Here is a 57,671-nt window from a genome sequence, read left to right on the forward strand (position 1 = left end):
TGTATTGCTTAATAATGCTCACTTCAAGGCATAGCAGTTGTATCCTATTCCAATGACCTGTTAATAATATTTTCTAAAGATCATAATTAAACCAAACCGATCCCCTATCTTAAGGGACACTTATCCCTTTCACATAATGACAACATCACCGCTTGCAAGCGTACTACGGTACGCCAGCATTATTATCCTGACCACGATTCTTTTAATTGCCTGTAAAAAGGACCATTATTCCAGCGACGAACCCGATGGCCCGGATGGCACGGCGGAATTTGTAAGAAGTTGGTTAACGAAGCAGAAAAAAGACAGCGTGGCTGTACGAAGAATGCAAACGCAATTATTATGGGATAAAGCGTTCAGCTTTAGGGCAGATAGCGAAAAGATCTACAAGATCGTACCTCTCTTGGACACCAATACCGTAAAATTTGAGATCGGTAAAGGAATTAGACGGCTGCTGGTCCTTAAAACGGTCAAGGATTCCGTGTTCCAAGGATACATCTATGAACTTTTTGGTAATAAACAAGAGCTGTCAGATCAGGAGCGTTCGCTGGTCGCTGGTTTTGATCAAAGGACCATCAAGGGCTTTACGGGTAACTTAGTCAAATATAACCTACGTAATTCGTTCGATGAAAGTGCAAAGTACGAGTTGGGGATCGTTATTGAGCGAATGAAGATACGGCAAAAAGTAGCGGCGAAAGCGAAGATCGCAGAGCTATCAAAGAAAAATCCTAACGTCATGTATTGTGAGGATTGGTACATGTTCTACTATGTGAACGAGGTGTTGGTTGGGGCGACCTACCTGTATAGCGTATGTACATGCGAGGCTCAAAGTATGAGTATCAGGGATAGTAAAGGTAACTTCAAGGTAGTATTCGATGGCTGCGGTGGCGGTATCGCCGAGGGTGGTGGAAATCCGGGGAATGGTGGATCCAATAACGACTGCAAATATATCATTCAATTTATCAGAGAAGGCAAAAGGGTCATGGAAGTATATAATCCATGTAATCCACAACCACCGCAAGATACCACTGTGCTAGACAGGCTCAGAAATAATCCGAAAGCCTTATGTATCCTTTTAGGTCTAAAGGGTAATTCTACATTTAGTATGTTGGTCAGCGAGTTCAATTCCGGCGGTTCGTATTCGTTGAAGTTCAACCTCGCAGATCTTGGTTCTCAATACAGCGGGCAAACGGTCTTTGACAAGAATTATGTCGACAAGAACGTGTATATCAATCTCGACGAACAAGGGGTGAATTCACGGTTCGCGTACGAAGTGGCCCGTACGTACATCCACGAAGCTTACCATGCATATATCGCTCAGATCTTGATACAGCATGGTGGTCCTTACGGCATCGGGCCATGGACCGGTATGAGCACGCAAGATTATGATAAACCGCTTGATCAAATATTTGATGCATACGTTCAATACGGTCTTAACCAGGAAAGCACGAAAGCGGCCACTAATGGCCAAGCCTTTGACGATAACGCAGCTCAGCATCAGATCATATCTCAAAATATCGATCGTATCGCAATGGGTGTTAAGGAGTTCGTAGAGACCCAGTATCCGGCGGTGAGGACCAGCCCAGGCATTAACATGGACAATTATAGAGCCGTAGCTTGGGTCGGCTTAGAAAAGACACAAGCATTCAAAAATACCTGGGGTGATGAGAACAACCAAACTTATATAAACCGCAAGAATGCAATCAAAAGTTACACAAGCTATGACTGTCATTAAGATCATCTTACTTGGGTTATTCCTTTCGCTTGGAAAGACCTATGCCCAGGACCAAGCGACGCCAACAAAAAGAACGCTCTATTTTGTTGTTGATACCGGCAGTATCCGTAAGGACGGGCGTCCTTACGAGATAGTGTCAGGGGAAAAATTGGTTACGTATAAATTATTGTGTCCTTGTTTGTATCGCGGTCAATATCCGATGTTCTTTAGGAAGGAGGACGAGCACGCGCAAAGAAATTACCGAGAAAGAGAGATCAGAAGTTTGCCGGTCATGACCTTCAAGTCGCTCGTTGAACTAGTAAAAAAGGAAGGGAACGGAATGAACCAGTATTCAGTGATCATCCTAGAGAAGGTCGGAAAGAAGTACAATGCTTATCGAACACAATTCAGCGGGGTATCTCTTGAAGAATAAAGAGGCAAAAGCCAAAATTGGGGGTGACCTACATTCGTCCGTCTTGCCCGCAACTTGAACGCTGATGTGTTGACTTGTAATATACATATCAATGGTGGTGGGTTACAAATGTTATTGGTAGGTTACAAAACGCAGCTACCTGACCTTTGAAATACCCGGTCAATGCAGACCCGGTGATCAAAGGGAGGTCGCTATGTATACAGGCAGTTATGCACCATGGGAAAGTGCACCAAAATATCTTAAACATGAACAGATCGTCAGGCCGATCAGTGTACTCGACGAGTTCTTTCAGATCGGCTCTGTGAATGACCACGCCAAACGGTTCAAGGAATGGCGCGATCTGGTGGTCAGTAATGGATATTACGCGAATAAAGAGAATGGCCCGGGCGAATTGCTTTACACTTGGCAAGATCATGTGAACTCGTAGAGGCGATGTTCTTACTCGAACATGAACGCAAGAATCGATTCGAAAGAAATGTTGTCATCCCCGAAAAGCAACTCGCCGAGGAGAAAGCAACATGGGATCACTACCCGGCAAATCTGTATGATAAGCAGATAGCCGACCCATTCATCGTGGTGAAGCAATTGTTCAACGAATTCAGCCTCGCCGTATACCGCGATCATCTTTTTGAGTGGTTGTTAATGGCGATGAGCGAAACTTCGAACTATGAACCTGAACTTACTGCCGAAGAAGTGATCGGTGTGTATGAGCACATGATCAAGCTGTACGATGCGGCCTGGATAGTTTACCAGCGCCAAAGCGACGAGCCCAAAAGAATAAAGTCGATCATCCAACGGTCAAAGGCCGCATTGGATACGGTCACGCTCGAAACAGCGCCACCGAAGGAGACCGCACTTACCAGCGACCCCGATGTGATGGCCATTCCCGAAGGAAGACCAGACATTAAGCAGCCAAGATACTTCCTGCGCACGTTATACCCCGAACCAACGCCTGCCGAGATACTTGCGTTGCAAAAAGTAAAAGATTTCATCCTGGAACGTTTCCCCACCGTTCAGGCCATTTACTTTTTAGGCAGTACAACGGCACCCTATATCTGCTATTTGCTATTACTCGTAGCTGATGAAGAAAAGCGCGAGGAGGGGCATCTGAGCACGATCATCGAGGACCATTTGAGATTCCTGTCCCATGCACATATCATCCTGCATAAAAGTTCGAGCGCGATCGAGAACAGCGCGAACCAGGGCCGTTTTTGGGATGATACTTTCGAGCGTGCCTATTTGGTGTACAAGGACGAGGCTTTGGAGGTAACGGACAACGGGATACATCCCGATGGCTTAACGCTATTATCCGTTACCTTCTTTTGGCACCGCTGGGGCAAACAAGGGAAAGACCTGCTTAGAGGAGCTAAGTTCTATTTGAAGATAGGCAATTATCGTTTAGCAGCGTTCAGCCTCCACAAGGCTACCGAAATGCTGCTGAAAGGGATCATACATTCAGTGACCGGGTACCGTATCCAAATGCATAACCTTTCAAGACTGCTTCGCTTCACTTTGCTCTTTACTACAGCACTTAAAGAGGTTTTCGAGTTGAACACGCGGGAAGGTGTACGTGAATTTACTTTTCTGAGAACAGCGTACAAGCGTTCGTACTACGGTGACACCTTCGACCCTGATCAACTTCGGATAAGAGCACTTTACAAAAAGATCGAACAACTTTACCGAACTACTGAAGCCGTCTACCAGCGATATCATGACAGTTTAGAAAAGGATTGAATAATACCTACGTGAGATAATGATATCATTTTCTAACACAACAGTACAGGCGGGCGGCCTTCGTTTCTGACGCCGCCCCGCCTTGCTGTATCATATTGAACAATTATGATCTACGACCATGTTCTACATTCACAATTCTGACCCTTCAGTCCGCAACCTGCCCATCATGCTCAGCCCCGAGCGCGTGATCGATCCTTACACGGTTTTAGACAGTTTTTTCTACCCAGGACGTTCCTTGCCGTTCATCAGAAGAGATCTGATGATGTGGCTGGTGGCCGCCATTAGTGGTAAGAAGAAATGGAAGCGTGACAAGATAGTAGATTGCCTATATAGTTTCATGACATACCATACGCTGCTGGACGCCCTATGGCTCATCTACGAAAGAAAATATAAAATGACCACTAAGCAGATCGCTAAGCGTGGACAGCCAGTAAGCTTAGCGATCAAATGGTCTCAAAAAGCGCTTTACCATTTAAGTCACTGGAAAGAACTCAATGAGATGGACCTCTTTCCTGAATTCCTTGAACCCAATGAAGAGTTGACGCCATTTGAGATCATTCATAAGTTCTTTGCCGATCAAGATCTTTTTGATGCCCGCCAAAAGATGAGCCACTGGACCTTTTCAGCCATCGCGTGCCAATATGAATATCAGCCTATGAAACGTGACGACCTCGTTGTCTTTCACCGACTTTTTTTACGGGCGGTGGAAGCCGCCTTTATCATAGTCGAATTACGAATAGCGAACAAAATAATCGAGGACTATCCGGTGAAAGGGCCTAAGTGATCATATCCGTCAAACTGTTTACCTGTCATTACATCATTAACTGATAATTTTATGGTAGGTAATTTGAACATTTTCTTTTTCTTGTACCGTTCGCGTGCGAACCGTAAAGAGACCATGCCCGTGTTTTGCAGGATAACATTGGACGGCAAGCGTAAACAGTTCTCTACAGGTTGCTTTCTCCGTGAGGACGATTGGAACGCCCGCAAGTTCATGCACACCGGGAACACCGCTGAGGCAAAACATGTCAATGCCCGTTTCAGCGCAATCCGAAAGCACCTGTTAAGGTCATATGATGGGCTGATCAGGTGGCATACCGCATTTACCGTGGATGAGCTGTTCGATCATTATTCCGGCAAGACCGTTGTGGCCAGCACCATACTTGGTTTATTCGACCACCATATGGCCCAGATCAGGGAACTGGTCGGCAAGGACTACTCGGAAGCTACCTTGGTTAAGTTCGGCCTGATCAAAAGCCACGTCGCGGAGTTCATCAAACATCATTACCGTAAACCTGACCTTGCTTTGAGCGAGCTTCGGTTGGGCTTTCTTCAAGACCTTGACCATTACCTGAAAACACAGAAAAAGCACAATCAGAATACGGTCAATAAGACCATTGAACGCGTTAAAAAGATAACGAAGATCGCTGTGGCACATGGCTGGTTAGCGCTTGACCCGTTCGCACTTTTCCGAAAGAAACGCTTTGTGAAAGAGGTGGTGTACCTCGACGGCGACGAATTAAAGATCCTGGAAGAACACGAACTGACAGAAAGGTTAAGCGCGGTATGGGATGTTTTCGTCTTCAGTTGCTACACAGGTTTGGCCTATCAGGAGGTTTCGACGCTTCGGTTGAAGCATCTGAAAGATGACAAGAAAGGAGGGCGATGGATCGAGATGGTCAGGCAAAAGACCAAACGTCCTGTTTGCGTGCTGTTACTGCCTAAAGCGTTGGAGATCTTAAGGTCGTACGGCTATCCTGATAATGATGGTTTGTTGCTCCCAAAGATCTCCAATCAAAAGCTGAACGCTTATCTCAAGGAACTGGCTTCGAAGGTCGGTATCACTAAGAACCTCACCCACCATATCGCCAGGAAGACCTTTGCCTCCACCGTGCTGATCAATAATGATGTGCCGGTGGATGTTGCTTCCTTCATGCTCGGCCATAGCCGTATATCAACTACCGAGGAGTTCTACGCGAAAGTGCAGCGCGAACGGGTGGTATCGTATATGAGCAAGTTCTCTAAATAAAACCACTGCACCGCGTTCAGAAATATATCAGCGCAGGAGAACCGTCAAGGCTATACAAGCGGTATAGCAGTCAATCCTTTTTTGGCTTGCACCGGCCTTGACCGTTTTCCTGCTTGCTGCTTCCGGTTGTTTACGCGACGTAATGGCGAAGTGTCCTTACTATAAAGTGAAATGTGACTGGATATACTTTTTCATCATTTCTAAGCACCTTTTATTAAAGTTGCTTTAATTATATTCTTAGATTAAATTTGTTATTACCGTCAACAATTGTTGACCTTATTACAAATGCTGGAATCTATAAAAGCGAAGCTTGAATCTTCACGTAAGGAGTTATTGGATCTTGGTTTAAGAAATCCTCTCCTCAACTATAAAACGCCTAAAGGGAAAGGACTTAAAATAGTTCAGGAAAGATCTGAATTCATCTTTGATATTCTTGCAAGGCAGAATAAGGCCATGACCTTTTTAGGAATACCGGAAAAGAAAGGCAACAAAGGTAATCAAGAAGCAGTGGAAGATGACACTGAAGTGCCTGAGTTGGCTCAACCAACTGAGGAATCTTATCAGGACACCAAATTACAAACAAGCGAAACAGAGCAGAAACTACAAACAAGGTTACTAAATACTTATTATTTCTCACGCACCAGCATTGAAGAGCAAGGTGTCAATATACTTTACCTGGCTCTCGGTATGCTTAAATGGTATGAGCAGGGTAATACAGAGACGCCGCGGTATGCACCACTGTTGCTTATTCCAGTAGAGCTTGAACGTTCAAGCGCACAAGAACGTTTCCGTTTAAAATATACAGGGAGCGACATCGGTGCAAATTTATCATTGCAGGCCAAAATGAAGGCTGATTTTAATTTATCGATCCCCGATCTACCTGATTCGGAGGATATGAATGTTAACTCTTATTTTAAGTTGATAGAAGATCATATTGCGAAAGAACAACTATGGTCTGTAGAGAATGACGAAATCGAACTTGGCTTTTTCTCTTTTGGCAAATTCATGATCTATAATGATCTTGATGCTGCTAAATGGCCGGATACCCACCAGCCAGGATCACATGAGAACATATTAGCATTATTTGAAACTGGTTTTCAGTCAGACTATCAACCTGATGATGAAGACAACAAAGACCTCGATGAAGAAACGAACGCAAACGCGTTATTTAAAGTAGTTGATGCCGACAGTTCACAGATGCAGGCTATCCTTGCAGTTAATGAAGGGCATGATCTGGTTATACAAGGCCCTCCCGGCACAGGGAAATCACAAACCATAACTAACATTATAGCCGACGCTATCGGTCAAGGTAAAAAGGTTTTGTTTGTCGCTGAGAAAATGGCGGCTCTCGAAGTTGTTAAGCGCCGATTGGATTCTGTTCAGCTTGGAGAAGCTTGTTTAGAATTACATAGTCATAAAGCCAATAAGCGTGACCTATTGGAGGAACTGAAACGAGTTATGGAACTGGGAAGGCCGTCCGTTAACCAGTTGGAACAAGAAGTTCAACAACTGGCCAATTCCCGCGATGAATTAAACAGTTATTGCAATGCAGTGAACACAGCTATTGCCGGTAGCGGTTTGAGCACTAATCAGGTTATCGGGTACTTGTTGCAAATTGACAAAGTGGTCGGTCAGCAACACCTGCTCAAAATATCCCTTCCTGATATTGACCATTGGAACGCTGAGAAGATCCGCGAGGCATCTGCTATCTGCGATCGTCTTCAAGCCAGGCTTAGTGATATTGGCACCCCTCAAAATCTATTGTTTTGGGGCAGTGAGATCACCGTATTGTTACCACATGAAAAAGGCCCCGTTTTAGAACAAGTAAGGCAGGCCGGTCAGGCGGTTACAGCGTTGCGTGAATTATCAGAAAGAGTACAAACTTCTACCGGACTTGGACTTGCCGACGACGGTAACTCGTTGAATTTTTTAATTACCGAATTAGAAGTGGCATCTAAAGCTCCTGATCTTACGGGTCTTGATATAGGCAGTGATGTATGGCTGCTGAAGAAACAGGATATTCGTGATTTAATAGACATAGGGCAAGCACTTGACCTGCTATACAAAGATCATAAAGACAAGCTTATGCCGGAGGCGTGGTCGCAGGATATTCTGGACATTCGTCAGAATTTGGTAGCGCACGGCAAAAAATGGTATAAGTTTCTGATAGGTAGTTATGGCCAGGCAAATCAACGGCTGGCATCATTTTTAAAGGTTGGTCTACCGGATGAACTTTCTGAGAAATTAAAGATAGTTGATACGATCTCTGAGGCCAGGCGTATGGAAAATGAGATGGCTGCGTTAGAACCATTAGCGGCATCCCTATTCGGTAGTCGTTGGTTAAAACAAAGGTCGGAATGGGCGTCTTTAAGTCGTGCGGCTGAATATCTTGCCGATGTACATCAGCGGTTTGCTGAAACCCGGATCAGTCGTCAGTTATTTGAGTTTTTAAAACACAATGATGCTGCCACCAGTGCTGCTGATCTTTTGAGTGAATTTAAGCAACATGCAGCCAATATCGAATCACAACGGATAGCAACATTTGCCACGCTAAAACTCAATGAGTCGAGGGGCGTAAAGCAATCAGAAATAGCTGCAATGACCTTTCGTGCGCAGTCGGCATTCTGGTTAAAACGTGCCGAAAGATTTGCGGAACTACAATTGGTTATTGATTGGAATAATCTTGCTCAGGCAGCAAGCCAGGCCGGGTTTGATTTTCTAGTTGATGTATCAACCGGTTGGGAGTTTGCCGCGCAATGGTTAAAAACCTCTTTATTGAAGACATGGTATGAATACCTGATCGAGCAGGCCTTTAAACTAAATCCGGCGCTAACCCAATTTGAACGGGTTAGCCATGAAAGCGTCATTGATCAGTTCAAACGGCTTGACCAACTTAACTTAGTTTATAACAGGGCGCGGGTTGCTTTAAAACATTGGGAAAACATCCCCAAACAACAGGCTGGCGGCCAGGTCAACGTTTTGAGAACTGAATTTAATAGACGTGCGCGCCATATGGCCATACGAAAGTTGGTTGAAGAAGCTGGGGCTGCTATGCAAGCCATAAAGCCAGTATGGATGATGAGTCCAATGTCTATCGCCAATTTTCTTCCGCCGGGGAGTATACAGTTCGATCTCGTCATTTTTGACGAGGCAAGCCAGGTGCGACCTGTTGATGCTTTAGGTGCTATTATGCGCGGGAAGCAACTGGTGGTTGTCGGTGATACGAAACAATTGCCGCCAACCAGTTTCTTTGATAAGCTGAACACCGATGTAGAGGATGAAGATAATCAAACTGCTGATATGCAGAGCATTCTCGGTATGTGTGATGGCCAAGGGGCACCGAGCAGTATGCTGAAATGGCATTATCGTAGCCGCCATGAGTCGCTGATCACTTTATCAAACCATGAGTTTTACGAAAATAAATTAGTGATATTCCCAAGTCCTGGTTCACGCCAAAGCCTTGGATTACGTTTTCATCACCTTTCAGACGCCGTATACGATCGTGGAAAAACACGTACTAACCCGGTAGAAGCAGAGAAAGTTGCTCAAGCGGTCATTGCCCATGCCAAACAGTCTCCTGAGCTAAGTTTAGGCGTTGTGGCTTTTAGTACCTCGCAAATGCAGGCCATACAAGCAGCATTAGAATTACAACGCCGTCACCACCCCGAAGTAGAAACATTTTTTAAAAATCATCCACACGAGCCGTTCTTCATAAAAAATCTGGAGAATGTTCAGGGTGATGAGCGTGATGTGATCTATATAAGTATCGGCTACGGGCGGATAGACAATGGTACTGTACCTATGAGTTTCGGCCCACTAAACAATGAGGGCGGCGAACGACGGTTGAATGTACTGATCACAAGAGCGAAGATGCGGTGTGAGGTGTTCACTAATATTACTTCGGCAGATATACGTGTTACTGAAAATGCGAAATTTGGCATCCGTGCTTTAAAAAGCTTCTTGTATTTCGCGCAGTACGCAAAATTTGAGCAAAACAGCGAGCCAATAGTAACAGAAATAAGGCCATTTGAAGATGAGGTAGCAAACCAGTTGACCGCTTTGGGATATATTGTAAGAAGTAAGGTTGGGTCGGCAGGCTTTTATCTTGACCTTGCTATTGTTGACGAACATAACCCCGGGCGTTATATTATTGGAATTGAATGTGACGGGCAAAATTACGCCAAAGCCAGATCTGCTACAGACCGTGACCGTTTGCGGGAACAGGTACTGGAAATGTTTGGTTGGAGCATCTATCGAGTGTGGAGCACAGACTGGTACCGAAATCCCGAACGTGAACTAAAACGTCTGATTGAAGCTATTGAACAAGCTAAAGCCGTAACGGCCACTGTAGATCAGGAAATAAAAGTTTATGAGGAAGAGCAACGGCTTTTAGAGCGTGAGAAGGTTGAGGAAATAAGTACAAAGATCACTTACTATCAGCAAGCAACCCTGCCAGCCGCCATCGGTTATCAAGAAATGCATTTGCACTCTTTCGGTAATTTGGCAGCCTGGATCACCGAAGTAGTAAAAGTTGAAAGCCCTGTGCATTTTGATGAAATGGCCCGGCGTATGGTGGAAGCAGCAGGTTTATCAAAAGTGGGGTCGCGTATAAAGTATACACTTACACAAGCTTGCAATTTTAGCGAGCAGAATGGCTTGATCAAGATGAAAGGCGAGTTTCTTTGGCATAATGAAATGGAAGAACCCGTGATCCGTGATCGCAGTCAACTTCCGGCTTCTTCAAGAAGATTACAGATCATTGCACCGGAAGAACTTAATTTAGCGATCAAACAAGTTGTATCTGAAGCGATCGCCATCACTGATGAAGCCGCTGCAACGTTGGTTGCCAAGCTATTTGGCTTTAGTAGAGTTACCGAAGAAATGAAACTTATACTGATGGAGTCGATCAAGATCGCAGAGCACAACGGAACTGTAAAAAAGGAAAATGGATTTCTTAAACAATGTTGAACTCACTCCTCTGGTTTATAACCGATCCTCCGTCTGCCGCTGACCGACGGCTTGGATGATTCTATTTTATTGGATAACTCGTCGAGGTAGGCAAATACAATCTCCATATTCTTTCCTTGGTTGAAAAGCTCGTTCCTGATCTTCTCGATCTCCAACCTTATCTCGGTGGTATCAGCAAGAACCTGACGGACTTGAACGAATATTCGCATGATGCGCCGATTTACCTGTATCGCTGCTGGGCTGTTCAATATACTCGAAAGCATACTGATACCCAACTCCGTGAACGCCATCGGAGCATACTTGAAATGCTGCCCTTGTTTTAAGGTGCCAAAATGGCTCCTTAAAACTTTATATTCATCAGGTGTTAATTCAAACATGAAATCTTCACCATCGAAGCGCTCAATGTTCCTTCTGACCTGACGTTTGAGTTATTTGGTCTCTACATCATATAGTTCGGCAAGGTCGTTGTCTAACATCACTTTGTGACGTCTGATGTAGTATATTTTACTGGAGATCATCTCTTCGGGTACTACTAAATTATCTTTCATGACCAAAATGATTTAAAGGGTTGTCACGAACTGTGACAACCTTGTGTAACATGAACTACTTTATTGAGCTGTCCAGCCAGCTTGTTTTTAAGCTGCGTCATATCCTCACTAATCTTGTGATCCATCACATTGGCATATATCTGCGTTGTTTTGATGCTGGTGTGACCCATCATTTTCGCGACACTTTCAATCGGAACGCCGTTATTTAAGGTTACGGTCGTTGCAAAAGTATGTCTGGCTATGTGGAAGGTCAGTGGCTTTTCGATGTTGCAGATGTCCGCTATCTCTTTAAGATAAGCATTCATTTTTTGATTACTCATGACCGGGAGCAAAGTATCCTTAACCGAGCATTGGGAATGATCCTCATAAGCATGGATAATAGATAACGCTACCGGCAGAATCGGTATCCTTGATATGGTATCTGTCTTTTGCCGGTTCGTATATATCCAAAGGTCTCCATCGATACCCTGTATCAATTCTGAACGTTTAAGTTTATGAACATCGACATAAGCCAGGCCGGTATAGCAACAAAATACGAACATATCTCTCACAGTCCTTAGCCGCTCTATTTTGAATTCCTTTTTAATCAGGCAGTCTAACTCTTCCTTGGTCAATACTTCCCGGTGTACGGCCTTTTGTTTTGGCTTATAGTTGATATATGGATCAACGTTAAGCCAACCTTTACCAAGGCAGATGCGAACTATCTTGCCCAGGTTCTTGATGTATTTGATGGCCGAGTTATTACCACACTTCCGAACGCTTCGCAGATAATACTCAAAGTCATTGAGGAATGCGAAATTGATCTTTGAAACCGGGATGTCGGAAACATGATATTCCTCCTCAATAAAATTCTTGACATGCATTAGGCATGTTTCGTAACGCTGCAACGTACTCTTTTCATACTCCTGACCTATTAACGTCCGCATCTTGTTGTTGTGGTCTTCAAATACGACCAGTAGATTTCGACTCTTTTCAACCTTCCCAACGAATCGGTTTTTTATTGTTTCAGCAGTGATTGTCTCATCAGCAGAGGTCATCTGACGCTGTAGTTCAAAGATCTGATATTGTAAGTTTTCGAGGAAGGCGTTAAGGGTTTTCGTTTCTTGTTTTGTGCCGATTGCCCTACCAGTAGCGCCATCCCATTTTAAAGGTTCGCATTTGCGTCCTGTTGTCAGCTCTGTGCGCTGGCCGTCTACGGTAATCCGCAAATAGATGGGCTTTCCGCCCCCAGAATAATTTTTGGGCTTTCTCAGTGAGAAAAGCAACGAGAGTGTGGTTCTCATACCTTTGATCAATTAAAAGTTTCAAATTTGATTAATTGGTCATCGGAAATCAAGATGTTCAATTGCTGAACGAGCTGCATTTCAACCCCTTGCGGGTTGATTCGGGAGTTGTTTTACAAGTTTTGAATGACTCCCGAATTACTCACCTCAGCTATGAGCTTTAATGAATATTTTGGAGTACCGTATAAACGAAAAACGCCTTAAATGATGTCATTTAAGGCGTTTTTACTGTCGTTAATATTGACTTTGCGGAATGGACGGGACTCGAACCCGCGACCCCATGCGTGACAGGCATGTATTCTAACCAGCTGAACTACCACTCCTCCCGTTTGGGATTGCAAATATAGAGATCAGTTTTAAGACTCCCAAATTTATTTGAAATATCTTAAGCTACTGTTCCTTCTTTCAATTTCTCCGCGTTCTCGGCAAATTGTAATGATTCCATGATCTCTTGCAGGTCACCGTTCATCACGTTGGGCAGGTTGTATATTGTCAACCCGATGCGGTGCTCCGTAACACGGCCTTGAGGATAGTTATAGGTACGCACCTTGGCAGAACGGTCACCGGTAGATACCATGGTCTTTCTTTTTTTCGAGGTCTCTTCCAGGTGCTTTTGCAGCTCTACTTCGTATATACGTGAACGCAATACCTGCAGGGCCTTGTCGTAGTTCTTCAACTGCGACTTCTGATCCTGGCATTGGGCCACGATGCCGGTAGGGATGTGTGTAAGTCGCACGGCTGAGTAGGTGGTGTTCACCGACTGTCCACCCGGGCCTGAGGCGCAGAAAAGATCTTTACGGATATCGCTTACCTTCAAGTCGATGTCGAACTCATCGGCCTCCGGTAATACCACTACCGATGCAGCAGAGGTGTGTACACGGCCCTGGGTCTCGGTATCAGGCACGCGTTGTACCCGGTGTACGCCCGACTCGTATTTCAGCGTACCATAGGCATCCTCGGCATTAACATTGAACACGATCTCTTTATAACCTCCAGAGGTACCTTCAGTGTAATCCACCAGTTCGGTCTTCCAGCCCATGCGCTCACAGTAGCGCATGTACATGCGGTAAAGGTCGCCTGCAAAAAGGGCAGCCTCATCGCCACCGGTACCACCGCGGATCTCCACGATTGCTGGGCGCGCATCTTCAGGGTCTTTAGGGATCAGCATCAAGCGGATCTCTTCTTCCTTCTCATCGCGCTGCACCAGCAAGGCATCCAGTTCGGCCTTGGCCATTTCTCTGAATTCCTCATCCTTTTCGGTGGCCAGGATCTCTTTATTAGCATCTATATTGCTGATGATGTTCTTGTAGATCTTATATTGGTCCACTACAGCGGTAAGATCCTTGTATTCTTTATTCAATTGAGCAAAACGCTTCATATCGGCCATCGCATCGGGGCTGCTTAGCTCGCCCTCTACCGTTTGCCAGCGGTCGCGTATCAACTCTAACTTATCTAACATGGTCTGTTCGTTTAAAAAGGCTTTTCGTAGGTGAGGTATAAGATCGCACGAACACTTCATGACTCACCTCAGCTTACGAAAAAAGTTCACAAAGGTACGAAAGAAAGCCCATATAAATATGAGCTACAATGGTTTGATGGGTAAGCGCAGCGTAAAATGTAGGAGGCGGCGGCGGACTACAGCTGTACCTCTTTTTCGGCTACCTCAAAATATTCGAGGCTCACTACGCCGTTGTGCATCACGGCGTATGAGTTGCTGAACACCCATTCGCCCAGGTTGATATATTCGGTTAGGTCGGTGAGTTTTACTACCATAGGGATGTGACGGTGGCCAAATATCATGTAGTCGTAGTGGGTGGTCTTCAGCGTCTCGCGCGAAAAGCTGACCAGCCACTCGTTCTCAAACAGTTTTTGCTCGTTGGAGGCAGCGTTGGCTAAACGGCTGTGTTGTGACCACCGGTTGGCTATGCCCACGCCAAAATTAGGGTGCAGGCGCTCAAAGAACCACTGGCACAAGCGGCTTCTGAATATCTTTTTCAGGAACTTGTATTTATTGTCGCCCGGGCCCAAGCCATCGCCATGATGCAAGTAGATGCGTTTGCCTTGTCGCTCCAGCACCAGCTCATCGCTAATGATCGTGGCACCCAGCTCGTTCACAAAGTAGTCGAACATCCACATATCATGGTTGCCTTTGAACAGATAGAGCTTCACGCCGGCATCTACCAGTTCGGCCAGTTTACCTAAAAAGCGGATGTAGCCTTTGGGCACCACCGTCCTGTATTCGAACCAGAAATCGAACACATCGCCTACCAGGAAGAGTTCAGCAACATCGTGCTTGATGCTATCCAACCACCTAACAATGCGGGCCTCACGTTCACGGCTGCTGGCGTAACCCAAAGCGCCTAAGTGAATATCGGATGCAAAGTAGATCTTGGTGCGTGCTGTCATATCGATGTGCTTCCAAAAATAACCTTTTGCCGCCATACACGGTAATACGTGTTCACTAAAAAGGGATCGCATCGAAATGTGCCAGTGTGATCAAATAACGATCAGCTCCACGGCTTACCATGCGTGCCTTTAATGATCAGGTCGCTAAGGCCAGGAATAATATTAATGCCCTTCACGGCCACATGCATCAGGTCCTTATTATCGAAAAGTGATTGCAGGCGCCTGCCGAACCATAACCGCATTGCAAAGTGCCGGTTCCAATCGCGCTTGTAAGTGTTTTCTAAGGCGAGTCTGTCTTTTGGGTTGAATGGTTTACCCGGCCGGTAATATTTGATGATGGCGGCTGATAGCAGGCGCGCCGAGTGCATGGCAATGGTCATGCCGTTGCCGCATAGCGGGGCGATCATGCCGGCGGTATCGCCACTCATGAGGATGTGGCCGTGTACCAGTTCCTTTTTTTCGAACGATACCTCGTTGATCACCTCGGGCTTATCATAAAGCCATTCGGCACTTTCGTATATCGCCTTTTGATAGGGGTTCTGAGCGAATACCTGCGCTTGCAATTCTTCGATACTGCCATAACGCCGCAGATCATCACGGTGCGAAAGGGAACACACGCAATAGCGGTCGCCTTCGATCTTCGACATACCGCAATAGCCATTGCTAAAGGTATTGAGCTGGATCATGTCATCGGGCAGGTCGATCTGTGCGTGCATCTTGATACCTACGTATGGGCTGCGCCTGGTGAAGAATCGTCGCTTGAGTTTATTATCGAGGTTGGACCGTTTACCAAAAGCGCCGATCACTAAGAGTGCGGTGAACGTTTCGACACGGGTGATCACCGTGAATAGGCCGTCAGCGAACTGGATGTCGTCGGCCTGCGTGTCTAAAGCGAACCTCACCCCACTGGCCATACATAGCTGATATAAATAGTGATCGAGCGTATAACGACTGATACCGAATCCGCCCAGATCAAGGTCTTTGGTATGCTGTGCACCACGCCAGGAGGTAAGTCGCAAACGCTTGATATGCGCAGCGCCAAGCGCGAAAACATCAACGCCTATCGACTCTAAAAAGGGAAGTACCTCGTTAGAGATGTATTCGCCGCAAACACGATGAAAGGGATAGCTACGTTTTTCGATAACGGTGACCAGCAGCCCGGCCCGGCTCAGTAATAAGGCATTCACGAGTCCGGCCAGCCCACCTCCAACAATGATCACATCGGCCATGGATCATTGCATTTTGAGCACCATACCCTCTACGGTAAGCCCCGGACCAAAGGCAAAGCTGACCAGGTTGGTGTTGCTTAACTGTTTACCGGCCGCCATCATTTTATTTAACACGAATAAGATCGTGGCCGATGACATATTACCATATTGCCGCAATACTTCGTAAGCGTACAGGTTGCTTTCTTCGGGTAGTTCAAGCGCTTGCTCTACAGCCTCCAATATCTTTTTGCCTCCTGGGTGGATGGCATACGCACCGATATTGCTGAACTCGAGACCTGCCTTTTGCAACAAACGCTCAGTAACACCTTTAATGTGCTTGCGGATCTGCTTGGCCACTTTTGAGGTCAGCTTCATCTCGAAACCGGTATTGCCCACATACCAGCCCATCTCGCTGCGGCTCTCAGGCATGAACTCTGAGTAGAAGGTCTTTAGCTCCAGGGCTGGCGCATCGCTGCCCCTGTTCGACGAGTTCTCGATCAGTGCCGCGGCCGACCCATCAGCGAAGAGCGAGTTGGCCACCCAATTATCCAACGTATTGTGTTTTTGAAAATGCAGCGTGCAAAGCTCTACACTCACCAACAGCACTTTGGCGTTAGGCTCGGCACGGCATATGTGGTCGGCTGCTTTAAGGCCATTGATGGCGCCATAACAGCCCATGAAGTTGATGCAAGTGCGTTCGGTATGTTTGGATAGTCCCAGGCGCTCCACCAGGTCTATATCGATGCCCGGGGCATACATTCCTGTGCAACTTACGGTGACCAGGTGGGTGATCTGGCTATATATCGACTCATTATACCGCGACAGGCAATCCCGGGCAGCGGCCACGGCCACTTCGATCGCCTTTTGCTGATAAAGCGTCATGCGCTTTTCGGTGGTCACAAAGGGCTCCAGGTCAGCGGTCGGCTCAAAAAAGGTACGGTCGGCTGGGTCTGCCGAAAAATCATCGATCACGGTGTAACGCGTTTCGATGCCCGAACCTTCGTAAATGCTTTTGAGCAGTTTGGAGTGATCAGTGCTCAGGCCGAACGCATCGGCCATGAACTCATACGCTTGTTGCTGCGTTACCTGCGCTGGCGGGTTAGCGATGCCTATTGAACTGATACAACTGCCCATACATAATTGTTATGGCTTGCTCTTGGTGGTCTCGACCAGTAGGTCTACCGTGGCCTCATCGCCCAGTACCATACTGTTACCGCCGATACCGAAATCTTTCCTGTTGATCTTGAAAGACCCTTTGAACAAACCGGTGTTAGCATTCTCGGTATAGGTAAAAGGCACCTCGACCGGTTTTGTTTTTCCTTTAATGGTGATATCGAACATACCCAGGTAATTATTGCCACCCTTAGCGGCGAAAGAGCGCGATACCATGGTGATCTTAGGGTGTTTGTTCACGTCAAAGTAGTCTTCGGCCTTTAAGTGGTTGTCGCGCATCTCGTTCTCAGAGTTAACGGTGGTGACGTCTATACTGGCCTCGATCTTACTGGTAGCCAGTTTATTCTTGTCAAAGTCGATATCGGCCGTTAGTCCCCCGAATTTACCGGTGGTCTTGATGCCCATATTCTTGATCTGGTAGGTGACCGCCGACCGGGTAACGGTATGTTTGACCTGGGCAAAGGCAAGTGCCGATACCATGAGCATTAAGGCTATAGAAAAGAGCTTTTTCATACTATTGAAGATTCTTGTACACAAACTTAAAAATATTACGCAAAGGCTGCGCTTACATCAGATCATGATGAACACCTACAGCAACCTACAGACAAAAAAGATCCCCGTCCGTTTAACACAGGCGGGGATCTTTTTGATGATCGGCCATCAAGCCTATTTTAATTTGAACGCTGTTTTACCCATGGTAAAACCATCGGCGTATAACAATACGGTATAATCACCCTTCACGAATTTCTCTGGATTCACCCAGTCAATGGTGTATGTAGAACCATCATCTTTGAAATCGATGCTGGTCTTGTAGGTATATTGTAATTCCTGGCCATCGGCGGTGAAAACACCACTATCGGCCATCACGATCAGGTTACCTGCAGGGTCGGTGATGCGTACGTACACATCATGCAAGCCTTTTTCGGCAACTTCGTTGCTGGCCACGGTAAAGTTGATCTTGATCTTTTTAGCGGTGCTGGCACGGGTCACGTCAACCTCTTTACCGCTGTTCTTGATCTTGTAAGCCACCACTTCGGCCGAACCCATTTTCAGGGCCGATGCCACTTTAACTTTAGTGTTCAGCTCTTTGTTCTGCTCCTCAAGGCTGGTAGCTTTTTGAGTAACGGTAGCAACCTGGTTCTTCAGGGTATCGCGCTCAGTGGCTAATGAAGCGTTCTGTTGTTTCAGCTCTTCTATGTCAGCAGTGTACTTGGTCACAAAGTAACGCAGCTGCTTGATGTCTTCCTGAGCATGTTTCAGCTCGGCAACGCTCAGCTGACCTTTGGCCAACGCACGTTTAAGTACTTGTATCTTGTTCTGCAATGAATCGGTACGGGCCTGCATCTCGGCGCTCAGCTTGGCCTTGCTCGAATTCACCTGCTCGATCTGAGCCTCCAAACTGTCCAGCTCGGTCTGTAAACGGTGTTTCTCGTCGTCGCGCTGATAAATGATCTTGGCATCCTGCTTTTTTTGCATATAGAGGTACACATCGGTACCCAGCAATGCCACTACCACCGCGATCAGGAAGTAAATAACATTCGAGTTCTTTTTAGAAGGTTGTTCAGATCTGTTTTCCATAGTTTAATTCAATTGATCATCCGGCTTGCAATTATAACGTACCAGGTCTGTAAAACTGATAAAGCAAGTCAAAACATTTTTGTTTGAACTGGTCTTTTATCTTGATCAGATTATAATTTTAGTTAAATAACTGCACTGAAGGTAAAAGATCAGCCACTTTATATCCTTGATAAAAGTAGCCGGCGATCTGTTGTTCAGTGCGGTGACAGTGGGGTCGAGGTTGGTATTAAGGTGCGCTAAAAATAATTACATTAAGCATAAAAGCAAAAACCAGGCAAAATTAATGCAGATACTAAACGTGCTAAACCTAAGTTATATATCTTTGCCCACCCGTTAAACAAATTGCTCGCGTGTATGAATAAACGATCGGTGTTGATGATAATTGCGTTATTTTGGTGCCTTGGCCTATTTGCACAAACGGATACCATAAAGCAGCTTCATCCGCATCCTAAACGTGAGTTCAGGGGTGTTTGGGTAGCTACCGTGACCAACATCGACTGGCCCAGTGCTCCCCGCCTTACCGTAGAACGCCAACGTTCGGAGCTGATCAACATCCTTAATTTTCACGAACAGGCCTCGCTAAATGCTATCATGTTCCAGGTTCGCCCGGCTGCTGATGCCTTTTACGCGAAAAGCCGCGAACCATGGTCGAAATGGTTGACCGGCCAGCAGGGCCTGGCGCCTGCCGATGGCTTCGACCCGCTTGAATTCGCCATCAACGAGGCTCATAAACGCAACATGGAACTGCATGCCTGGTTCAACCCATACCGGGCGACCATGGATGGCGGAGCTGTTAGTGAGCAACACGTTACCCGTGTTCATCCCGATTGGTTCTTTACCTATGGCGGCCGCAAGCTTTTCAATCCTGGTTTGCCCGATGTGCGTGAATACATCGTTCAGGTGATCCTGGATGTGGTGAAGAACTATGATGTGGACGGCATACATATGGACGATTACTTTTATCCATACCCGATCGCTGGCCAAAAGATCAACGATCAGGCCACCTTTCAAAAGTATGGTGCCGAAGATTTTGACGATATCCGTGATTGGCGGCGCGACAATGTGGATACCCTGATCCATATGTTGGCCGACAGTATTCATAAGTATAAGCCCTTCGTAAAGTTCGGGATCAGCCCGTTCGGGATTTGGAAGAATGCCGGCCAGGACCCCGAAGGTTCGGCCACGAGCGGCGGCTCATCCTTTTATGAACAGTATGCCGATTCGCGCAGATGGATAGAAGAAGGCTGGATCGATTACATTAACCCACAGATCTACTGGCCATTTGGCAACCGCGCGGCCGCTTTTGAAAAGCTGACCGACTGGTGGAGCCAGCACACCTATAACCGTCATCTATATATTGGCCAGGGCGCCTACCGCATAGGCGAGGTTCGCAATTCAGGTTTCAAGAACCCGGACCAGATACCCGCTCAGATCCGTTACCTGCGTAATAACCCAAGGGTACAGGGTAGCGTATTCTTTAGCTCGGCATCGTTAAGGCGTAATTATGGCGGAGTGAACGACTCGCTCAAGAATAACTACTACAAGAACCCGGCCCTGCCGCCGCCTATGTTATGGCTCGATTCGGTGGCGCCGAACCCGGTACGTGACCTGTTAGTGGCCCGTGCCGATAATGGATTGCAGCTGCACTGGCAAACACCTTTCCTGGCCAAGGATAAGGAATTGGTGTATGGATACGTGATCTACCGCTTTTACCAGGGCGAACGCATCGATATCTCTGACCCTACACACATCCTGCATATACAATACAATCCGCTTACCGCGAGCATTGACGCTACGGCCGAAAAAGGTAAGAATTACGTGTACATCGTAACAGCGATCGATAGGCTCAAGAACGAGAGCGACCCGGTATCAGTGACGGTAAGCTACCGCTAAGCATCAACAAAACAGCCATTTTAACTACTGTAAACTATCTTTCAGGATGAACTTGGGAGGGAGTGGACTATAGGGGCGCTATCTTATTTGAATAGGTTAGATAACGCCCCCATATTAAAGGTAGTACTGGTTATAGAACGGCAGCACTGTTAAGTTATTACAACTTAAAGTGGTGATGCTGCAAAATAAATTCATCAGGCTCATTATCAGCCGCATTCATTTATTTTTTTGCCACATCTGTTTGCAATACCTGGAGGCTCATCATTTCCTTCATGGTCTTTTGCATGCTTTCGGCCGAACCATCTAAAAAGATCACGTTGCCGGTCGAGTTCTCTGAGAAGTGCTTGATCGCCTCGGTCCACATGGTGAACAGGATCACTGATGTATCCATGTCGGCCTGCTGCATCTCTTTGGCGGCCACCGTCATACCCTTGGCTACTTCCTCGCGGAACAAAGCCACACCCTGACCACGCAACTGCGACGCCTGGCGCTCGGCCTCGGCAGCGATCTTGATAGCGTTACCCTCGGCCTCAGCGGCTTTGGTCTTGGTGATGAGCAGTGCTTGCCCCTCATTCTCGGCGGCGGCTTTCAGGTTGTTAGAGGCCACTACCTGGCTCATGGAGCGCATGATGACATCATCAAAGGTGATATCGTTGAGCTGGAGGTCTTGCAGATGATAGCCCCAGCCTTCCAGTATGTTATCGATCTGTTCTTTTACATGTTCCACGATGTCGCGGCGGAGGATGAGCACATCGCTTTGGCGTTTGGTGGCCACAAATGCCCGGATAGAACCCTCTACTGTACGCACCAGCGCCTGCATGAGATTGCGCTCGTCAACGAATTTAAAGGCTACCGCTTTAATGGCCTCCTCGCTTTGGTTAAGCACCGAGTACAGCAGCATGGCCTTGAAATACACATTGGCCTGATCTACCGTTACGGCCTGAAATTCAAGCTCTACCGAACGGTTCTGAATAGATATACGTGAGTATAGCACCTCAATGAGCGGGATCTTAAAATTAAGCCCGGGTAACAGGATGCGGCGGTATTTACCAAAAACGGTGACCACACCGATCGTGCCCTGCCTGATGGTCACGAACGAGGTAAATAACACTAAGACTAAAATAATGACGAGGACCCAAACGACATACATGATTTGTTGTTATAAAGTGTGTTTAAATATAGACCAAAAGTTATTGAAACAACACTAATCATCAAAAAGATATGAACTTAAAACGTACGTTCGGCGCTGTATTGACCGTCCTGGGTATCATTGGACTTATTTATGCCGGTATGCAGGTGATCAACCATGCAGGCAACACCACCACACTGGTAGTGGTAGGTATCATCTCGGTGATCTTTTTCTTTTCAGGCATCGGCCTGGTGAAGAACACCAAGGACGAGAGCTAAGACCGGCTACCATTCTTCCCTTCAGGAAACCGAAGATCTGATCATTGCCAAATTTGTAAAAAATGGCACCGATCAGATCTTTGCTGTTTAAAAGCTGTTAGGGACGTTGCGTTTCACTGTTACATTTGCATCAAAAAGTGTTACATCTGGTGTTACATTTTGGATAAATGTCGTTTTTTCTGGAAAAAGTTGGGTTTTTACGAATTTCGCAACGCTAAAAAGTGGGGAAATTTGGGGAATTCTGTTTCAGGGCTGTAACACTTTTTTGAGGTGCGAGGTGCGAGGTGCGAGGTGCGAGGTGCGAGGTGCGAGGTGCGAGGTGCGAGGTGCGAGGTGCGAGGTGCGAGGTGCGAGGTGCGAGGTGCGAGGTGCGAGGTGCGAGGTGCGAGGTGCGAGGTGCGAGGTGCGAGGTGCGTAGGGGAACTTGTATCTCACCAGACGGTTTGGAATATCTTCAATTTATTATGCACAATTGACCATACGCAGCGCGCCTGCTTCCTGGACTATCCATCTTTGGCTTTATTCCTTCAGAGCTCCTTCCTCACAACACACACCTCACAACACCCAACCCGCAACCGGCAACCCACCGCCCGCAACCCTAAAAAAGATCCGGCTTATCTGATATGACCCCGTCTACGCCTAAGGCTTTGAGGGCGCTGATCTCGGGGACGGTGTTCACCGTCCAGGGGATGATCTTGATGTCTTTGGCGTGGCAGTCGGCCACCATTTGTGCGGTAACCAGTTTGTAGGCCGGGCTATAGGCAAAGGGCACGAAACCCAGATCGGTCAGGTCGGCCGCGAGGGTGCTGCTCTTGCCATCCAACAGGTAAGAGGTACGCACCTCCGGATATTTTTTATGCAGTACCTGCAACGTACGCTTATCGAACGACTGGATGATCACGTAAGGCGTGATCTTTTTGGCCTCGATCACCTCCATCAGCAGTTTCACGAATGTATCGGGGTCAGGGTTCAGCTTGCCATCGTTAGCCGGCTTGCTCTTGGTCTCGATGTTATAGAACACCTGCGGTTTGCCGGTAGCTTTGAGGTGCGCCTGCACGCTATCGATCACGGCCGATAGCAGCGGCACATTCGCCTTCATCTTTTTTTGCTGCGGGAACTTTTCATAGAACTTCGACCCTACATCAAAACGGGCTATATCTACGTAGTTCATCTGGTACAGCCCATACTTTTCGGCATCGGCCTTGCTGATCTCATGCCCGTCAGGCGTAAGGGCGAACAACGGGTTAAAGCCGTCATCGTGCGAGAGTACCACCTTGCCGTCTTTGGTGATGTGGGTGTCCATCTCGAGGGTGGTCACGCCCAGGTCAACGGCGTTCAGCATGGCGGCAATGGTATTTTCAGGCATCAACGCGCGGCCGCCCCGGTGTGCCTCGGTATCAAAGGCAGGGAACGGCGCGGGTTTAGATGCTTTCATTTGTGCCTTACAGCTTATGGTGATCGCGAGGCCAAGAGCGGCCAGTGTGGTAACTTTCATGGGCGTTAAAGATGTGCGGCCGCAAAGGCCGGCACTCAAAAATAGGTCCCTGATGTTACCTTAATGTTAAACCGGATCAGGTGGCAGGCTGTACCTCGCTCAGCACTTTATCTACCCAGGCCTTGCCCCATTCCTCTTTTTGATCGGCGGTCCACAAGCTTGGATAAAAGATGCGTTTTTGAAAACGCGGAGGCAGGTATTTTTGCCAGTTGGTGCCACCGGTGGCGCTGATCTCATGCGGTTCGCGGTGCAGGTAGCGCACCGCCGAGCGGTAGTGGGCCAGCGGCCAGTTCACGTTCACGTTAATGTCGAGCTGGCGCAGCTCGTTCTCCAGCGCGGTAACGGGCTCACCCGCTTCCTGCAATTTGCGGTACAGAGCGTAAAAGTTGGTGCCAATGCTGGCCTCGCCCAGGGCGATGAACGTTTTGGCGTACTTTTTTTCGAACTGTTTAAGCGTCAACGTCTTTTTACCGGTAGATAGTTCGGTGGCGCCATACTTCCAGTAGATATCGTCGAACTGTTGGGCAATGGTGCCTCCGGCCAGTTCGGTACGTTTATCCTTAGCTACCAGGTTAATAAAATCGGTGGCGTGGATCTCGATCATGCGGTACTGGCCCGACTGGAAACCACTGGCCGGCAGTAACGACATCCTGAATTTTAAGAACTGCTCCTTGTCCATCCCATCTACCATGATCTGGAACGATTGCGTAAGGGCCTCAAAATACCGGTTGATGCGTTGCATGCGCGCGGTAAAGAATTCCACCGTAAGCGCCTCGTGCTCGGCGATCTGCTGGCACTCGTTCAGCGCCATTTTAAAATACAGCTCCGTGATCTGGTGATAGATGATGAAGATCTGCTCGTCGGGGAAGGGCGTTTTGGGGTTTTGCAGGCTTAGCAGCGTATCCAAATTAATGTAATCCCAATAGGTCAGGAACTCGGCATACAACAGGCCATCCAGGTATGACGACATATCCTGCCCCATGGCCTCGTACTTTTGCTGCAGCTGGCCCAGCCTTTGCTCTATCTCAGGCGAAATTTGCATATCCAAAGGTAATAATGTAAAGTCATTATCTGAACATCAGCCTCATTCCGTGTTATAGGTCACTGTGAGCGGTCTTTACCCTATCATGTTGAGCGTAGTCGAAACATCGTACACATGTGATCGATCGGTCACCCCAACCAAACCACCCTGTCATGCCGATGTATATCGGCATCTCTCAGGACAAGTAACACCGGAGCTACTAGCATGTGGGATGCTGGAACAAGTTCAGAATGACAGTAATAGTTGATCATGTTCAAGCCCATGGTCGGTGTTATCACCGCACCATTAGATCGTTTCTCCGATAGTGGCACTTGCTCAGGCGGTTCTGTGATCACACTGAGGATCAAAATAACCCCGCCCAGCTGTCACGTTCGGTGTGGGAACGCGTCATGTACATAAATCCTGTTGATGAGTTACTCCCCTGATGCCTGTAAACGCTCGATCATTACTTTATTGATGCTTTTGGGCATGTACCCTGCGCTGGCCCAGCATAATGATACGCTTGCGGTGATCCCCTTTGTATTGAAGGCGCAAAAGATCTATTTTAAGTGCCGGGTGAATAATTCTGACAGCTTGACCTTTTTGTTCGATACGGGCGCTTCGCCCATGGTGATCACCGATAGCATTGCCCTGAACGTTTTGAAGCTGACCATGGACGGTGAGGTGCGCAACCAAGGCGCCAACGGCATCAGCACCGTAAAGGCCAGTAACAACAACGTTTTGCATCTGGGTGGCATCACGCTTACGGGCATCAGGCTGCTATCCATCCCTTATCCGGGTCACCCTTTTGACGGTGTGCTGGGGATCAATGTGATGAAGCGTTACGTGATCAGGGTAGACCATAAAAAGCGGAAACTTTACTTTTTTGATAAGGATACCTTCCGCTATCCAGGCTCGGCCCGCCCTGTAAAAGTGAAGTGGTTGCAGCATGTGCCGGCCATTAAAGGGGCCGTGGTGGTGAACAAAAAGCGTTATCAAGGTTGGTTCGAGATGGATACGGGATCGGACGCGGCCATCGACCTGACCACCCCTTTTGTTACCCGCCACCAGTTTCGTGATCAGCTCAAGACCATTGCCATTAGCACCGCCACAGGATCTGACGGTAACCAAAGCGAACTTTACGTTGTGCGCATGCCCGAGGTACGCTTAGGCAACCTGCGTTTTTACACCCTACCTACCGGACTGGCCACCGCCACCAAAGGCCTCATGTCCTCGCCCGACCTGCAAGGCGTACTGGGCAACAACTTTTTAAAGCGTTTCAACATCACCTATGATCTTGCCCACAACAAGATCTACCTCGAACCCAATGACCTACTGCATAGTAATTATTTTGATTGGTTGAAGTAGTGTGGTGTATAGAATTACACACGCGGCACGCGTGTTCCAGCGGGAGGTACAACTATAGGAACAACCACCGCTCAAATCTATTGGATGGAGTCTAAAATTAACTGTTTTATGTCATCCCCAACGAGTTGATACCTTTCCTTTGCAATGCCATTTAATTTATTGGGGTCGGTTGTTAATAAATCAAACCAAGTTTCCGGCATCCCTAACGCCTCGCAAATTTTGGAAATAGTGCTGCGATGCGGCTGTTTTTTACCTGATTCTATGTGAGAAAGAGAAGCTTGGGTCAAGCCTACCAGCTTTGCAAAGTCGGTCTGACTCAAGCCTTTCTTTTTCCTTATAATAGCAATTACCTTTGATGAATCCATAATAATGTAATGAGATCAACCACCGATTTACCAGCACTGATCCAGATTACAATGTCGTCGACCAAACTCCTAACTTTTTGAGGCATCTGATTTCCCAAATTGTGGGCAAGTTTTAGTTGCTCGAGAAACTGTTCAATATCTGTTTTGGTAGCTTCATCGCTGCATGAGCGCTGTGCTCTTAATAATATATCCTCTATTTTATTGATGTCTATGTTCATAATATCTGATATTTAAAAATCTTGTTAACATGCAATTGCAATTGAAAAAGAAGTACTCTTTAACTGCGTGTGCATCATCCAGATTTTTAAAAATCAGATTTACCTTAGCTCTAAAAATTTGCCTTTTGTTAAGGCGCCTGCCTTGTCTAACTTTAGATAGTAATTTGATTAAATGCTTGCCAAGACGAAATATTGTTTTTGTAAGTTTTGCAATGCTCTTTTGTATCCGTCCGAATTCAAGCTCATTTTGCCAGCGAAGGAAGTTCTCATAGGAATTCTCGTTCCATTGAGTATATCTTTCGAAAAGTTCAATTAAATCTTGCTCTCGCTCAGCTAAATCCAGTAAATGACTATACAGCCTTTTTAGCCCTTGAGCACTGCTGGCCACTCGTATGTCTGACGCCGAAGTAAATACTTCGGCCAGAGCGGTTGTTTTGTTTAGGCTTATTCCAGTTTCGATTTTTGTACCCGCACTCAACTTCGATGAAATAGCTGTAATTTCAGTATAAATGCCACATGGGTATTGCACATCCGAGGTAATATCCCTTGGTTGAATTAACTTACTACCTGCACATAAAGAATGACTAATTTCATTTGTTATGTCAATGGTTCCTTTTTCTATGGAGGTACTGTATTTATTATCAGTTGCTATATTTGATATTAAAATAGACTCATAACCGGGATAGCCTCGCATGGAATCTATAGTAGAAATTCCAAGATTGGGAGCAACATATGAACTTCCTAAAACACCCATATTGTTATAAATAAAGTCTGTTGTAGGAGAAGATGCGTCTCTTTGGCTAAACCAGTTGGCGGCCAATAAACTGCTTTTGGGGTATTTATCGATAGTAGCTGAAATAGGATTTGTGAAGGAATCAGGTCTTGCGTATGCATTGCTCAATAGATCTGATGAGCCGTAGATACTTGATGCTGATGTCAACGCCACCCCAGTTACCGACCCTATAACATTTCCCGCAATTGGATTTCCTATTCCGTTATAAGAGACAATACTGCTAGCTTGCATTGCGGGCAAAGTGTGAATAGCGGTTGAAGCAACCATACGATCAGTGAATCTATGACTATCAGCGGTTGCGCCAACCGCATGCTGTCCATAACAAACGTCTGTGTTTTTGGGCGTGCTATCAAATCCAAAAAGGGTTTTCGAATATGTATCTTGGTATCTCACGACTTTATCTATATACTTACAATATCAAAAGTATATATTTGTTTTGGTTTTTGCAAATTTCTAATTTGTGTTCGGCCATCCTCTATTTTATGACGTAGTTTGAAAAATCAATGGAGGAATGTAAATGCTCCTTACCTCTGACTAAAGTAAATTGACGAAAATGAACTGCAAGTTCGAGCTTGTGGTCGGTGTTATCACCCCACCGTTCGTAATTAGCTGATAGCTTTGGATGGAAAACACAAAGGCATCGGGTAGTGGTGCGGTGATAACACCGACCACAAGCTGGTCTTCATCAACTTGAATCGCCGCAGTTTATTGCCAACAAAAAAGGCTGCACCTTTACGGTAGCAGCCTTGATCATTGTGTAAGTTGTACTATTTGCTTAAGTACATCGATTTCTCTTTGTACAGGTGGCGGAAGTATGGATCCTGCAGATCGGGGATGAAGCGGATGGCCTCACCGGTCGATTTCATTTCGGGGCCTAACTCCTTGGCCACTTCAGGGAATTTATCAAAGGAGAACACCGGCTCTTTGATCGCGTAACCTTTCAGCTTGCGCTCAATGGTGAAGTCGGTCAGTTTGTTCACACCCATCATTACCTTGGCGGCAATGTTGATGTAAGGTACATCGTAAGCCTTGGCTATGAACGGCACCGTACGTGAGGCGCGTGGGTTGGCCTCGATCACGTATACCTTATCGTTCTTGATCGCGAACTGGATATTCAGCAAGCCTTTCACGTTCAGCGCACGGGCGATCTTTTTAGAGTACTCGTCCATTTGCTGCAGCACGGTCTCGCTCAGGTCGAACGGTGGCAATACGGCGTATGAGTCGCCCGAGTGGATACCGGCAGGCTCGATGTGCTCCATCATACCAATGATGTGTACGTTCTCGCCATCGCATATCGAGTCAGATTCAGCCTCTGACGCACGATCCAAAAAGTGATCGATCAGTACGCGGTTGCCCGGCAGTGCCTTTAACAGGTTCACTACGGCACGCTCCAGGTCCTCATCGTTGATCACGATGCTCATGCCCTGGCCGCCTAAAACGTAGCTTGGGCGTACCAATACCGGGTAACCTACCTTATGAGCAACCTCTAAAGCCTCTTCGGCAGTCTCAGCCACACCATACAGTGGGTAAGGGATGTCAAGGTCCTTTAACAGGTCAGAGAAACGGCCGCGATCCTCGGCGATGTCCATATCGTTGAACGAGGTGCCAATGATCTTGATGCCATGCTCATGCAGTTTCTCGGCCATTTTAAGAGCGGTCTGTCCACCAAGTTGCACGATCACACCTTCTGGTTTCTCCAGCTCGATGATCTCGCGTACGTGCTCCCAAAACACCGGCTCAAAGTAAAGCTTATCGGCCATGTTAAAGTCGGTCGATACGGTCTCAGGGTTACAGTTGATCATGATGGCCTCGTAACCTGCCTCTTTGGCGGCTAACAAGCCATGCACACAGCTGTAGTCAAATTCGATACCCTGGCCTATACGGTTAGGGCCCGAGCCTAAAACGATGATCTTCTTACGGTCAGATGATATCGATTCGTTCTCGCCTTCGTAGGTAGAGTAGTAGTATGGCGTTTGCGCCTGGAACTCGGCCGCACAGGTATCAACCATCTTATACACACGGTTGATGTTGAGGGCCTTGCGGCGTTGATAAACTTCTTCTTCGGTAGTATTGGCACCCAATATCCAGGCGATCTGCACATCAGAGAAACCTTTTTGCTTAACGGTAAGCAGGATATCCTCCGGTATGTTGTTCACCGAGTAGCGGCGCAGTTCGTTCTCCAGGTTAACGATCTCCTGGATCTGGTTCAGGAACCAGCGATCGATCTTGGTGGCCTTGCGTACCGATTCGATCGGCACACCTAAGCTCAAGGCATCATACACATGGAACAAACGGTCCCAGCTTGGGTGCTCCAGACTGGCCATGATCTCTTCCAGGTTGCGGCTCTGGCGGCCGTCGGCACCCAGGCCGGCACGACCGATCTCCAAACTCTGACAAGCTTTTTGTAAAGCCTCGATAAAGCTGCGGCCAATGCCCATTACTTCACCTACCGATTTCATTTGCAGGCCCAGCTCGCGGTTGGCACCTTTGAATTTGTCAAAGTTCCAGCGAGGGATCTTCACGATCACGTAATCAAGCGTTGGCTCAAAGTAGGCCGAAGTGGTCTTGGTGATCTGGTTCTCTATCTCGTCGAGGTTATAGCCAATGGCCAGTTTGGCCGCGATCTTGGCGATCGGGTAACCGGTAGCTTTTGAGGCTAAGGCCGATGAACGTGATACACGCGGGTTGATCTCGATGGCGATGATCTCCTCATTAGCCGGATTGACCGAGAACTGCACGTTACAGCCGCCGGCAAAGTTACCGATGGCGCGCATCATGCGAATGGCCTGGTTACGCATCTCCTGGTAGCAACGATCGCTCAGGGTCATGGCCGGGGCCACGGTGATCGAGTCGCCGGTGTGGATACCCATCGGGTCAAAGTTCTCGATCGAGCAAATGATGATCACGTTATCGCGGTTATCGCGCAGCAGCTCCAGCTCGTACTCTTTCCAGCCTAACACGGCTTGCTCTACCAGTACCTCGTGGGTAGGTGAGGCTTGTAAGCCGCGGCTCAGGGCCTGGTCAAAGTCTTCCTTTTTGTGAACGAAACCGGCACCTTTACCACCCAGGGTATAGCTTGGGCGTATCACCAGCGGGAAACCGATCTGTTGAGCGGCCTCTTTACCTTCGAGGAACGAGTTGGCGATCTTTGACTTGGCCACACCCACATTGATGTCGACCATCAACTGGCGGAAAGCCTCGCGGTTCTCGGTCTTTTCGATGGCGGCCACGTCAACGCCTACCACTTTCACACCATATTTTTCCCAGATGCCGCGCTCAGATGCCTCGATGCAAAGGTTCAGCGCGGTCTGTCCGCCCATGGTAGGCAACACAGCGTCGATCTTTTGCTCGGTAAGGATCTTTTCGATGCTTTCGCAGGTCAGCGGCAGCAGGTACACATGATCGGCAATTACTTTGTCGGTCATGATGGTAGCCGGATTGCTGTTGATGATGGAAACTTCGATGCCTTCGTCTTTTAACGAAAGGGCGGCTTGTGAGCCGGCGTAATCGAACTCGCAGGCCTGGCCGATGATGATCGGACCAGAACCAATGATCAGGATCGATCTAATGGAGGTATCTTTGGGCATAGCAGTATTTAGCAGTTTACGTACAGTTCATAGTTAATGGATCATGGCTCATAGCGTCGTGCTATTTTTATGAACTATCAGCTATCAACCATGAACTTCTAATTCTATGCGCTGAAAACAAAAAACCCGACTTCAGCGTCGGGATGCAAAGATAGGAGAATACAGGGTATATGCCATAAAAAATCGATCTTTTAATATTGGCCGTCGTGGCGCTGCACAACGGCGTCAATATCATAAAGAAAATACCACAGGCACCGTGTAAGTGACCCTCACCGGCCGGCCGTAACGGACGCCCGGTACCCATTTCGGGCTTAGCTTTAAAACCCTGATCGCCTCGGCCGTGAGTACCTTGTCCTGAGGGCGGCCTACGGCATGAACGTCAGTAAGAGCGCCGTCAAGCTCTACTATAAAGGCTACATCTACCCGGCCCTGTATGCGGTTCTGGAAGGCCTCGGCGGGGTACCGGAGATTTTTTCTCAGGAACGCGTAAAAAGCCTTTACCCCGCCCACAAATTCGGGTAATGCCTGGTCTTTGGTGTAAGTGTAAGTTTCGCCGTTGGCCAGCTTGCCTGTACCGGTGATCAGCTTGCCTTTACTGTACGTCTCGATGAGTATCAGGCTGTCTTTCTTTACCGATGTCTTCCACTCGCCTTCTTTAAGGCCGTCCTTTATATCGCCCTCGGTCATGAACAGGTCGTTGTTGACCGGCGAGCGGTAGTGCCCGTTGCCTGCGGTGACCAGTGCTTTACCGGTGCTGTCATTGTTGGCCGTGATCAGGTATGCTGAGTTGAAGTTGTTCCTGGGGTCGTTCATCCCTTCGGCATAATTCCTCACCTCGCTGATGGTACCGTTAGGGTAATAGTACACCTGCTCGTTGGCCATGCGGCCTTCATGAAAATTCAGTACGCTTTGGCGGATCCCGTTGCGGTCATAAATGGTGCAGGGGCCCTCAAGCTTGATCGGGTCGATGGTTATGGAGGTAGCCATGCGTTTGGGCCTACCGTTGAGGTAGTATTCCATCACCTTGTAAAGTTCTGAACCGGGATCTGGCTCACGCACGATGCGGGTATAGTCGGCACTATCGCGGGTGGCGACCTGCTGTTCACGCTTGTTAAAAAAATATACGTTCTGGCGTTGCGCAAAGGCGTTCACGAAACTCACAGAGAAGGCCAATAGGAACAGGTATCGCATGACAAGGATATTAGGCCCCTAAAATAATTATTCAACATGAACTTATTGTTATGCCGCTAAACGGGCCGTAATAAAAAAGCCCGGTGCTTTAAAGGCACCGGGCTTTTATCGATAGGGGCTTTGACCTTATTGCAGGTTAAGCCATTTTTTGCGTACGGCCAGTTGCTGGGCAGTAGGCGCGTCCACACTTACGATGTGGTATTTCTTTTGGGTGGTTTGCTTCAAGGTTACCGGTATGGTGAGCTGGCGGCCATCGCGGGTCACTACGATGCTCAGGCGATCGCCCACTTGCTTACCAACGATGGTCTTTTTAGGGTCGGTCACCGGTACGCCATCAATGCTTACCAGTTCGTCGTTAACATTCAAGCCATCAACCCAACCGGCAGTGCCGCGCAGTACGTTGGCAATGCGGATCTTACCGTTGGCCGAGGTAACACGCACACCCAGGTCGGCTATGCTTTGGCCTTCGTGCTCATCAACGGCTTTGTAACCGGCGTAAGCCAGGTACTTGTTGTAGTCCATATCATCTACACCGTTAATGTAGGCGGCATAAAAGTCGTCCAGTTTTTTACCGGCAGCGGCCTCTAACCCAGCTTTGAACTCGGCATCGGTATAACCGCGTTTTTTCACCTTGTAGTACTCATTGTACATGTAGCGCATCACGTTGTCCAGGCTTTTGGCGCCTTTGCTGTTGTTAATGATCTCGAGGTCCATCATCATGCCTACCACAGCACCCTTGTTGTAGTAAGAGATGCCGGTATTGATCGAGTTCTCATCAGGGCGGTAACCTTTGATCCAGGCGTCAAAGCTCGACTGCGATAGCGGCTGTACCTTGGTGCCCGGGGTGTTGTCGATCGTGTTAAAATCTGCTGCCAGTGCGGTCAGGTAATCATCTACCGGGAAAAGGTTAGTGCGGCGTACGGCCAGGTTATCATAGTAAGCGGTAAAGCCTTCGGCTATCCACAGGTTGGTGGTGTACACCTCGTTATCATAATCGAACGGACCTAAAGCGATCGGGCGTAAACGTTTCACGTTCCATAGGTGGAAGTGCTCGTGCGCTACCAGGCTCAAAAAGCCCTCGTAACCGGCTGCCGTAGCGTAAGCATCGCGTGAGGCGCCCAATACGGTCGAACTCAGGTGCTCGAGGCCGCCGCCGCCTTTCAAGTAATTATGCACGATAAACACATAGCGCTTGTTAGGGTTCTCGCCAAAGATCGCTACCTCGGTCTCGATCACCTTGGCCATATCTTTTTTCAGGCGTTCCTTGTCATAGTTACCGCCGCCATACATGGCCACCTCGTAGTTGGTGTTGCCTACCTTGAAATTAAATACTTCCTGGTTGCCTACCTCGATCGGCGAATCGAACAGGATATCATAATTAGGCGCTTTAACCGTGAACGGATCGTTGCCTACCATCTCTAAACTGGTAGATACCTTGTCCCAGCTTTTGTAAGGGATGATCTTGATGGTGGATGGCAGATCCAAACCACCGGCCGGGTAAAAGAACATACCCGAGGTTGACAGGAACGCATGGGTATTATCGATGAACGCGGTACGTACCGATATCTCGAACGCGTAGAAACGATATTTAACTTTCACCGAGGTAAGGCCCTGGGTGTTCAGTTGCCAGATATTTTTGCGGGTCTTGACCACGCTTACCGCCTTACCATTGCTTTCGGCCGTAAAGGATTCTACATTTTTAGCGAACTCGCGCACCAGGTAGGAGCCGGGTGTCCAAACCGGCAGTTTAAGGTCCAGTTTATTTTGAGCGATGCCTTTGATATCCATCTCGATATCGGCATAATGTGCTTGTGCTTCAGGGAAACTTACCGTGTAGGCGATCTGCAGCTTGCCCGCTGCCTCACTTTCAAAACTCATCAGTATTAAAATAAATAGTGCAAAAATGTTAAAACGCATCTTTTTCATGAGGCTAAGTTAAATTATTTCGGTGGGTAACCTAAAACTGATGGCCCCGCCGCAGGTTGTAAAATGGTTGATACATAGCCTCCACCACTCCCATATGCCGTTATTTTGTAGGTTGCTAAGGGTTACCTGTGCATGATACATACTTTTTTACAGCTGTTGAAAATATTACTTTCATAGCCACATATATAACCTGCACATACCGTACATACTGATTTAACCATACACGCCATTGTTTGATAGAATGGTCATGACCTGTTTATGAAAATACGATACATTGCCTACATAGCCATTGCACTAATACTGGGCTATCTGATCTTTAACAAGCTGCATAATGCCGGTAAAAAGGACGCCGCGGCACAGGGCGGTGGTGGCGGCGCAGGAGGAAAAGGCGGTAAAAAGGGCGGCCCCGTACCGGTGAACGTACAGATCGTGAAAGATACCGTGGTGAATACCGCCATTGACATCACCGGCAGTATAGACCCTAACGAGCAGGTGAACCTGGTGGCTCAAACGGCCGGCAACATCACCGGCATCTATTTTAATGAGGGCAGCCATGTGAAAAAGGGCCAGGTACTGGTAAAGGTGTATGACCAGGATCTGCAAGCCACCCTTAAACAGACCGAATACCAGATCGCACTGGCTAAAGAGAACGAGTACCGCAACCGCGTGCTGCTGCAAAAAGAGGCCGTGAGTAAGCAGGAATATGATACCTCATTGTCAAGCTATAATACCCTGAAGGCACAGGCCGATGTGGTTAGGGCGCAGATATCACGTACGGTGGTAAGGGCTCCATTCAGCGGGGTGATCGGCCTGCGTAACGTGAGCCCGGGCGGTTACCTGTCTACCCAAACCAGCATTGCCACGCTGGTGAACACCGACCCTATGAAGGTGACCTTTAACGTGCCTGAGCGTTATCGTCCGTTCATCAAAGCCGGCACCAAGATCACCTTTAACATCGCCAGCTCGCGCAAAAATTTTTCGGCCTCAGTTTATGCGGTAGACCCTGCCGTTGACCCGGCCACCCGTACCATTACGGTTAGGGCCAGGGCGGCTAACCCAAATAATGAGATCACCGCAGGTGGTTTTGCCAAGATCAATCTGGTGCTGGAGCAATCACCACGGGCCATTATGGTGCCCACCCAATGCGTGGTGCCCGATCTTAAATCGAGCAAGGTGTTCATTGCCCGTAATGATACCGCGTACGTACGCAACGTGAAGACCGACAACCGCACCGATACCCAGATCGAGATCACCGAAGGTTTGAAGCCTGGTGATTCGCTCATCGTGTCGGGCATTATTCAAATGCGTCCAAAAGTTCCATTAAAGATCATTAAAGTTCTTCACTAAGCAACAAACATGAGTTTATCCTCAGTCAGTATAAAACGGCCGGTGCTGGCCACGGTAATGTCGGTCATTATCGTGGTGTTCGGCGTCATCGGCTACAAATTCCTGGGTATCCGCGATTTCCCTTCGGTGGATCCGCCAATCATTAGCGTAAGCACCAGTTACTCGGGCGCCAACGCCGATGTGATCGAGTCGCAGATCACCGAGCCGCTCGAAAAGGCGATCAACGGTGTGCAAGGTATCCGTAATATCTCATCTACCAGTTCGGTAGGTTCGAGCAATATCACCGTAGAATTCGATCTGGATGCCGACCTGGAAACGGCCGCGAACGACGTGCGCGACAAGGTATCACAAGCGCAGCGCCAGCTACCACAGGATATCAATGCCCCGCCGGTAGTGAGCAAGGCCGACGCCAACTCCGATAATATTATCACCCTCACCGTAAGCAGTAACACCCGCAACATTATGCAGGTGAACGATTATGCCGAGAACGTGTTGCAGGAAGCCTTGCAGACCATCCCCGGTGTGAGCGCCATCAACCTGCAGGGCCAGCGCCAGTACGCTATGCGTTTGTGGCTGGATCCCAATAAGCTTTCGGCATTGAAAGTGACCGCTACCGATATACGCGATGCTTTGGCGTTGGAGAACGTGGAACTGCCTGCCGGTAAAATATCAGGTAACAATACCGAGGTAACGGTAAGGGCACTGGGCAAACTGGTGACCGAAAAGGATTTTAACAACCTGATCATTCGTGCTGATAGTAACCGCGTGATCCGTTTGAGCGATCTGGGCTATGCTGTACTTGGATCGGCCAACGAGGAGACCGCGTTCAAGGAATCGGGCGTGCCGCAAGTAGGTTTGGCCGTGGTACCACAACCAGGCGCCAACTACGTGCAGATCGCCAAGGACTTTTATGTGCGTTTAAAACAGGTAGAGAAAGACCTGCCACCAGATATCAAACTACAAGTGGCGTTGGATAATACCCGTTTCATTAACCAATCTATCGAGGAGGTGGAGGAGACGCTCATCATCTCGTTCATTCTGGTGGTAATCATCATTTACCTGTTCTTCCGCGATTGGCTCATCGCCTTCCGACCGCTCATCGATATTCCGGTATCGCTCATCGGTGCCTTCTTCATCATGTACATCTGCGGTTTCTCGATCAACATCCTGACGCTGCTGGGTATCGTACTGGCCACAGGCCTGGTGGTGGATGATGGTATCGTGGTGACGGAGAACATCTATAAAAAGATAGAAGAGGGGATGCCGGTACGCAAAGCTGCCTTTGAGGGATCGGCCGAGATCTTTTTTGCCGTTATCTCCACATCGGTAACGCTGGCTGCGGTGTTCCTGCCTATCGTGTTCCTGCAAGGGTTTACGGGCCGCTTGTTCAGAGAGTTCGCGGTAGTGGTGGCCGGTTCGGTATTGATATCGGCCTTTGTGTCGCTATCCTTAACGCCCATGCTCAATGTGAAGCTGGTACGCAAGAACCACAAACGTTCCAAATTTTATGAGCGCACCGAGCCTTTCTTTGAGCGCATGACCAATGGTTACAAGGAAACCCTCATCTCGTTCATGAAGCACAAGTGGGTGTCTATAGCCATCCTGGTGGTATCTATAGGCCTGATCGGCGTTTTAGTAAAGGTGTTACCTGCCGAGCTTGCCCCGCTCGATGACCGTAGCTTGTTACGTTATACGGCAACCGCATCAGAAGGTGCCACCTACGAGTTCATGACCAAGTACATGGACAAGGTAGCCCAACTGGTAGATGATTCGATACCAGAGGCCAAGATCAATATCGAGATCGTATCGCCGGGGTTCGGTGGTAGCAGTTCTACCAACTCAGGCTTTGGCCGTATAGGTTTGGTAGCGCCCGATGAACGTACCCGTACGCAGGCCCAGATCGCCGAGTGGCTCAACAAGAAATTAAAACGTTTCCCTGATGCCCGCGCCATTGTGGTGCAGGAGCAAACCATCAGTGGTGGTGGTAGCGGTGCGCGTACCTCGCTACCGGTACAATTCGTGATCCAGAACCAGGACTTTGAGAAGATCCGTAAGGTACTGCCTACCTTTTTTGCCGAAGTAGGCAAGAGCCCGGTATTCTCCAACTCCGACGTGAACCTGAAATTCACCAAGCCCGAACTGCGCATCACCACCGATCGTGACCGTGCCCGCGACCTGGGCGTTTCGGTTGCCGATATATCGCAGACCTTACAATTGTACTATAGCGCCGGCCGTTTAGATTACTTTTTGATGAGCGGCAAGCAATACCAGGTGATCGCCCAGGTGGATCGCGCTAACCGTGATCAGCCACTCGACCTGCGTTCGGTTTACGTGCGTAGTACCCGAGGCAACCTGGTGCAGTTAGATAACGTGGTCAAGGTAGAGGAAAGCGCCGCGCCGCCGGCCATCTATCACTTTAACCGTTACAAGTCGGCCACGGTACAGGCAGGCCTTTCAGAAGGTTATACCATTGGTGATGGTATCGCCGAGATGCAACGCATTGCCAAGGGATTGCTTGACCCATCATTCAGTACCGCATTGAGCGGACCGTCACGTGACTATGCCGAAAGTTCATCCAACATCGTGTTCGCCTTTGGCTTTGCCTTGTTGCTGATCTACCTGGTACTGGCCGCTCAATTCGAAAGCTTTATGGACCCGGTGATCGTGATGCTTACGGTGCCTTTGGCTATCGCCGGGGCATTCGTATCGTTATGGCTGTTCGATCAAACCCTCAACATCTTTAGCGAGATCGGTATGATCACCCTGGTGGGTCTCGTGACCAAGAATGGTATCCTCATCGTGGAATTTGCCAATCAGCGTATGGAGCATGGCCTGGCCAAGTATGAGGCCGTTGTGGAGGCCGCCACCGCTCGTTTACGCCCAATCCTGATGACCAGCTTGGCCGTGGTGCTGGGTGCCGTGCCGATCGCTTTGGCGTTGGGTGCCGGTGCTAAAAGCCGGGTTTCATTAGGTATTGTTATCATGGGTGGTATGATGTTCTCGCTTATATTGACACTATACGTGATCCCGATGATGTATGTGATGCTGGCCTCACGCACCCGCCGTGATCCTGATAAGGAGCCCGAAGAGGAAGAGACCCCTAAACAACCATTATTAATTGAAAACCTGTAAGCCGGCCATGAGAGTATATAAACTACTGCTAATAGCACTAAGCTGCCTTACATTACCTTTTACGGCACTGGCCCAGGAGACCAAAGTGCCCAACGCGCCGGTGCTCTCCTTAAAGGATGCGCTGGACAGTGCCTTGCAGAATAATTTCAACATTAAGATATCGCGCAATTCGTCGGCCATTGCCAGTAATAATGTGACGATCGGCAACGCCGGCATACTTCCGTTGGTGACCGGTAACTATACCCTGAGCAACAGTATCCAGACCACCACCCAAACCCGGAGCGACAATACGGTGAACAACATCATTAACGCCAACAACCGTAACAACAGCTACGGCGTGGGGTTAGATTGGACGATATTTGACGGGTTCAACATGTTCGCTACCTATGATCGTTTAAAAGAACTGGAAAAGCTGGGCCGTGTGCGTACGCAAGACACCGTTCTACAGACCGTGGCCAGCGTGATGACCACCTATTACGACCTTGTGAACCAGCAAAAGCAGATCAAGGCGCTAAAGGGTGTTATCGATATATCGCGCAAGCAGATCCGTTATGCTCAGGACCGTTTTGAGGCTGGCCGGGTAGCCCGCCTCGATGTGTACAACGCGCAGGTAGCCCTCAACACTGATACCGCTACCCTGATCGGTCAGCAACAGCAGTTCAAAGCCAGCAAGATCGAGCTGAACCGCCTGCTAAGCCGCAATGCCGAAACAGAATTTAATGTGGCCGATACGATATTGGTTGATGAGCAACTCAAACTCGGGCCGATCATTGAACAGGCTCAGGTTCAGAACCCTACTCTGTTATCGGCATCTATCAACAGGCGCTTGTCTGACATTAATTTAAAGCAGGTACGGTCGAGCCGTTACCCGCTCATCGGTGTGAGTTCGGGCTACCAGTTCAACAATAGCCGTAACCCGGCAGGCTTTGCCCGCTTACAGAACGCACGTGGTTTTACCTACGGCCTTAACGCCACCATTAACATATTCGATGGTTTTAACCAGTGGCGGCGCGAGCGTAATGCCAAGCTACAGATCGCCAATGCGCAGATCAATATAGCCCGTACGCGTAATGATGTGGAGGCACAGATATCGACCCTGTACAGCAGTTACCTGTCGGGCCTGGAACTGATCAAAGCGGGTCGTGCCAATGTGGATATAGCCCGTAAAAGTTTGGAGATATCGTTAGAGAAATACCGGTTAGGAGCAATCACTCCGCTCGAGATAAGGGAGGCGCAACGTAACTATTTGAACGCTACGCTGATCTTCTATGATGCTGAATTTCAATCGAAAGCGGCCGAGATCACATTGAAACAGATCACCGGTAAAATGGGTATCGAGTAAAAAATTTATTACAAAGGCTTATTTTTTTATTTCGGTTAAAAGGTTAAATTTGAGCGTGATAGACACCGGCTTTAAAACTTGCCTCCTTATCGATGACAACTACATCGATAACTTTGTGACCCGACGCATACTGGAGAGCAGCAATTTTGCGGAGAATATTGTGGTGAAGCAATCAGCTACTGAGGCTATTGACATGATACGCCACGGTTCATTAAAGCCTGATGTCATATTCCTTGACCTGCGTATGCCCCTCATGAACGGTTTCGAGTTCTTGCAGGAATACGATAAGCTGGCCGAGAACGATAAGACCGCCAATAAGATCTTCATGCTGTCATCATCATTGGATCCGGTGGATGTGAAACGTTCAGGACAGAACAAATACATTACCCAGTTCATTCATAAGCCGATCACCCAAAAGATACTGGAAGAACTTACTGCATGATCTTAGTAGCCGATAGCGGATCCTCAAAGACCGACTGGGTGCTGGCCTCGAACAAGCAACCGCCGGTCAAATTCAGTACAGGCGGGCTCAATCCCTTCTTTTTGAATGAAAAGGAGATGATCAAGATCATCCAAGATCAGGCCCCGGTAATGGTGAACCATTTCCCGCTTATTCAGGAGATCTATTTTTTTGGAGCAGGCTGCTCCAATCCCGATCGCCGCGAGGTGGTCTCTAACGCGCTCACACAACTTTTTCCGCGCGCCTTCATTAGTGTAGACAGCGACCTGTTAGGCTCGGCCTACGCCACCTGTGGCACCCGCAAGGGGCTGGTTTGCGTATTGGGTACGGGATCTAACATTTCATTCTTTGACGGTGAGGAAGTGACCAGCGGCAAGCATGGTCTTGGCTACATTTTAGGCGATGAAGGATCAGGTACATGGTTCGGCAAAGCTTTGGTGACCGATCATTTGTATGGCAAGATGCCTGCCGATGTATGCCAGCTGTTCAAGAAGACCTATGAGTTGACCAAAGACGACGTGATCAATAACGTATATTTTAAGCGTGGCGCCAACTCATATCTGGCCTCATTCGCCAAGTTCCTGACCGATATCAGGGATACCTCCTACGGGCAGGAACTGATTCGCAACGGCTTACAGGAATTCATCGATACCAACATTCGTTCGTTCCCTCAACATACCGAGGTTAGTTGCCATTTTGTGGGATCGATCGCGTATTTTTTCCAGGAAGAGTTACGGGAATTGTGTGCCGCCAGTGGTATATCGGCCGGTAAGATCATCAGGCAACCTATAGATGAGCTGGTAAGCTTTCTACTGGAGCGTGATCACCAGATAGCCAACTAAGGATTATCCCAATATTTTTAGGATGTTGAAGACCGCTTAGCTGGTCTTTTTTTGTACATATCCAAATACCTTTTGCAGTAATGGCGTGGTACGTGCCGAGAGGCTGGTGCGTATGTTCAGTTCTTCCTGCGCTATGCGATAGAACAAGCCATCAATGGCCTTCTGTGTCACATAGGCATCCAGGTCGGGGTTCAGTTTATTAAATACGAGCGGTATCTTGTTGTAAGTGGTGACGGCCTGGCTATAAAAGCGGGTTGCACCAACCTTGGATAGGCTGTTATGGATCACCGGCTTGAACTGATCGGTGAGCTGGCTGGTGGTCACCCTTGCAAAGTAGTTGGTGGCGGCATCTTTTTGGCCGGTAAGCAAAATGTCGGTGATGTCCTTAACGGTCATTTGCTTGATAGCCGATATAAAGATGGGAGCAGCCTTGCTGGCGGCATCCTCGGCAGCACGGTTGAGCGACAAAATCACATCGTCACAAAGCTTGTTAAGGCCTAACTTACGTAAGGTAGCCTCGGCTTTTTGCGCCTCGGGCGGGAATAATAGTTTAACGGCCTGGTTGCCAAAGAAACCGTTGACCGAACCTAACTGGTTAACACTTTTATTGGTGCCCTGCTCCAGTGCCTGCCTTAACCCGCTGATCATCTCAAGCGATGAGGGAACACTTTGGTTAGGGTCGTACGAACCGATGCCACCGTTATTAACGGCAGCGTTCAGGGTATCACAGCTACTGGTGGCCGCAAAGACCAATACCAGCGATGAGGCAAGTGCAAGCTTTTTCATAGGTCAAGATATATGACAAAAGCCATTAAGAAAAGTTTTTATAAGTAGTGCATCACCGCGAACACCGCAGCGGCTACCAGAGCCGATATCGGGATAGTGATGATCCATGCCCATAACAGGTTGATGGTAACGCCCCAACGTACGGCCGATACACGTTTGGTCAAACCTACACCTATGATTGAACCGGTGATGGTATGCGTGGTAGATACCGGAATACCTAAACGCTCGGTCATGAACAGGGTGATGGCACCAGCTGTTTCGGCGCTCACACCTTCCAGCGGAGTTACCTTGGTGATCTTGCTACCCATGGTCTTCACGATCTTCCAGCCACCGCTCATGGTGCCGGCGGCAATGGCGCTGTAGCAGGCCAGCGGGATCCACTCAGGCATCTTGGCGCCGTTCTCGATCACACCAGAGGTAAAAAGGGCCACGTAGATGATACCCATTACCTTTTGCGCATCGTTGCCACCGTGGGCAAAGCTCAACGCGGCCGATGAGATCAGCTGAACGCTTTTGAACCAGCGTTCGGCCACAGCAGGCCTGAAATTTTTGAATATATGCAGAATGATGATCGTGATCACATAGGCGATGACCAAACCGATCAATGGTGCCAGGAATATGTAAGCTGCGATACGTAATATAGAGGCCGAATCGACCGCGGTGATGGGGTTGATGCCCATGAAGATGGCGTTGGTCATACCCGCGCCGGCAAAACCACCGATCAGTGTGTGTGATGAGCTTGATGGTATACCGAACCACCAGGTAAGCAAATTCCAGGCTATGGCCGCGATCAGGCCCGCCAGGATCACATCCATGGTGATAAAGTGCTCGTGTACCGTTTTAGCCACGGTGTTGGCCACCTTGTGTTCTTTGATCAAAAAGAACGCCAGGAAGTTGAAGGCTGCAGCCCAGATCACCGCCTGAAAAGGGGTGAGTACCTTGGTAGATACGATGGTGGCTATAGAGTTGGCAGCGTCATGAAATCCGTTAATGAAATCAAATATCAGTGCCAGGCAAACTACAACAACAAGCAGGGAAGTTACCATGTGAGTGTGGGTTGAAACAATTAAGCGTTCTTTACCAGTATCGATTCCATTACATTGGCAGCATCCTCGCACATATCGGTAGCGGTCTCCAGAGCGGCCAATATCTCTTTGTATTTGATCAGGCGCAGGGCATCTTTTTCGTACAAAAAAAGGTCGGCAACGGCGCGATCAAAAACGTAATCGGCCTGGTTCTCCACGCTGTTGATGCGGATGCATGAATCGGCGATGTTACGTACGTTCTTCAGGTCCTTCAGTTCGCGCACGGCTTTTTCCAGGTCAATGCTGCCTTGTAGGATCAGCTCGGCCAGTTTGCAGATCGGCTCGGTAAAATCCTCAATGTTGTACAACAGCATACGGTTGGCCGATCCCTGTATATAGTCGGCCACATCATCAATAGCGGTCGCTAAAGCATGAATATCCTCACGGTCGAACGGGGTAATAAAGTTCTTACCTAATTCGAGGTATATCTGGTGGGTCAGATCATCACCTTTGTTCTCCAGCTTATCGATCTGCTTGAAGTATTCGGCACGGCTTTCTTCGCTTTTAGAGTTCACGGCCTCTACCAATACGGTGGCCATGGCTACTACGTTATTAGCTGCCTGCTCAAATAACGGGAAGAATACTTTTTTATCCTTAGGGACAAAGTATTGGAATATGCTGTTCAGTGACATTATACTTAATGCAATAGTTATTAGCGCAAAGGTAGGTTTGCAATGTTAAGTTATTGTTAACTCTTTAATACCGGTATCACCGGGAAGGGTAGCTGTTTCACCTTTTGCAAAGTAAAGCTAAAGGTAGAACCTACGCCTTCGGTACTGCGCACGCTGATGGTTTGCTCATGCGCCTCAATGATGTGCTTAACAATGGCTAAACCTAAACCTGAACCACCGATCTGCCTCGAACGGTGACTATCTATCCTATAAAAGCGTTCAAATAAGCGTGGAAGGTACTTTTCGTTGATACCAGCGCCGTCATCGGTCACCTCCACCAGTACCTGATCATGCAGTTCAAATAAGCTTACCGATGTACTGCCGCCCTCTTTACCATACTTAAAAGAATTATCGATCAGGTTGATCAGTACCTGGCATATCTTATCACGATCGGCCGATACCAATATATCCTCGTCATATTTTTCTTTAAATATGAGCTTGATATGATGTTGCTTGGCTTTGAGTTCGAGTTGTTCGAATACTTCACGGATCAGATCATTGATCTTGAATCTGGAAAAATTGATCGGTATCTGGCCCGATTCCAGTTTCGAGATCTCGTCAAGGTCTTTGATCAGGTAACTTAATCGTCCTACGTTACGTTCGGCCTTTTGCAGGAACTGCATGGCCATATCCTTATCCTCAAATTCATCGTCCATAACGGCTTCCAGATAGCCTTGTATGGCAAATAATGGTGTCTTAAACTCGTGCGAGATGTTGGACAGGAACTCGCGGCGGAACTTTTCCTGGCTGCGCAGCTGCTCGATCTCTGATTTTTTTTCGCGTGCCCAGTCCTTTACCTCCTGCTCCACATCACCGATAGGGTCGGTACTGGTTGATTCGCCGAGGGCGTCGCGCAGGTCGCGTCCCAGTTTCAGGTTATGGATCAGTTTATAGATGAGCTTGATCTTGGAGTAAACATACTTCTCGATCAGGTAATAGAATACCGCATAGGCCGTAATAAAGCTGATGGAGAACGTGACGGCCACATCGACCCAATTGTGCCTGAAATAAAAATTGACGACCGATAGGGTAATGGCTACCGCCAGTGCATTGATGAATACCAGTACGCTGAGTTTCATACGGTAAAGTTACGTTTTATGGATCACCACCAACCACTGGAACGCCCATTTCCATTTGATCTGGTAATGGGTAACGCCTGCCTGAGCCAGTAGCTTTTTCAGTTCTGACCGTTTGAAGCCACGCCTTACCGACAGCGGACCATCATATAACATGATCTTGTTAGGAATGATGGACCTGAAGATCACCTGTAAGGAGTAATACAACAACCAGTGACGGTGCAGATCGGTAATGATCACGCCACGGCGCGAGCTGCGCAGCATGTTGCCGATCAGCTTTACCCAAACCTCATCCTCAAAATGGTGAGTGAACAAATTGGAGATCACCACATCATACTGCTCATTTAGCGTGGTATTCAATACATCGGCCTGCTGGTAATTGATATTATAGATACCGGCATTACGTTCCCGCGCTATATCCACTGCTGATGCCGCAGCATCGATACCGATATACCGTAGCGGAAGGCCTTTTTTGGCGGCCCATTGAGCAATGGCCCGCAATACATCGCCGCCACCGCATCCCCAGTCGCTCACGTGATCGTTGGCTCGCACTGGGAAATGTTTCAGGGCTTTGATAATGGTCTTATGCCCGCCGAACCACTTGTTCAAACGCTCCAGGCCACTCAGCACGGGCGCAAGCTGATCGGCGGGCAATTCAAGATCATCCATGATCTCATCTACCCCGGTTATACGTCGGCGCAGATCGATCATCGGGTTTGTTGCTTTCTTTGTATCAAAAGATGATCTTATTTAACATCTACCACCGCTAAAGGGTCCATGTCGGTATATACCTGGTTCTCGCCGGCCATACCCCAAATAAAGGCATAGTTGCTGGTACCACAGCCAAAGTGTACGCTCCATGGCGGCGATATCACGGCATCATGGTTTTGCAGCACCAGGCTTTTGGTGGCCTGCGGTTCGCCCATAAAATGGAACAAACGCTGGGTATCAGGAAGGTCGAAATAAAAATATACTTCGGTACGGCGGGTATGGGTATGTGGTGGTACCGAGTTCCAAACACTGCCGGTCTCCAATACGGTCAAACCCATTACCAACTGGCAACTGCGTATACCGTCCAGGTGAATGTATTTGTAAATGGTGCGTTTGTTAGAGGTGGTGATATCGCCCATTTGCACCGGTGCGGCCTCTTCCTTGGTCATTAACCGGTTAGGAAAGTTGGCGTGTGCCGGGTTCGATAACAGGTAATAAACGGCGGGGTTAGCCGGATCAACGCTTTTAAAAACCACATCCTTAGTGCCCTTGCCCAGGTAAAGGCAGCTTAATTTTTCCAGTTGGTAGGTCTCGCCATCGGCGGTGATCACGCCACTGCCGCCAACGTTGATGATACCTAATTCGCGGCGCTCCAAAAAGTACTCTGCACGCAGTTCAGGATGATTCTCTAACACTACTTCGGAATTTACCGGTTTCACACCGCCTACAATGGTACGATCGTAATGTGAGTATACTTTGGTCAGTTTATCGGCCTGCATCAAATTCTCCACCATGAACGCTTCACGCAGTTCTTCGGTGGTCATGCGGCTTACTTCTTTCTTGCTATGTTCAAATCTTATTTCCATGTTGTTGATATGGTGTTCCGGTCACCTTAAAGGTGTTCTTGGTTCTTGACTCTCGTTTCTTGGCTCTCGTCTGTTTTATCTTCCCATCCAGCCACCATCAACGGTGAGGATGTGTCCATTCACGTAATTGCCCGCGGCCGATGCCAGGAATACGGCTGGTCCTTTGAAATCTTCTGTCTCGCCCCAACGGCCTGCAGGTATACGATCTAAAATGCTTTTGCTGCGATCAGGGTCATTGCGTAAGGCCTCGGTATTATCGGTAGCGATGTAGCCCGGAGCGATACCATTCACGGTGACGCCCTTGCTGGCCCACTCGTTAGCCAAAGCTTTGACCAGGCTGCCCAAAGCACCCTTGCTGGCGGCGTAACCCGGTACATTGATACCACCCTGGAAGGTGAGTAACGAGCAAGTGAAAATGATCTTACCGCTGCCGTTATCGATCATGTGCTTACCCAACTCGCGCGCCAGGATGAACGGTGCGTCAAGGTTCAATGACAAGACGCTGTCCCACCACTCGTCAGGATGTTCGGCAGCAGGTTTACGCATAATGGTGCCGGCATTGTTCACCAGGATATCGATACGTGAATTCTCGGCCAGTACTTTCTCGATAAAAGCGTACAGACCATCGCGATCGCTCAGGTTGGCCTGGTAGGCTTTGAACTTACGGCCAAGGGCGGTCACTTCTTTCTCGATAGCGCTGCCTTCAAGCTCAACCGAGCCTGATACCACAATAATGTCGGCACCAGCCTCGGCAAGGCCCACGGCCATACCTTTACCTATACCTTTGTTGCCGCCGGTCACAAGGGCGGTCTTTCCTGTAAGATCGAACAGGGACGATGTATTACTCATGATCTGGATTATGTTGATCGGATGTTATTTGGCCGGCTCAGGGAATTTAACGGCCTGACGGGCCAGCAGTACCCAGCCACCTTGTTTTTGCTTTTGCCATACCAGCATGATCAGCAATTTAGCTGTTCCGGGTGCTTTACCTTTATCATTGGTGGCACCGGTAAGCGTATGCCTTACGATGGCAGTGTTGCCCGACACGGTGATGGACTGATCGGTGAATTCCAGCGTGGTAAAATCAGAATCACCGCTGGTAAAAGAGTGGATGAATTCCTGCTTGTTCTGTACCTTACCACTCGAGTGGCCGTAGCTTAATTTGTCAGACGCGATGGCCGCAAGTTTGGCGCTATCAGGGTCAAGCATCAGTTTCCGCAGCTGGTCCACCGATTCTTCTACCGCTTTTTGAGCGCGTACGCCCGGCATTTTTTGTGCCTTTGCAGAGATGACCGATGTGGTGATGATCATAGCGATCAGTGCGGTTCTGATAAGCTTGGTGTTCTTCATGGCATTACTGTTAAAAGAATGAATGGCAAATGTTAGGCAACGTGCAGGATACATTGCAAATGTAATTGCTTAATTGATCAAACCTATGTTTTTTTGAATAAACCCCACCACCACAGTATGCCCGATCAACTCATGTCAAACTTATGGCGTTAAAGTTTTGTATCAATATCATATTCGGTTACTTTTGCAGCAATAGCATAGATCATTATGGCACATCATCATCACAAACAAGAAGAAAATCAAGATACTTATTTTTACCTGATCGGTTTAGTGGCCGGCCTTTTTGTAGGCGCGGTAGTTAACCAAGGTTTCATTTACATCCCGGTAGGTGCCGTGTTAGGTCTGCTGACCGCTGCGGTTTTTATCAAGTTCCTGGTGAGAGGCCGTTATGACGCCGAATAGGCACGATAAGGACCTCCCTTCATTTATAAAAAACTGGAACCAGTTCTACGGTATCGTTATCGTATGGCTGGTTCTTTTGGTTTTTATCTTTTGGCTCATCACTATCCATTTTAAATGAGCTTAGCCGACTGGATCGTTCTCATCGTTACCCTGCTCACTATAGTAGGCTACGGGCTGTACAAAAGCAGACAAAGTAACGATCTGGAGCAATACCTGGCAGGGGGACGATCATTACCCTGGTACCACGTTGGCCTTTCGGTGATGGCCACTCAAGCCAGCGCTATCACTTTTCTATCCGCCCCGGGGCTGGCCTACTCTGATGGGATGCGCTTTGTGCAGTTCTATTTCGGCCTGCCTCTGGCTATGATCGTGCTGTGCATCACCTTCGTCCCAATATTTCATCAGCTTAAGGTATACACTGCCTATGAGTACCTGGAACAGCGTTTTGACCTGCGTACCCGGGTGCTAACCTCTATATTGTTCCTGATCCAACGAGGCTTGTCTACGGGTATCACCATTTATGCCCCATCGATCATCCTGTCATCCATCTTACAGATCAACGTGATCTATACTACGGTATTTATTGGAACGCTGGTGATCGTGTATACCGTATGGGGTGGTACCAAGGCGGTATCCTACACGCAAATGCTGCAAATGAGCATCATATTCGCTGGCATGTTCCTGGCTGGTGTGGTGGTGATCACTTTACTGCCCGATGGGGTAGGGTTCAAGAATTCGCTGCAACTGGCGGGTAAGCTCGGTCGGCTCAATGTGATCGACTGGCACTTTGATCCCAATAACCAGTATAACGTTTGGAGCGGTATCATCGGTGGTTTCTTTTTGCAGCTATCATACTTCGGTACCGATCAAAGCCAGGTAGGCCGATACCTAACGGGTAGTTCAATAGGGCAAAGCCGCTTAGGGCTGATCATGAACGGACTGATCAAGATACCGATGCAGTTCCTGATCTTGTTGATCGGTATACTGGTGTTCTCGTTCTATCAGTTCAATGCCCCGCCCATGTTCTTTAACCAGAACGAGGTGGACCACATCCAAAAGAGCACTTACGCTACGCAGTATCGCACCATCGAGAAACAGTATGCCGAGGCCGCTGTTCAGCGTAAAGCTAACGCACAAGCTTATGTAAATGCTGTGAACACCGGCAACTATCAGGCGGCAGCCACCGCTCAAAAAGCATTGAGAAACAGCCTGGCCTTGACCGACACCCTACGTAAACAAGGCCTCGGCCTCATGAAACACAATAATGCGCTGGCCGATGTGAACGACACTAATTATGTGTTCCTCACCTTTGTGACGCATTACCTTCCGCGCGGATTGGTAGGCTTGCTGATCGCCATCGTATTTTTAGCGTCGATGGGGTCTACCGCCAGCGCATTGAACTCTTTGGCTTCCACTACCGTGATCGACATTTATAAGCGCGTGATCAACAAGAACGCCACCGATCATCAGTATGTGACCGCTTCCCGTTTGGCCACCGTTTTTTGGGGTGTGGTTTGCCTGGGTATGGCCTTGTATGCCGGGCAGTTAGGTAACCTACTGGAGGCGGTCAATAAATTGGGATCTTACATTTATGGGGTGATACTGGGCGTTTTTATAGTGGCGTTTTACCTGAAATGGATCAATGCCCAAGCCGTATTTATAGCCGCTATATTGGGTGAAGCTGTGGTGATCATTTGTGGTTATACCAATGCGGTGGCTTACCTATGGTTGAACGTGATCGGGTGCTTGAGCGTGGTCATCATCGCGTTATTGATACAGCCTTTAATGAAACAAAAAAGCCCGGTACCTAATGCACCGGGCCATTGATCATATTAAAATGATCATTATTTTTTAGCTTGAGCGATCACGGCCTCATTCAGGCGCACATACTCGTCATTCTTTTCATCTTTGGCTAAACGTACGCCTTCCTGAGCGGTAGCGATCGCGCCGGCCTTATCGCCCATACGCAATTGCACACGTGCCTTCCACAATTTATAGTAAGTTGCTTTAGGGTTGGTCTTTTCTGCCTCTGTAGCCCACTCTAAAGCCTTTTTCATGTCCTTGTTGTTCTCGTAATAGTATTGAACGGCCGAGAAGTAAGGTTTCTTTTCACCTTTCATGGCCGCATCGATGTTAGCCATCACACGGGCATCAACCTCGGTAGTGATGTGGAGGTTCAAGGCGGTATTCTCCCAGGCCAGGTACATATCGGCGGCCGAGGTGGTCACGTTGTTAAATTGGATGGTAAAGGTCTCTACCAAAGCCGAGGTCTTCATTGGCTTCACTTTAAAGCGCAATGCATCGTCGGCTTGTTTGTATTCGTAAGCACCCCATTGTTTGGTGGTCTTGTTCAGGATCACGGTCCATTCTTTAGGGTCAGGGATGGTGAATAACGCGTATTCGCCGGCTGGTACCTTGTTGCCTTCGATCGTCACCTCATCAGCAAATTTGATCACCGTGGCCGAGTTAGCACCTGTACGCCATACTTTACCATAAGGCTCCAGTGCACCAAATATCTTACGGCCTTTGGTGTTCGGGCGCGAGTAGGTAACGGTAATGCTGCCTAAACCCAGCTCCTGCGTAATGGTCTGTGCCGAACTGGCTTGTGGCATTTTAAATCCCTGTGCGCTAACACTGGAGGCACCGCCGGCCAAAGCGATGGCCAGTAACAAGATGTAGATCTTTTTCATTTGTTGTTGAAGCTATTGTGTGTGGATCAAATATAGAACAAGAAAGTGATGACAAACAAATTATACTGTTACATGTTGGAACACATACATTTGCGTTCAATACATAACATAATAACATGTCACTAAAAACAGGTTTGGAATGGCGCTATGCCACCAAAAAATTCGATAACACCAAAAAGATCCCGGCCGATAAGCTGGAGCATCTGTTACAGACCGTTAAACTGGCGCCGTCATCGTTCGGCCTGCAACATTATGAGATCGTTGTGGTAGAGGACCCAGCCGTACGTGAACGTTTAAAAGAAGCCTCTTACGGCCAGTCACAGCTTACTGATGCCTCACAGGTGATCGTTTTCGCGGTGGAGACCAACATTGACGAGGATTACGTGAAAGCCTATATAGATGAGATGGCCAGTGCACGTGGTGTAAAACGTGAGGACCTGAGCGGTTTTGAACAATATGTATTGGGTAGTGTAAGCCGCCTGAGCCGCGAAGAGAATATTAACTGGGCTAAAAAGCAAGCTTACATCGCGTTGGGTGTATTGATCAGCTCAGCTTCTGAACTACAGATCGACTCATGCCCAATGGAAGGTTTTGAAGCAGATAAATATGATGAGATATTGGGTCTTAAAGAAAAAGGACTGACCGCCACAGTAATGGCCACTATAGGCTACCGCTCTGACGAAGACCCTTACGCCAACATGGCCAAGGTGCGTAAGTCTGACAAAGATCTGTTCATCCGTATATAAGCTAAAAGAATATATAGAATAGAGGGGAAGCTTGATATCAAGCTTCCTTTTTTTTTATACCGCTGCGTGACCATTCAGCTCTTGACTTACCTCAGGTATTGCATATATTCATCGCTTAAACTTTATCATACATGAAAATAGCTTTACCTATCCTGATAGCTGTCCTTTTTGCTTCTTGTTCGTTATCGACAAAGAAAGATCCGTTCGAGGGAAAACCTAATGGAAAAGTATTAAAGATAAGTCAATACATGTATGAGGCCTCTGAAAAATTTGGAGAGACCAGCAAAGGAAGACTTATTAATTATGATGTTGAAAACTTTGACGAAAAGGGAAACATTCAAAAAGCGACATATATCTCCATGTTTGATAGTACTAAAGCAGATACTTCTGAAGTTATTCGTAAATACAATCGTAAAGGTGAATGGATAGCTTTAATTGACCTTAAAACGGGCTTAACAGAGTTTGAGCATATTTACGATAATGAAGGCCATCGTATTGAAACTAATCAATTTGAAGGTAAAAAGCTGGAGTCTAAAACAAAGTACCTTTTTGAAGGTGGGGACCTCACTGAAGGAAAAGAATATAGTGGTGACGGCAGTCTGAAATCCACCACAAAATATAAAGTGGATCGTAATGGACATATCGTTGAGACTGAAGAGTTAAAAAATGATGGTAAGCCAGCCCGTAAGGATGTTTCTAGTTTTAATGACAAAGGATTTGAGGAGAAGGTATCAGCTTACGAAGGTCAAAAGTTAATAAGCGAATACTTAATCAAATACTTAAAATATGATAAACTTGATAATTGGACAGTAGCTCATCATTTTTATAAAAATAAACCTGTATATATTTACGAGAGAAAAATAGAGTATAGATAGCTTCTACACGTCGAAGGTTAGTAACGCATGTTGGCTGGCCGTGTGCAGGTCGCGCCAGGCCAAATTGATCTCAGTATCAGGTGAGGCGGCTTGCAATCCGCAATAAGGATACAATTTGTCCACGATCTCGCGCGAGGCTCGTGCCAGTTTACGGCTGGTGATGCTTACCGGAGTTAAGGTGTCGGTGGTGTAAATATCTAATAAGCCGGCTTCCCAAGATGCATCAAAGGCTTCATAAAACAGTTGGCGAAGGTGTTGTAATTCTTCTTTCAGCTCCGTGTATATCCTCATCATTTCTTCACCATGCTGAGGGGTCATCCGTCTCGACTCGACCACCTTTTTATCCAATATAGGCTGGGCCAGGTCCATGAAATGAATGGCCATGCCTGAAAGGTTGGCGGCCAAAGTAGCCTCGGCCAGTTGCATGAATGGGTAACGATATAGCGGATCATTGATCACCGCAGCTGCCGGATCGATCTTGAAACAGCGATCGGTAGGGGCAAAGGCATTACCCATGGTAAAGGCGTGGCTCCCGGTTCCCATCATCCCGATATATTTCCAGGCCGACATTTGCGTAGCCTGATCACTATTCACCACAAAGGGCAGTATCAGCGGTGAACCATCGGCATTGGTCCTATTTTGACCATCCTGCTGAATTATGCAGTTAGCGGTAAAATGGGTAGCATGGCGTACGCCACTTGCATAACGCCAGTGTCCATTAAGCAGGTATCCTCCATCGGTCACCTCGGCCGTACCGGTAGAGGCACCGCTGCCGGCCAAACATACTTTAGGATCAGCAAATATCCGGCGCGAAGCGCCCGGATCCGTGAAACCACCGAACCATCCCGCACCGGTACAAAGCGTTACCGTCCAACCAAAGCTGCCGTCGGCCCAGCTTAAAGCCTCTTCCAAGCGCACCAGGTCGTTCAAGGGCATTTGTAACCCGCCATACTCCTGAGGCACTAACAGCTTGAACCATTTCTGCTCATAGATCAGTTCCAGTTGTTCGGGCATTAACAGGCCTGCCTGTTCGGCTGCAAAAGCGTGTTGGCGTATCATGCTCACCCATTCGGGCTTTAACAGGGCAGATGGATGTGAGACGTTATTGGTCATGCGGTATAAGCTTTTTGGCGGGCGATCTTCATCCAGTCTACAAAGCCAAAAATGGCCACGATGAATAAAAAGATGGTAAGCGCCGCAAATAGGATCAATTGTTTGTGGAACAGTAACGGGATAGCGAACAGATTAGATACGTTGAGTACCACCCAATTTTCGACCCGCCTGCGGGCCAGCAACCAGGTACCTGCCCAGGCAGTAGATGATACCCACGCATCCCAAACCGGTACTGTGGAAGAGGTGAAATGATGCAGCAGCAGATAGATCACTCCCCAGCCGCCAAAAGCGATGAGCAAAGTGATCATCCACTCATTACGCGTTGCCCAGGCCACTTTTAAGGGTGGCTTACCCGTTTGGCGTAACCATAAGTACCAGCCGTAAATGCTCATGACCACGTAATAGGCGCTCAGGCCGGCCTCTGCATAAAGCCCTACCTCCAGCAATAAAGTGATCGTAATGGCCGACCCGGCGATGCCTGCCGGATATAACCACACGTTATTTTTACGAGCCAGTAACACCTCGGCAACACCCATCAGTACGGCCACCCACTCCAACCAGGTGGTGTGACGCATTTGCTCGGTCAACAGGTCTATCCATTGTTGCATGGTATTTTCTTTTATCACGTCATGCTGAATTTATTTCAGCATCCCATATTCTATGCCTGACAGGTATTCACCTACCTGTGGGATGCCGAAACAAGTTCGGCATGACGGTTATGATCTGATCTTAGTCCCTCCCTTCCGGGGAGGGTTAGGGAGGGGCTGTTAAAACCTCAAATTCAATGCGGCTAAAAAGTTGATCGGTGCTTGTGGGTACAAGTAGTTGTAGTTATACACATATCCACCACTTATTGCGGTGTAAGTAGCTCCATTAGAGATGTATTTGGTGCTGAATATATTGTTCACTAACAAAGTTATTCCCACATTCTTGATACCCTTCATTGCAAAATTGTAGTTCAGCCGAACATCGTTCACAAAGTAACCATCCAGGTAGCGGTTCGTTGCGTATTTGTTGTTGGCAACCGCCGGATCAGTGGTCAGGCCCACATTCACGTTCGATGTATTGTCCAGGTACTGCCTGCTCACATACTTGCTTAACAATGCAATGCTACCATTCTTCACCGGTGAGTAACTGATCTCGCTACCAGCGATCACCGATGGAGAGAATGACAGATCAGCCTTTTTGTAACTCTGTTCAACAAAAGCACCGGTATCGTAATTTTCAAGGAAACGTTGATAGTCCTTCACCTTATTGGTACTGAACGTAGCGTTAGCGGCCCAGGTCAGCTGTGGAACGATCACCACTTTACCGTCCAGCTCCATACCGGCGCGGTAACTGTTATCCACGTTACTACGGATCGCAGCCCCAACATCATTCAGTGCACCGGTCAAGATCAATTGATTTTTGTAGATCATGTAGAAACCATTGATACCCACATTGTAGTTCTTACCAGCAGTGCGGTAACCAGCTTCTATATCTTTCAGGTTCTCGGCCTTTGGTCGGCTTTGGGGGGTAGAGTTGGTATAGTCGTTACGATTAGGCTCATGGTTACCAACCGCTATGGATGCGTACACATTACTGCGATCGCTAATGTTGTAGGTCACACCTGCCTTAGGGTTAAAAAAGTCCAGTTTAACATCCTGCTGAACATTGTTCAGGTTACGATCAAAACCCAGGAAAGAGTAATTAATGTGGCGATACTGCATGTCGGCATAAAGCAAGAAGTTACCAACGTTCCACTCACCACGTGCAAAGGTGTTGAAGTCCGTCTTTTTTGCATCATCACGATAGTACTCATAGTTGGGGATGATGCCTGTACTCTGATCAGCGTAAATGATGTTACCAAAGTGAGCACCTTTGTACTCATTATAAGCGCCACCCAAGATCAGGTTAAGTTTATCTTGCGGACGATATTTTAAAGAGTAGGTCAAACCATAAAAGTCATTATCCAGCCACAGGCGACGCACCAGGTTAGTGGTATTCACTGGGGCACCATTCACAATGGCAGGCTTCAAGCCATATTTGGTCACATCCTGATCTTTTTTGTATTCTTCATAGTAACCACCGCCCTTGGTATAGTGCAAGGCACCGCTGAATGATAACTTACTATTGAATTGCTGATCATACAGCAACTGGTAATGGTTCTGCTGGTAGTTATCGGTTTGGTCCTTATAAAAATAGCTTTTGTTGTAATCGGTACCTGATATGAGGCCCAATTCGTTGTAACGGCGTACGTCGGTCACCCCAACTGATGCGGCATATTTTTCGTCGCCGATTATGTAATCGGGGATACCATTCCAGGCCTGGTAAGTACGTTCTTTACCGGCGAAAACGTTGGCGCGCAAAGTGGCGTTTTTACCGTACCAGGCACCGCTCAGGTAGTATGATAGCAGGTTGGATGATGCCCTGTCAATATAGCCATCAGAGGCTATCCTTGATAAGCGTGCATCAAGGGTAAAATGATCGTTCAGTAGACCTGACCCCAATTGAATAGTATTCTTCACCGTACCGTATGAGCCTGCAGACGAGTTGATCTCGGCATAGGCACTGTCGCGACGGGTATTGGTCTGGATGTTCAAGCTGGCACCAAAGGCACTGGCACCGTTGGTAGACGTGCCCACACCGCGCTGTATCTGGATATTGTTGACCGATGAGGCAAAATCAGGCAGGTTGATGAAGAAACTTCCCTGGCTCTCTGCATCATTGAGCGGTATACCGTTCACCGTCACGTTGATACGCGTACCATCAGATCCACGGATACGGATACCGGTATAGCCTACACCAGCACCGGCATCTGAAGTGGTGACCACCGATGGCGTTTGGTTCAACAAGTAGGGGAGGTCCTGACCGAGGTTATTTTTCTCGATATCGGCCTTTTTGAGGTTGGTAAATGCTGTTGGCGATTTGGCGGATGCCCGGGTGGCGCTAACGGTCACTTCATCGGCTGTAAAGTTGGCCGACGCTAAGGCAATGTTGATATTTTGATCAGCTGAAAGTTGTATGGTCCTGCTGCTGAGCAGATATCCTATGTAGCTCACTTTCATTGCATAACTACCAGATGCCAAGTTACTGAACCGGTAGAATCCATCGGCCGAAGTGCTGGTGCTCGGCCTGGCTTGCTGGCCTTGTAAAATGATAGTTGCCCCTGGTAATGGCTTACCGGTGTTTTGGTCGGTCACCTTGCCCGTCAAGGTGATCTGTGCCGCCGCAACAAGTGGCAGCAACATGGCGCAAAGCGCCGGAAAAATTTTTTTCAAAATCAGTGAAAATACGATGCGTTAAACCATCTGCCCGCTAAGGGAGTAAACTACGGGCAGTACACTTAACATTTTTACCTCTGTTCCCTACGCCGGCATTATCCGGATCAGGTGCAGGAAGATGTTAGCATTCAAGTAGCCGATCAGTAAGCGTCCTTACTTCCATGACCATGATGTTAACAACTCCTTGGGTATGATCTCAGCCTGTCTTTGTGTTTTGATCGCTCAAAGCAAGGCACCCCTTAAGAAATTACAAGGCAAATGTAGATCTTTATTCCTGAAATGGAATAGATATATGCGTTTTATTAACTTTTTGGGAATTTGCTGTGGATAAGTTGATGGTTGACGATGGTAGGTATCGTCTATCTTTCAAATACATCATAAAAAAGAATGTCTTATTGAGCGATTGCAAAATACCTCATCTGATCATTGTTCGATCGGTCGTTCAAGATATTTTGCAATCGCTCAATAGAACATTCCCACATCAGGAATCTAAATGTGGATAACTGTGCTTACAACCCCAGGCTTGCTGAGATGTCCAGCATGCGCTCGATCGGTTTCACGGCTTTCTCAATGATATCG

The 57,671-nt window shown here is 47.9% G+C and carries 48 protein-coding genes, 1 tRNA gene and 1 pseudogene (1 of these 50 running past the window's edge); 19 read left to right on the forward strand and 31 right to left on the reverse strand.

Translation table 11 applies throughout. The annotated features are described in order from the left end of the window. The first annotated feature begins 136 nt into the window (after positions 1–136). From LLH06_RS00005 to LLH06_RS00035, 7 genes are all read left to right on the forward strand, one after another. Positions 137–1,732: a hypothetical protein gene (locus LLH06_RS00005; protein ID WP_228171185.1), complete on the forward strand. Its 1,596-nt coding sequence runs from the start codon at positions 137–139 to the stop codon at positions 1,730–1,732. After that, complete coding sequence (locus LLH06_RS00010; protein WP_228171186.1) at positions 1,695–2,144, forward strand: hypothetical protein; 450 nt, start codon at positions 1,695–1,697, stop codon at positions 2,142–2,144. Before LLH06_RS00005 ends, LLH06_RS00010 begins: the two co-directional genes overlap by 38 nt. Before the next feature lie 193 nt (positions 2,145–2,337). Next, positions 2,338–2,571, forward strand: a complete 234-nt coding sequence (locus LLH06_RS00015) for a hypothetical protein (RefSeq protein ID WP_228171187.1) — start codon at positions 2,338–2,340, stop codon at positions 2,569–2,571. 5 nt (positions 2,572–2,576) lie between these two features. Continuing rightward, on the forward strand, positions 2,577–3,878 hold the full coding sequence (locus tag LLH06_RS00020; protein ID WP_228171188.1) for a HEPN domain-containing protein: 1,302 nt from the start codon (positions 2,577–2,579) through the stop codon (positions 3,876–3,878). A 118-nt stretch (positions 3,879–3,996) separates the two neighbouring features. Further along, on the forward strand, positions 3,997–4,662 hold the full coding sequence (locus LLH06_RS00025) for a hypothetical protein (protein ID WP_228171189.1): 666 nt from the start codon (positions 3,997–3,999) through the stop codon (positions 4,660–4,662). A gap of 51 nt (positions 4,663–4,713) precedes the next feature. Next, positions 4,714–5,907, forward strand: a complete 1,194-nt coding sequence (locus LLH06_RS00030; RefSeq protein WP_228171190.1) for a site-specific integrase — start codon at positions 4,714–4,716, stop codon at positions 5,905–5,907. A 270-nt stretch (positions 5,908–6,177) separates the two neighbouring features. Further along, positions 6,178–10,875 (forward strand): DUF3320 domain-containing protein, encoded by a 4,698-nt coding sequence (locus tag LLH06_RS00035; RefSeq protein ID WP_228171191.1) that lies wholly within the window; start codon positions 6,178–6,180, stop codon positions 10,873–10,875. Positions 10,876–10,877: 2 nt separating this feature from the next. Here the strand turns inward: LLH06_RS00035 and LLH06_RS00040 are convergent. The 9 genes and pseudogenes from LLH06_RS00040 to LLH06_RS00080 form a co-directional block, all read right to left on the reverse strand. Further along, positions 10,878–11,423 (reverse strand): annotated as a pseudogene (locus LLH06_RS00040) (ORF6N domain-containing protein). A gap of 23 nt (positions 11,424–11,446) precedes the next feature. Then, a complete protein-coding gene (locus tag LLH06_RS00045) occupies positions 11,447–12,706 on the reverse strand; it encodes a site-specific integrase (protein WP_228171192.1) in 1,260 nt (419 codons plus the stop codon). A gap of 249 nt (positions 12,707–12,955) precedes the next feature. Next, positions 12,956–13,029 (reverse strand) — tRNA-Asp (locus tag LLH06_RS00050). Positions 13,030–13,091: 62 nt separating this feature from the next. Further along, positions 13,092–14,165, reverse strand: a complete 1,074-nt coding sequence (gene prfA, locus LLH06_RS00055; RefSeq protein ID WP_228171193.1) for a peptide chain release factor 1 — start codon at positions 14,163–14,165, stop codon at positions 13,092–13,094. Between the two features lie 176 nt (positions 14,166–14,341). After that, entirely contained in the window at positions 14,342–15,112 is a 771-nt protein-coding gene (locus LLH06_RS00060; RefSeq protein WP_228171194.1) for a UDP-2,3-diacylglucosamine diphosphatase, read from the reverse strand. A 101-nt stretch (positions 15,113–15,213) separates the two neighbouring features. Beyond that, on the reverse strand, positions 15,214–16,341 hold the full coding sequence (locus tag LLH06_RS00065; protein ID WP_228171195.1) for an NAD(P)/FAD-dependent oxidoreductase: 1,128 nt from the start codon (positions 16,339–16,341) through the stop codon (positions 15,214–15,216). 3 nt (positions 16,342–16,344) lie between these two features. Then, on the reverse strand, positions 16,345–17,454 hold the full coding sequence (locus tag LLH06_RS00070; protein WP_228171196.1) for a type III polyketide synthase: 1,110 nt from the start codon (positions 17,452–17,454) through the stop codon (positions 16,345–16,347). A gap of 9 nt (positions 17,455–17,463) precedes the next feature. Continuing rightward, complete coding sequence (locus LLH06_RS00075; protein ID WP_228171197.1) at positions 17,464–18,006, reverse strand: YceI family protein; 543 nt, start codon at positions 18,004–18,006, stop codon at positions 17,464–17,466. A gap of 153 nt (positions 18,007–18,159) precedes the next feature. Continuing rightward, complete coding sequence (locus tag LLH06_RS00080) at positions 18,160–19,071, reverse strand: hypothetical protein (RefSeq protein ID WP_228171198.1); 912 nt, start codon at positions 19,069–19,071, stop codon at positions 18,160–18,162. A gap of 375 nt (positions 19,072–19,446) precedes the next feature. Between LLH06_RS00080 and LLH06_RS00085 the strand changes: the two genes are divergently transcribed. Continuing rightward, positions 19,447–20,964: a glycoside hydrolase family 10 protein gene (locus LLH06_RS00085; protein WP_228171199.1), complete on the forward strand. Its 1,518-nt coding sequence runs from the start codon at positions 19,447–19,449 to the stop codon at positions 20,962–20,964. A gap of 220 nt (positions 20,965–21,184) precedes the next feature. Here LLH06_RS00085 and LLH06_RS00090 read toward each other — a convergent pair whose 3' ends face one another. Further along, positions 21,185–22,075 (reverse strand): SPFH domain-containing protein, encoded by an 891-nt coding sequence (locus LLH06_RS00090; RefSeq protein ID WP_228171200.1) that lies wholly within the window; start codon positions 22,073–22,075, stop codon positions 21,185–21,187. 110 nt (positions 22,076–22,185) lie between these two features. Here LLH06_RS00090 and LLH06_RS00095 point away from each other — a divergent pair, with 110 nt between their 5' ends. Continuing rightward, positions 22,186–22,371 (forward strand): hypothetical protein, encoded by a 186-nt coding sequence (locus LLH06_RS00095; RefSeq protein WP_228171201.1) that lies wholly within the window; start codon positions 22,186–22,188, stop codon positions 22,369–22,371. A gap of 598 nt (positions 22,372–22,969) precedes the next feature. On the opposite strand, the gene LLH06_RS00100 is transcribed toward LLH06_RS00095, so the two are convergent. Continuing rightward, positions 22,970–23,866: a glycerophosphodiester phosphodiesterase family protein gene (locus LLH06_RS00100; RefSeq protein ID WP_228171202.1), complete on the reverse strand. Its 897-nt coding sequence runs from the start codon at positions 23,864–23,866 to the stop codon at positions 22,970–22,972. Between the two features lie 76 nt (positions 23,867–23,942). Further along, positions 23,943–24,908, reverse strand: coding sequence for a tryptophan 2,3-dioxygenase family protein (locus LLH06_RS00105; protein ID WP_228171203.1), 966 nt, complete (start codon positions 24,906–24,908; stop codon positions 23,943–23,945). Between the two features lie 408 nt (positions 24,909–25,316). Between LLH06_RS00105 and LLH06_RS00110 the strand changes: the two genes are divergently transcribed. After that, positions 25,317–26,255 (forward strand): aspartyl protease family protein, encoded by a 939-nt coding sequence (locus tag LLH06_RS00110; protein WP_228171204.1) that lies wholly within the window; start codon positions 25,317–25,319, stop codon positions 26,253–26,255. 77 nt (positions 26,256–26,332) lie between these two features. Here LLH06_RS00110 and LLH06_RS00115 read toward each other — a convergent pair whose 3' ends face one another. The 6 genes from LLH06_RS00115 to LLH06_RS00140 form a co-directional block, all read right to left on the reverse strand. Further along, positions 26,333–26,620 (reverse strand): helix-turn-helix domain-containing protein, encoded by a 288-nt coding sequence (locus tag LLH06_RS00115; protein WP_228171205.1) that lies wholly within the window; start codon positions 26,618–26,620, stop codon positions 26,333–26,335. Continuing rightward, positions 26,602–26,838 (reverse strand): hypothetical protein, encoded by a 237-nt coding sequence (locus LLH06_RS00120; protein ID WP_228171206.1) that lies wholly within the window; start codon positions 26,836–26,838, stop codon positions 26,602–26,604. Before LLH06_RS00120 ends, LLH06_RS00115 begins: the two co-directional genes overlap by 19 nt. Beyond that, positions 26,819–28,024: a hypothetical protein gene (locus LLH06_RS00125; RefSeq protein WP_228171207.1), complete on the reverse strand. Its 1,206-nt coding sequence runs from the start codon at positions 28,022–28,024 to the stop codon at positions 26,819–26,821. Before LLH06_RS00125 ends, LLH06_RS00120 begins: the two co-directional genes overlap by 20 nt. Positions 28,025–28,398: 374 nt before the next feature. After that, positions 28,399–31,218 carry a carbamoyl-phosphate synthase large subunit gene (carB, locus tag LLH06_RS00130; RefSeq protein WP_228171208.1) on the reverse strand — a complete coding sequence of 940 codons (2,820 nt, stop codon included), beginning with the start codon at positions 31,216–31,218 and terminating at the stop codon, positions 28,399–28,401. Positions 31,219–31,449: 231 nt separating this feature from the next. After that, entirely contained in the window at positions 31,450–32,409 is a 960-nt protein-coding gene (locus LLH06_RS00135; protein WP_228171209.1) for an energy transducer TonB, read from the reverse strand. A 126-nt stretch (positions 32,410–32,535) separates the two neighbouring features. After that, positions 32,536–34,287 carry a M61 family metallopeptidase gene (locus LLH06_RS00140; RefSeq protein ID WP_228171210.1) on the reverse strand — a complete coding sequence of 584 codons (1,752 nt, stop codon included), beginning with the start codon at positions 34,285–34,287 and terminating at the stop codon, positions 32,536–32,538. A 306-nt stretch (positions 34,288–34,593) separates the two neighbouring features. On the opposite strand from LLH06_RS00140, the gene LLH06_RS00145 reads away from it, so the two are divergent. From LLH06_RS00145 to LLH06_RS00165, 5 genes are read left to right on the forward strand one after another with little or no spacing between them, the layout of a single operon-like run. Further along, the gene (locus LLH06_RS00145; RefSeq protein WP_228171211.1) at positions 34,594–35,682 is read left to right on the forward strand and encodes an efflux RND transporter periplasmic adaptor subunit; all 1,089 of its coding nucleotides are present in this window, start codon (positions 34,594–34,596) and stop codon (positions 35,680–35,682) included. 9 nt (positions 35,683–35,691) lie between these two features. Then, the gene (locus LLH06_RS00150) at positions 35,692–38,814 is read left to right on the forward strand and encodes an efflux RND transporter permease subunit (protein ID WP_228171212.1); all 3,123 of its coding nucleotides are present in this window, start codon (positions 35,692–35,694) and stop codon (positions 38,812–38,814) included. A gap of 7 nt (positions 38,815–38,821) precedes the next feature. Next, positions 38,822–40,156: a TolC family protein gene (locus tag LLH06_RS00155; protein ID WP_228171213.1), complete on the forward strand. Its 1,335-nt coding sequence runs from the start codon at positions 38,822–38,824 to the stop codon at positions 40,154–40,156. Between the two features lie 55 nt (positions 40,157–40,211). Then, complete coding sequence (locus tag LLH06_RS00160) at positions 40,212–40,598, forward strand: response regulator (RefSeq protein WP_228173322.1); 387 nt, start codon at positions 40,212–40,214, stop codon at positions 40,596–40,598. Next, positions 40,595–41,458, forward strand: a complete 864-nt coding sequence (locus LLH06_RS00165) for an N-acetylglucosamine kinase (RefSeq protein WP_228171214.1) — start codon at positions 40,595–40,597, stop codon at positions 41,456–41,458. Before LLH06_RS00160 ends, LLH06_RS00165 begins: the two co-directional genes overlap by 4 nt. Before the next feature lie 36 nt (positions 41,459–41,494). On the opposite strand, the gene LLH06_RS00170 is transcribed toward LLH06_RS00165, so the two are convergent. The 8 genes from LLH06_RS00170 to LLH06_RS00205 form a co-directional block, all read right to left on the reverse strand. Beyond that, entirely contained in the window at positions 41,495–42,244 is a 750-nt protein-coding gene (locus LLH06_RS00170) for a DUF4197 domain-containing protein (RefSeq protein WP_228171215.1), read from the reverse strand. A 38-nt stretch (positions 42,245–42,282) separates the two neighbouring features. After that, positions 42,283–43,290 carry an inorganic phosphate transporter gene (locus LLH06_RS00175; protein ID WP_228171216.1) on the reverse strand — a complete coding sequence of 336 codons (1,008 nt, stop codon included), beginning with the start codon at positions 43,288–43,290 and terminating at the stop codon, positions 42,283–42,285. A 20-nt stretch (positions 43,291–43,310) separates the two neighbouring features. Then, complete coding sequence (locus tag LLH06_RS00180) at positions 43,311–43,961, reverse strand: DUF47 domain-containing protein (RefSeq protein ID WP_228171217.1); 651 nt, start codon at positions 43,959–43,961, stop codon at positions 43,311–43,313. A gap of 56 nt (positions 43,962–44,017) precedes the next feature. After that, on the reverse strand, positions 44,018–45,079 hold the full coding sequence (locus tag LLH06_RS00185) for a sensor histidine kinase (protein ID WP_228171218.1): 1,062 nt from the start codon (positions 45,077–45,079) through the stop codon (positions 44,018–44,020). A 9-nt stretch (positions 45,080–45,088) separates the two neighbouring features. Further along, positions 45,089–45,787, reverse strand: coding sequence for a methyltransferase domain-containing protein (locus LLH06_RS00190; RefSeq protein ID WP_228171219.1), 699 nt, complete (start codon positions 45,785–45,787; stop codon positions 45,089–45,091). 35 nt (positions 45,788–45,822) lie between these two features. Beyond that, the gene (gene kduI, locus LLH06_RS00195; protein ID WP_228171220.1) at positions 45,823–46,653 is read right to left on the reverse strand and encodes a 5-dehydro-4-deoxy-D-glucuronate isomerase; all 831 of its coding nucleotides are present in this window, start codon (positions 46,651–46,653) and stop codon (positions 45,823–45,825) included. A gap of 75 nt (positions 46,654–46,728) precedes the next feature. Further along, positions 46,729–47,502 (reverse strand): SDR family NAD(P)-dependent oxidoreductase, encoded by a 774-nt coding sequence (locus LLH06_RS00200; RefSeq protein ID WP_228171221.1) that lies wholly within the window; start codon positions 47,500–47,502, stop codon positions 46,729–46,731. Between the two features lie 24 nt (positions 47,503–47,526). Continuing rightward, complete coding sequence (locus tag LLH06_RS00205) at positions 47,527–48,003, reverse strand: nuclear transport factor 2 family protein (RefSeq protein WP_228171222.1); 477 nt, start codon at positions 48,001–48,003, stop codon at positions 47,527–47,529. A 207-nt stretch (positions 48,004–48,210) separates the two neighbouring features. Here LLH06_RS00205 and LLH06_RS00210 point away from each other — a divergent pair, with 207 nt between their 5' ends. Both LLH06_RS00210 and LLH06_RS00215 read left to right on the forward strand, forming a co-directional pair. Further along, on the forward strand, positions 48,211–48,405 hold the full coding sequence (locus LLH06_RS00210) for a hypothetical protein (RefSeq protein ID WP_228171223.1): 195 nt from the start codon (positions 48,211–48,213) through the stop codon (positions 48,403–48,405). Positions 48,406–48,519: 114 nt separating this feature from the next. Then, entirely contained in the window at positions 48,520–50,232 is a 1,713-nt protein-coding gene (locus LLH06_RS00215) for a sodium:solute symporter (protein WP_228171224.1), read from the forward strand. A gap of 17 nt (positions 50,233–50,249) precedes the next feature. Here the strand turns inward: LLH06_RS00215 and LLH06_RS00220 are convergent, their stop codons facing one another. Then, the gene (locus LLH06_RS00220; protein ID WP_228171225.1) at positions 50,250–51,095 is read right to left on the reverse strand and encodes a DUF2911 domain-containing protein; all 846 of its coding nucleotides are present in this window, start codon (positions 51,093–51,095) and stop codon (positions 50,250–50,252) included. Positions 51,096–51,211: 116 nt separating this feature from the next. Between LLH06_RS00220 and LLH06_RS00225 the strand changes: the two genes are divergently transcribed. After that, positions 51,212–51,841, forward strand: coding sequence for an NAD(P)H-dependent oxidoreductase (locus LLH06_RS00225; protein ID WP_228171226.1), 630 nt, complete (start codon positions 51,212–51,214; stop codon positions 51,839–51,841). A gap of 131 nt (positions 51,842–51,972) precedes the next feature. Further along, positions 51,973–52,716 (forward strand): hypothetical protein, encoded by a 744-nt coding sequence (locus LLH06_RS00230; protein ID WP_228171227.1) that lies wholly within the window; start codon positions 51,973–51,975, stop codon positions 52,714–52,716. A gap of 3 nt (positions 52,717–52,719) precedes the next feature. Here LLH06_RS00230 and LLH06_RS00235 read toward each other — a convergent pair whose 3' ends face one another. From LLH06_RS00235 to nadA, 4 genes are all read right to left on the reverse strand, one after another. Beyond that, positions 52,720–53,829 carry an acyl-CoA dehydrogenase family protein gene (locus LLH06_RS00235; RefSeq protein ID WP_228171228.1) on the reverse strand — a complete coding sequence of 370 codons (1,110 nt, stop codon included), beginning with the start codon at positions 53,827–53,829 and terminating at the stop codon, positions 52,720–52,722. Continuing rightward, entirely contained in the window at positions 53,826–54,437 is a 612-nt protein-coding gene (pnuC, locus tag LLH06_RS00240; protein ID WP_228171229.1) for a nicotinamide riboside transporter PnuC, read from the reverse strand. Before pnuC ends, LLH06_RS00235 begins: the two co-directional genes overlap by 4 nt. A gap of 159 nt (positions 54,438–54,596) precedes the next feature. Next, complete coding sequence (locus LLH06_RS00245; RefSeq protein WP_317206697.1) at positions 54,597–57,089, reverse strand: TonB-dependent receptor; 2,493 nt, start codon at positions 57,087–57,089, stop codon at positions 54,597–54,599. A gap of 512 nt (positions 57,090–57,601) precedes the next feature. Further along, positions 57,602–57,671, reverse strand: partial view of a quinolinate synthase NadA gene (gene nadA / locus LLH06_RS00250; protein ID WP_228171230.1) — the end only. Its footprint extends 923 nt past the window's final position; the window shows 70 of its 993 coding nt (coding positions 924–993); its start codon lies off the right edge, out of view — the gene reads right to left on this strand; the stop codon is at positions 57,602–57,604.

The organism is Mucilaginibacter daejeonensis (assembly GCF_020783335.1).
In the GTDB taxonomy this organism is placed as follows: domain Bacteria; phylum Bacteroidota; class Bacteroidia; order Sphingobacteriales; family Sphingobacteriaceae; genus Mucilaginibacter; species Mucilaginibacter daejeonensis.

Excerpts from the sequence above, each read along its gene's own strand:
- pnuC (WP_228171229.1), bottom strand. The coding sequence starts at position 54,437 with ATGCAACAATGGATAGACCTGTTGACCGAGCAAATGCGTCACACCACC.
- LLH06_RS00085 (WP_228171199.1), top strand. The coding sequence starts at position 19,447 with ATGATAATTGCGTTATTTTGGTGCCTTGGCCTATTTGCACAAACGGAT.
- LLH06_RS00110 (WP_228171204.1), top strand. The coding sequence starts at position 25,317 with ATGAGTTACTCCCCTGATGCCTGTAAACGCTCGATCATTACTTTATTG.
- LLH06_RS00225 (WP_228171226.1), top strand. The coding sequence starts at position 51,212 with ATGTCACTAAAAACAGGTTTGGAATGGCGCTATGCCACCAAAAAATTC.
- LLH06_RS00145 (WP_228171211.1), top strand. The coding sequence starts at position 34,594 with ATGAAAATACGATACATTGCCTACATAGCCATTGCACTAATACTGGGC.
- LLH06_RS00135 (WP_228171209.1), bottom strand. The coding sequence starts at position 32,409 with ATGCGATACCTGTTCCTATTGGCCTTCTCTGTGAGTTTCGTGAACGCC.
- LLH06_RS00100 (WP_228171202.1), bottom strand. The coding sequence starts at position 23,866 with ATGAAAGTTACCACACTGGCCGCTCTTGGCCTCGCGATCACCATAAGC.
- LLH06_RS00190 (WP_228171219.1), bottom strand. The coding sequence starts at position 45,787 with ATGATCGATCTGCGCCGACGTATAACCGGGGTAGATGAGATCATGGAT.
- LLH06_RS00105 (WP_228171203.1), bottom strand. The coding sequence starts at position 24,908 with ATGCAAATTTCGCCTGAGATAGAGCAAAGGCTGGGCCAGCTGCAGCAA.
- LLH06_RS00070 (WP_228171196.1), bottom strand. The coding sequence starts at position 17,454 with ATGGGCAGTTGTATCAGTTCAATAGGCATCGCTAACCCGCCAGCGCAG.
- LLH06_RS00140 (WP_228171210.1), bottom strand. The coding sequence starts at position 34,287 with ATGAGTTTTGAAAGTGAGGCAGCGGGCAAGCTGCAGATCGCCTACACG.
- LLH06_RS00185 (WP_228171218.1), bottom strand. The coding sequence starts at position 45,079 with ATGAAACTCAGCGTACTGGTATTCATCAATGCACTGGCGGTAGCCATT.
- LLH06_RS00235 (WP_228171228.1), bottom strand. The coding sequence starts at position 53,829 with ATGACCAATAACGTCTCACATCCATCTGCCCTGTTAAAGCCCGAATGG.
- LLH06_RS00165 (WP_228171214.1), top strand. The coding sequence starts at position 40,595 with ATGATCTTAGTAGCCGATAGCGGATCCTCAAAGACCGACTGGGTGCTG.
- LLH06_RS00220 (WP_228171225.1), bottom strand. The coding sequence starts at position 51,095 with ATGAAAAAGATCTACATCTTGTTACTGGCCATCGCTTTGGCCGGCGGT.
- LLH06_RS00175 (WP_228171216.1), bottom strand. The coding sequence starts at position 43,290 with ATGGTAACTTCCCTGCTTGTTGTTGTAGTTTGCCTGGCACTGATATTT.
- LLH06_RS00200 (WP_228171221.1), bottom strand. The coding sequence starts at position 47,502 with ATGAGTAATACATCGTCCCTGTTCGATCTTACAGGAAAGACCGCCCTT.
- LLH06_RS00155 (WP_228171213.1), top strand. The coding sequence starts at position 38,822 with ATGAGAGTATATAAACTACTGCTAATAGCACTAAGCTGCCTTACATTA.
- LLH06_RS00010 (WP_228171186.1), top strand. The coding sequence starts at position 1,695 with ATGCAATCAAAAGTTACACAAGCTATGACTGTCATTAAGATCATCTTA.
- LLH06_RS00180 (WP_228171217.1), bottom strand. The coding sequence starts at position 43,961 with ATGTCACTGAACAGCATATTCCAATACTTTGTCCCTAAGGATAAAAAA.
- LLH06_RS00230 (WP_228171227.1), top strand. The coding sequence starts at position 51,973 with ATGAAAATAGCTTTACCTATCCTGATAGCTGTCCTTTTTGCTTCTTGT.
- LLH06_RS00120 (WP_228171206.1), bottom strand. The coding sequence starts at position 26,838 with ATGAACATAGACATCAATAAAATAGAGGATATATTATTAAGAGCACAG.
- LLH06_RS00215 (WP_228171224.1), top strand. The coding sequence starts at position 48,520 with ATGAGCTTAGCCGACTGGATCGTTCTCATCGTTACCCTGCTCACTATA.
- LLH06_RS00005 (WP_228171185.1), top strand. The coding sequence starts at position 137 with ATGACAACATCACCGCTTGCAAGCGTACTACGGTACGCCAGCATTATT.
- kduI (WP_228171220.1), bottom strand. The coding sequence starts at position 46,653 with ATGGAAATAAGATTTGAACATAGCAAGAAAGAAGTAAGCCGCATGACC.
- LLH06_RS00015 (WP_228171187.1), top strand. The coding sequence starts at position 2,338 with ATGTATACAGGCAGTTATGCACCATGGGAAAGTGCACCAAAATATCTT.
- LLH06_RS00020 (WP_228171188.1), top strand. The coding sequence starts at position 2,577 with ATGTTCTTACTCGAACATGAACGCAAGAATCGATTCGAAAGAAATGTT.
- LLH06_RS00065 (WP_228171195.1), bottom strand. The coding sequence starts at position 16,341 with ATGGCCGATGTGATCATTGTTGGAGGTGGGCTGGCCGGACTCGTGAAT.
- LLH06_RS00025 (WP_228171189.1), top strand. The coding sequence starts at position 3,997 with ATGTTCTACATTCACAATTCTGACCCTTCAGTCCGCAACCTGCCCATC.
- LLH06_RS00115 (WP_228171205.1), bottom strand. The coding sequence starts at position 26,620 with ATGGATTCATCAAAGGTAATTGCTATTATAAGGAAAAAGAAAGGCTTG.
- LLH06_RS00030 (WP_228171190.1), top strand. The coding sequence starts at position 4,714 with ATGGTAGGTAATTTGAACATTTTCTTTTTCTTGTACCGTTCGCGTGCG.
- LLH06_RS00205 (WP_228171222.1), bottom strand. The coding sequence starts at position 48,003 with ATGAAGAACACCAAGCTTATCAGAACCGCACTGATCGCTATGATCATC.
- LLH06_RS00075 (WP_228171197.1), bottom strand. The coding sequence starts at position 18,006 with ATGAAAAAGCTCTTTTCTATAGCCTTAATGCTCATGGTATCGGCACTT.
- LLH06_RS00210 (WP_228171223.1), top strand. The coding sequence starts at position 48,211 with ATGGCACATCATCATCACAAACAAGAAGAAAATCAAGATACTTATTTT.
- LLH06_RS00170 (WP_228171215.1), bottom strand. The coding sequence starts at position 42,244 with ATGAAAAAGCTTGCACTTGCCTCATCGCTGGTATTGGTCTTTGCGGCC.
- LLH06_RS00045 (WP_228171192.1), bottom strand. The coding sequence starts at position 12,706 with ATGAGAACCACACTCTCGTTGCTTTTCTCACTGAGAAAGCCCAAAAAT.
- LLH06_RS00095 (WP_228171201.1), top strand. The coding sequence starts at position 22,186 with ATGAACTTAAAACGTACGTTCGGCGCTGTATTGACCGTCCTGGGTATC.
- carB (WP_228171208.1), bottom strand. The coding sequence starts at position 31,218 with ATGCCCAAAGATACCTCCATTAGATCGATCCTGATCATTGGTTCTGGT.
- LLH06_RS00150 (WP_228171212.1), top strand. The coding sequence starts at position 35,692 with ATGAGTTTATCCTCAGTCAGTATAAAACGGCCGGTGCTGGCCACGGTA.
- LLH06_RS00080 (WP_228171198.1), bottom strand. The coding sequence starts at position 19,071 with ATGGAAAACAGATCTGAACAACCTTCTAAAAAGAACTCGAATGTTATT.
- prfA (WP_228171193.1), bottom strand. The coding sequence starts at position 14,165 with ATGTTAGATAAGTTAGAGTTGATACGCGACCGCTGGCAAACGGTAGAG.
- LLH06_RS00060 (WP_228171194.1), bottom strand. The coding sequence starts at position 15,112 with ATGACAGCACGCACCAAGATCTACTTTGCATCCGATATTCACTTAGGC.